The sequence below is a fragment of the Streptomyces sp. NPDC055506 genome (genome assembly GCF_053643595.1).
Genome location: NZ_JBSHKH010000045.1, coordinates 1 through 55,337 on the forward strand (window position 1 = coordinate 1; position 55,337 = coordinate 55,337).

The 55,337-nt window shown below is 72.2% G+C and carries 55 protein-coding genes, 1 pseudogene and 1 riboswitch (1 of these 57 running past the window's edge); of the genes and pseudogenes, 20 read left to right on the top strand and 36 right to left on the bottom strand.

All coding sequences use genetic code 11. The annotated features are described in order from the left end of the window. Positions 1-112: 112 nt before the first annotated feature. From ACWIF2_RS18845 to ACWIF2_RS18855, 3 genes are all read right to left on the bottom strand, one after another. Positions 113-946 carry a pectate lyase gene (locus ACWIF2_RS18845; protein ID WP_454361640.1) on the bottom strand — a complete coding sequence of 278 codons (834 nt, stop codon included), beginning with the start codon at positions 944-946 and terminating at the stop codon, positions 113-115. 84 nt (positions 947-1,030) lie between these two features. Next, entirely contained in the window at positions 1,031-1,876 is an 846-nt protein-coding gene (locus ACWIF2_RS18850) for a hypothetical protein (RefSeq protein ID WP_454361641.1), read from the bottom strand. Beyond that, on the bottom strand, positions 1,873-2,472 hold the full coding sequence (locus tag ACWIF2_RS18855) for a SigE family RNA polymerase sigma factor (RefSeq protein ID WP_454361642.1): 600 nt from the start codon (positions 2,470-2,472) through the stop codon (positions 1,873-1,875). Before ACWIF2_RS18855 ends, ACWIF2_RS18850 begins: the two co-directional genes overlap by 4 nt. Positions 2,473-2,741: 269 nt before the next feature. Between ACWIF2_RS18855 and ACWIF2_RS18860 the strand changes: the two genes are divergently transcribed. After that, entirely contained in the window at positions 2,742-4,199 is a 1,458-nt protein-coding gene (locus ACWIF2_RS18860) for an NCS2 family permease (protein WP_454361643.1), read from the top strand. Between the two features lie 96 nt (positions 4,200-4,295). Here the strand turns inward: ACWIF2_RS18860 and ACWIF2_RS18865 are convergent, their stop codons facing one another. From ACWIF2_RS18865 to ACWIF2_RS18890, 6 genes are all read right to left on the bottom strand, one after another. After that, on the bottom strand, positions 4,296-5,753 hold the full coding sequence (locus ACWIF2_RS18865; RefSeq protein ID WP_454361644.1) for a peptidoglycan D,D-transpeptidase FtsI family protein: 1,458 nt from the start codon (positions 5,751-5,753) through the stop codon (positions 4,296-4,298). Between the two features lie 54 nt (positions 5,754-5,807). Beyond that, the gene (locus ACWIF2_RS18870) at positions 5,808-6,470 is read right to left on the bottom strand and encodes a response regulator (protein WP_454361645.1); all 663 of its coding nucleotides are present in this window, start codon (positions 6,468-6,470) and stop codon (positions 5,808-5,810) included. Between the two features lie 48 nt (positions 6,471-6,518). Continuing rightward, positions 6,519-7,772 carry a sensor histidine kinase gene (locus tag ACWIF2_RS18875; RefSeq protein ID WP_454361646.1) on the bottom strand — a complete coding sequence of 418 codons (1,254 nt, stop codon included), beginning with the start codon at positions 7,770-7,772 and terminating at the stop codon, positions 6,519-6,521. Then, on the bottom strand, positions 7,769-8,779 hold the full coding sequence (locus ACWIF2_RS18880) for a hypothetical protein (protein WP_454361647.1): 1,011 nt from the start codon (positions 8,777-8,779) through the stop codon (positions 7,769-7,771). Before ACWIF2_RS18880 ends, ACWIF2_RS18875 begins: the two co-directional genes overlap by 4 nt. A gap of 90 nt (positions 8,780-8,869) precedes the next feature. Then, on the bottom strand, positions 8,870-9,340 hold the full coding sequence (locus ACWIF2_RS18885) for a GNAT family N-acetyltransferase (RefSeq protein WP_454361648.1): 471 nt from the start codon (positions 9,338-9,340) through the stop codon (positions 8,870-8,872). A 3-nt stretch (positions 9,341-9,343) separates the two neighbouring features. Beyond that, positions 9,344-10,117 (bottom strand): IclR family transcriptional regulator, encoded by a 774-nt coding sequence (locus tag ACWIF2_RS18890; protein WP_193480774.1) that lies wholly within the window; start codon positions 10,115-10,117, stop codon positions 9,344-9,346. A 150-nt stretch (positions 10,118-10,267) separates the two neighbouring features. On the opposite strand from ACWIF2_RS18890, the gene ACWIF2_RS18895 reads away from it, so the two are divergent. The 5 genes from ACWIF2_RS18895 to ACWIF2_RS18915 all read left to right on the top strand — a co-directional run bounded on the left by ACWIF2_RS18895 (position 10,268) and on the right by ACWIF2_RS18915 (position 15,002). Beyond that, positions 10,268-11,797 carry an aldehyde dehydrogenase (NADP(+)) gene (locus ACWIF2_RS18895; RefSeq protein ID WP_454361649.1) on the top strand — a complete coding sequence of 510 codons (1,530 nt, stop codon included), beginning with the start codon at positions 10,268-10,270 and terminating at the stop codon, positions 11,795-11,797. A gap of 98 nt (positions 11,798-11,895) precedes the next feature. Then, on the top strand, positions 11,896-12,504 hold the full coding sequence (locus ACWIF2_RS18900; protein WP_311124971.1) for a DUF1349 domain-containing protein: 609 nt from the start codon (positions 11,896-11,898) through the stop codon (positions 12,502-12,504). A 46-nt stretch (positions 12,505-12,550) separates the two neighbouring features. Further along, a complete protein-coding gene (locus ACWIF2_RS18905; protein ID WP_454361650.1) occupies positions 12,551-13,045 on the top strand; it encodes an N-acetyltransferase family protein in 495 nt (164 codons plus the stop codon). A gap of 75 nt (positions 13,046-13,120) precedes the next feature. Next, on the top strand, positions 13,121-13,852 hold the full coding sequence (locus tag ACWIF2_RS18910) for a DsbA family oxidoreductase (RefSeq protein ID WP_454361651.1): 732 nt from the start codon (positions 13,121-13,123) through the stop codon (positions 13,850-13,852). A 97-nt stretch (positions 13,853-13,949) separates the two neighbouring features. Beyond that, entirely contained in the window at positions 13,950-15,002 is a 1,053-nt protein-coding gene (locus tag ACWIF2_RS18915) for an aminotransferase class V-fold PLP-dependent enzyme (RefSeq protein WP_454361652.1), read from the top strand. Positions 15,003-15,146: 144 nt separating this feature from the next. Here the strand turns inward: ACWIF2_RS18915 and thpD are convergent, their stop codons facing one another. The 6 genes from thpD to ACWIF2_RS18945 form a co-directional block, all read right to left on the bottom strand. Beyond that, positions 15,147-16,058 (bottom strand): ectoine hydroxylase, encoded by a 912-nt coding sequence (thpD, locus tag ACWIF2_RS18920; RefSeq protein WP_454361653.1) that lies wholly within the window; start codon positions 16,056-16,058, stop codon positions 15,147-15,149. A gap of 6 nt (positions 16,059-16,064) precedes the next feature. Next, positions 16,065-16,463: an ectoine synthase gene (locus tag ACWIF2_RS18925; RefSeq protein WP_184599670.1), complete on the bottom strand. Its 399-nt coding sequence runs from the start codon at positions 16,461-16,463 to the stop codon at positions 16,065-16,067. 44 nt (positions 16,464-16,507) lie between these two features. Beyond that, entirely contained in the window at positions 16,508-17,779 is a 1,272-nt protein-coding gene (ectB, locus tag ACWIF2_RS18930) for a diaminobutyrate--2-oxoglutarate transaminase (protein WP_215122286.1), read from the bottom strand. Positions 17,780-17,837: 58 nt separating this feature from the next. Next, positions 17,838-18,344 (bottom strand): diaminobutyrate acetyltransferase, encoded by a 507-nt coding sequence (gene ectA / locus ACWIF2_RS18935; protein ID WP_454361654.1) that lies wholly within the window; start codon positions 18,342-18,344, stop codon positions 17,838-17,840. A 340-nt stretch (positions 18,345-18,684) separates the two neighbouring features. After that, positions 18,685-19,224, bottom strand: coding sequence for a DinB family protein (locus tag ACWIF2_RS18940; RefSeq protein WP_454361655.1), 540 nt, complete (start codon positions 19,222-19,224; stop codon positions 18,685-18,687). Positions 19,225-19,444: 220 nt separating this feature from the next. Further along, positions 19,445-20,545 (bottom strand): pyridoxal-phosphate-dependent aminotransferase family protein, encoded by a 1,101-nt coding sequence (locus tag ACWIF2_RS18945; protein WP_454361656.1) that lies wholly within the window; start codon positions 20,543-20,545, stop codon positions 19,445-19,447. 120 nt (positions 20,546-20,665) lie between these two features. Between ACWIF2_RS18945 and ACWIF2_RS18950 the strand changes: the two genes are divergently transcribed. Beyond that, the gene (locus ACWIF2_RS18950; protein WP_454361657.1) at positions 20,666-21,757 is read left to right on the top strand and encodes an amidohydrolase family protein; all 1,092 of its coding nucleotides are present in this window, start codon (positions 20,666-20,668) and stop codon (positions 21,755-21,757) included. A 156-nt stretch (positions 21,758-21,913) separates the two neighbouring features. After that, positions 21,914-22,837, top strand: a complete 924-nt coding sequence (locus ACWIF2_RS18955; protein WP_454361658.1) for an SCO1860 family LAETG-anchored protein — start codon at positions 21,914-21,916, stop codon at positions 22,835-22,837. 195 nt (positions 22,838-23,032) lie between these two features. On the opposite strand, the gene cobC is transcribed toward ACWIF2_RS18955, so the two are convergent. The 11 genes and pseudogenes from cobC to ACWIF2_RS19010 all read right to left on the bottom strand — a co-directional run bounded on the left by cobC (position 23,033) and on the right by ACWIF2_RS19010 (position 34,775). Continuing rightward, positions 23,033-24,088: an Rv2231c family pyridoxal phosphate-dependent protein CobC gene (gene cobC, locus ACWIF2_RS18960; RefSeq protein WP_454361659.1), complete on the bottom strand. Its 1,056-nt coding sequence runs from the start codon at positions 24,086-24,088 to the stop codon at positions 23,033-23,035. Beyond that, positions 24,078-24,899 carry a sirohydrochlorin chelatase gene (locus ACWIF2_RS18965; protein WP_454361660.1) on the bottom strand — a complete coding sequence of 274 codons (822 nt, stop codon included), beginning with the start codon at positions 24,897-24,899 and terminating at the stop codon, positions 24,078-24,080. Before ACWIF2_RS18965 ends, cobC begins: the two co-directional genes overlap by 11 nt. Positions 24,900-24,997: 98 nt before the next feature. Further along, a pseudogene (locus tag ACWIF2_RS18970) lies at positions 24,998-25,390 on the bottom strand (cobalamin biosynthesis protein); the annotation flags it as partial. 32 nt (positions 25,391-25,422) lie between these two features. After that, positions 25,423-26,805, bottom strand: coding sequence for a cobyrinate a,c-diamide synthase (locus tag ACWIF2_RS18975; protein ID WP_454361661.1), 1,383 nt, complete (start codon positions 26,803-26,805; stop codon positions 25,423-25,425). After that, positions 26,805-27,404 (bottom strand): cob(I)yrinic acid a,c-diamide adenosyltransferase, encoded by a 600-nt coding sequence (cobO, locus tag ACWIF2_RS18980; protein ID WP_311124958.1) that lies wholly within the window; start codon positions 27,402-27,404, stop codon positions 26,805-26,807. Before cobO ends, ACWIF2_RS18975 begins: the two co-directional genes overlap by 1 nt. Further along, positions 27,404-29,419, bottom strand: coding sequence for a putative cobaltochelatase (locus ACWIF2_RS18985; protein ID WP_454361662.1), 2,016 nt, complete (start codon positions 29,417-29,419; stop codon positions 27,404-27,406). The genes cobO and ACWIF2_RS18985 overlap by 1 nt, the downstream gene beginning before the upstream one ends. Positions 29,420-29,549: 130 nt before the next feature. Beyond that, the gene (locus ACWIF2_RS18990; RefSeq protein WP_454361663.1) at positions 29,550-31,061 is read right to left on the bottom strand and encodes a cobyric acid synthase; all 1,512 of its coding nucleotides are present in this window, start codon (positions 31,059-31,061) and stop codon (positions 29,550-29,552) included. After that, entirely contained in the window at positions 31,058-31,999 is a 942-nt protein-coding gene (locus ACWIF2_RS18995; protein WP_454361664.1) for a cobalamin biosynthesis protein, read from the bottom strand. The genes ACWIF2_RS18990 and ACWIF2_RS18995 overlap by 4 nt, the downstream gene beginning before the upstream one ends. A 101-nt stretch (positions 32,000-32,100) precedes the next feature. Then, positions 32,101-32,239, bottom strand: a riboswitch (cobalamin riboswitch). 146 nt (positions 32,240-32,385) lie between these two features. Beyond that, positions 32,386-32,607 (bottom strand): hypothetical protein, encoded by a 222-nt coding sequence (locus ACWIF2_RS19000; RefSeq protein ID WP_184599685.1) that lies wholly within the window; start codon positions 32,605-32,607, stop codon positions 32,386-32,388. Between the two features lie 35 nt (positions 32,608-32,642). Beyond that, positions 32,643-33,878 carry an anion permease gene (locus ACWIF2_RS19005; RefSeq protein ID WP_454361665.1) on the bottom strand — a complete coding sequence of 412 codons (1,236 nt, stop codon included), beginning with the start codon at positions 33,876-33,878 and terminating at the stop codon, positions 32,643-32,645. A 144-nt stretch (positions 33,879-34,022) separates the two neighbouring features. Then, positions 34,023-34,775, bottom strand: coding sequence for a lysozyme (locus ACWIF2_RS19010; RefSeq protein ID WP_454361666.1), 753 nt, complete (start codon positions 34,773-34,775; stop codon positions 34,023-34,025). 198 nt (positions 34,776-34,973) lie between these two features. Here ACWIF2_RS19010 and ACWIF2_RS19015 point away from each other — a divergent pair, with 198 nt between their 5' ends. The 3 genes from ACWIF2_RS19015 to ACWIF2_RS19025 all read left to right on the top strand — a co-directional run bounded on the left by ACWIF2_RS19015 (position 34,974) and on the right by ACWIF2_RS19025 (position 39,305). Continuing rightward, positions 34,974-35,705: a class II aldolase/adducin family protein gene (locus tag ACWIF2_RS19015; protein WP_454361667.1), complete on the top strand. Its 732-nt coding sequence runs from the start codon at positions 34,974-34,976 to the stop codon at positions 35,703-35,705. Between the two features lie 868 nt (positions 35,706-36,573). Continuing rightward, complete coding sequence (locus tag ACWIF2_RS19020; protein WP_454361668.1) at positions 36,574-37,701, top strand: alpha/beta hydrolase; 1,128 nt, start codon at positions 36,574-36,576, stop codon at positions 37,699-37,701. Positions 37,702-37,904: 203 nt separating this feature from the next. Continuing rightward, positions 37,905-39,305: a hypothetical protein gene (locus ACWIF2_RS19025; RefSeq protein WP_454361669.1), complete on the top strand. Its 1,401-nt coding sequence runs from the start codon at positions 37,905-37,907 to the stop codon at positions 39,303-39,305. Here the strand turns inward: ACWIF2_RS19025 and ACWIF2_RS19030 are convergent. After that, complete coding sequence (locus tag ACWIF2_RS19030) at positions 39,302-39,715, bottom strand: VOC family protein (RefSeq protein ID WP_454361670.1); 414 nt, start codon at positions 39,713-39,715, stop codon at positions 39,302-39,304. The two genes, ACWIF2_RS19025 and ACWIF2_RS19030, sit on opposite strands and share 4 nt — an antisense overlap. 157 nt (positions 39,716-39,872) lie before the next feature. Between ACWIF2_RS19030 and abc-f the strand changes: the two genes are divergently transcribed. From abc-f to ACWIF2_RS19045, 3 genes are all read left to right on the top strand, one after another. Beyond that, complete coding sequence (gene abc-f / locus ACWIF2_RS19035) at positions 39,873-41,471, top strand: ribosomal protection-like ABC-F family protein (RefSeq protein ID WP_454361671.1); 1,599 nt, start codon at positions 39,873-39,875, stop codon at positions 41,469-41,471. 369 nt (positions 41,472-41,840) lie between these two features. Further along, on the top strand, positions 41,841-42,059 hold the full coding sequence (locus tag ACWIF2_RS19040; RefSeq protein ID WP_010037790.1) for a helix-turn-helix domain-containing protein: 219 nt from the start codon (positions 41,841-41,843) through the stop codon (positions 42,057-42,059). A 106-nt stretch (positions 42,060-42,165) separates the two neighbouring features. Next, on the top strand, positions 42,166-42,969 hold the full coding sequence (locus tag ACWIF2_RS19045; RefSeq protein ID WP_454361672.1) for an enoyl-CoA hydratase/isomerase family protein: 804 nt from the start codon (positions 42,166-42,168) through the stop codon (positions 42,967-42,969). 7 nt (positions 42,970-42,976) lie between these two features. Here ACWIF2_RS19045 and ACWIF2_RS19050 read toward each other — a convergent pair whose 3' ends face one another. Then, positions 42,977-43,690: a nucleopolyhedrovirus P10 family protein gene (locus ACWIF2_RS19050; protein WP_454361673.1), complete on the bottom strand. Its 714-nt coding sequence runs from the start codon at positions 43,688-43,690 to the stop codon at positions 42,977-42,979. Between the two features lie 87 nt (positions 43,691-43,777). Between ACWIF2_RS19050 and ACWIF2_RS19055 the strand changes: the two genes are divergently transcribed. Genes ACWIF2_RS19055 through amaP form a run of 5 tightly spaced genes read left to right on the top strand, consistent with a single transcriptional unit; the run spans position 43,778 to position 46,151 of the window. Further along, a complete protein-coding gene (locus ACWIF2_RS19055; protein ID WP_382499821.1) occupies positions 43,778-44,251 on the top strand; it encodes an Asp23/Gls24 family envelope stress response protein in 474 nt (157 codons plus the stop codon). Positions 44,252-44,297: 46 nt separating this feature from the next. Continuing rightward, entirely contained in the window at positions 44,298-44,483 is a 186-nt protein-coding gene (locus ACWIF2_RS19060) for a hypothetical protein (protein WP_382499823.1), read from the top strand. Next, a complete protein-coding gene (locus ACWIF2_RS19065) occupies positions 44,480-44,863 on the top strand; it encodes an Asp23/Gls24 family envelope stress response protein (RefSeq protein WP_454361674.1) in 384 nt (127 codons plus the stop codon). Before ACWIF2_RS19060 ends, ACWIF2_RS19065 begins: the two co-directional genes overlap by 4 nt. Continuing rightward, positions 44,860-45,567 carry a DUF6286 domain-containing protein gene (locus tag ACWIF2_RS19070; RefSeq protein WP_454361675.1) on the top strand — a complete coding sequence of 236 codons (708 nt, stop codon included), beginning with the start codon at positions 44,860-44,862 and terminating at the stop codon, positions 45,565-45,567. Before ACWIF2_RS19065 ends, ACWIF2_RS19070 begins: the two co-directional genes overlap by 4 nt. Then, entirely contained in the window at positions 45,564-46,151 is a 588-nt protein-coding gene (gene amaP, locus ACWIF2_RS19075) for an alkaline shock response membrane anchor protein AmaP (RefSeq protein WP_454361676.1), read from the top strand. Before ACWIF2_RS19070 ends, amaP begins: the two co-directional genes overlap by 4 nt. A 71-nt stretch (positions 46,152-46,222) precedes the next feature. Here the strand turns inward: amaP and ACWIF2_RS19080 are convergent, their stop codons facing one another. From ACWIF2_RS19080 to ACWIF2_RS19100, 5 genes are all read right to left on the bottom strand, one after another. Next, positions 46,223-46,978, bottom strand: a complete 756-nt coding sequence (locus ACWIF2_RS19080; RefSeq protein WP_184599700.1) for an SDR family oxidoreductase — start codon at positions 46,976-46,978, stop codon at positions 46,223-46,225. 5 nt (positions 46,979-46,983) lie between these two features. After that, complete coding sequence (locus ACWIF2_RS19085) at positions 46,984-48,768, bottom strand: glycoside hydrolase family 15 protein (RefSeq protein ID WP_454361677.1); 1,785 nt, start codon at positions 48,766-48,768, stop codon at positions 46,984-46,986. Between the two features lie 33 nt (positions 48,769-48,801). Further along, entirely contained in the window at positions 48,802-49,107 is a 306-nt protein-coding gene (locus ACWIF2_RS19090; RefSeq protein ID WP_454361678.1) for a hypothetical protein, read from the bottom strand. Continuing rightward, a complete protein-coding gene (locus tag ACWIF2_RS19095; RefSeq protein WP_454361687.1) occupies positions 49,104-49,565 on the bottom strand; it encodes a sigma-70 family RNA polymerase sigma factor in 462 nt (153 codons plus the stop codon). Before ACWIF2_RS19095 ends, ACWIF2_RS19090 begins: the two co-directional genes overlap by 4 nt. A 70-nt stretch (positions 49,566-49,635) precedes the next feature. Then, complete coding sequence (locus ACWIF2_RS19100) at positions 49,636-51,183, bottom strand: sodium:solute symporter family protein (RefSeq protein WP_454361679.1); 1,548 nt, start codon at positions 51,181-51,183, stop codon at positions 49,636-49,638. Positions 51,184-51,419: 236 nt separating this feature from the next. Between ACWIF2_RS19100 and ACWIF2_RS19105 the strand changes: the two genes are divergently transcribed. Further along, the gene (locus ACWIF2_RS19105) at positions 51,420-53,573 is read left to right on the top strand and encodes a carbon starvation CstA family protein (protein ID WP_454361680.1); all 2,154 of its coding nucleotides are present in this window, start codon (positions 51,420-51,422) and stop codon (positions 53,571-53,573) included. Between the two features lie 217 nt (positions 53,574-53,790). On the opposite strand, the gene ACWIF2_RS19110 is transcribed toward ACWIF2_RS19105, so the two are convergent. The 3 genes from ACWIF2_RS19110 to ACWIF2_RS19120 all read right to left on the bottom strand — a co-directional run. Next, positions 53,791-54,588 (bottom strand): SURF1 family cytochrome oxidase biogenesis protein, encoded by a 798-nt coding sequence (locus ACWIF2_RS19110; RefSeq protein WP_454361681.1) that lies wholly within the window; start codon positions 54,586-54,588, stop codon positions 53,791-53,793. 49 nt (positions 54,589-54,637) lie between these two features. After that, positions 54,638-54,871, bottom strand: a complete 234-nt coding sequence (locus tag ACWIF2_RS19115; protein ID WP_078615365.1) for a hypothetical protein — start codon at positions 54,869-54,871, stop codon at positions 54,638-54,640. 107 nt (positions 54,872-54,978) lie between these two features. Further along, on the bottom strand, positions 54,979-55,337 hold the 3' portion of the coding sequence (locus ACWIF2_RS19120) for a DEDDh family exonuclease (protein WP_454361682.1). The gene runs 631 nt beyond the window's last position; only the last 359 of its 990 coding nucleotides appear in the window; its start codon lies off the right edge, out of view; the stop codon is at positions 54,979-54,981.

Consider the following 55,337-nt stretch of genomic DNA (forward strand, 5'->3'; position numbering starts at 1 on the left):
GGGGGGCTCCGGAGGGTCGGGTGCCGGAGGTCCGACTGGGGGCCCGGACGTCCGGCGTCCGGCCCGCCCGAGGGATGATTCGGGCGGGCCGGAGATCACATGGATTGTTGCCTCACTGGTAGCTGATGTCCGAGGCCTTGAACTTGCAGGTCTTGCCGTCCGGGCCGGGCGGCTTCAGCTCCGTGGGCTCCTTGCCCGTGTTGTTGCCCGTGAAGCGCACACACGTCTTGATCTTCTTCTTGCTGTCGCCGTGGATGCGGATCTTCGACAGCGTGGCCGTGTCGCCGTAGTTCTCGTTCACGCCGACGATCGAGTTCATCGGCGCCGTCACGTCGATGTCGTTGAGCACGACCGTGCGCTTGTACTGCGTCCCGCAATTGCCGCAGGAACGGACCAGCTTGCCGGCGTTCTGCACCTGGAAGCCCGACACGTTCAGCGTGCCGGCGCCGTTGAACTGCAACACCTTGTCGTCGGCGTTCTTCGCGCCGCCGCCGATCACCTTGTACACCGCCGAGGCGGACTTGCCCTTGAAGCTGGCCGCGTCCTCGCCGACGTCCAGCCACCACACGTTCTGCAGCGTGCAACTGCCCTTGCAGTGCACGCCGTCCGCGGCCGGGGTGCCGATGATGACGTTCTTCAGCGTCGCGCCGTCCGCCAGCTCGAAGAGCGGGTCCTGGCCCTCGTCCTGGCTGTCGCCGCCGAGCGCGCCGCTGCCGTAGAACTTCTTCATCCCGCCGTCGTGCACACCGGAGACCGGGATGGTCTTCGACACGGGCTTGCTGCCCGTGTCCGAGGGCCAGGAGGACGCGGCGCCCGCGGTGGACAGCATCGACGTGGTGACGATCGCCGCTCCCGTGATGCCGAACGCGGACAGCCCGGCGATCAGACCCCGCCGCTTGGCGACGCTGCGGCGATGGCGGACGCGCTGTTCTGCTGGTGCAGTCATGTACCGATTCCTCAATGGGGGGTGAGTCTTGCGCCTGGTGGTCGCCACCCGTGAGGAAAGGGTTGCCGCGGCTTCAGGAATTTCTCACGAGTCGTCTTCGGCGTCGTCCACGGCCGCGAAGCCGCCGCCCACGGACAGCCGCTGCGAACCGGCGGCGGCCGCCACCGAGTAACGGTCGGCGCCGGCGTCACGGCCGCCTCGCTCGTGGTCGAACTGGCCCGCGAACACCCACTCGCCCGCCGGGACCTTACGGCCCTCCTTGAGGGTCCAGGTGTAGACGAGGGCGCCGTCCCGCTTGCCCACCGTGAGGGTGAAGTCGTTCTCGGGCAGCGACCGCCAGGCGCCCGCGTCGGAGACCCCGCCGGTCTGGTCGACGCTCAACCGCACGGTCAGCGCCGTCAGTTCCTCGCGGGTCTTGATCGTGATGTTGCTCTGCGCCCAGAAGTCGTTGCTGTGCGGGTCGACCGAGCCGTCCGACCACAGCGGCCCGTCCTCGGTGGCGGCGGGCGGCCGCGCGGTGACCGGGGCGCTCGGCTTCCCGGAGGGCGGCGGGGCGGACTCGCGGCGCTCGGGCGAGGAGGTCGGAGTGGGATCCACCGGTGGCACGGGGGCCCGGCTCGTCGCCTCCGGCGACGGCGTGGGCGTCGGTGACGTCGCCACCTCCTGCTGCGGCGGGGCGGCCTCGTCCTTCACCGCGGACGCCACCGCGTAACCGCCCACCGCCAGCACGCCCGCCACCGCGGCGGTCGCACCGGCCACCCGCATCCAGCCGAACACCGGCGGACGCGTGGCCCGATGGGCGGACGCGGCCGGACCGGCCATGCCGCGCTCGACCCGGGCCAGGATGCTCTCCCGGTCGGGCTCGTGCCCACCGGCCGCCTCGTGCAGCCGGGCGCGCAGCTCCTCGTGCACGTCCCGCCGGACGGTCATCGGTCCCTCCCTCCGCCCTCACCGGTGCGCAATCCCTCCACGGCGGGCGCGCAACGGGGCGCTCCCACAGTCGCGTGCATCCGCTGCGGCACTCCCTGTGTGCCCAGCAGCCGCTGGAGTTCGGCCATTCCCTTCGAGGTCTGGCTCTTCACCGTACCCACCGAGACGCCGAGGGCGAGCGCGGTGTCCTTCTCCGACAGGTCGAAGGCGTGCCGCAGCACCACACAGGCCCGCTTGCGGAACGGCAGCCTGCGCAGCGCCTCCTGGACGTCGACCACGCCCGCGACGTCCGGGTTCTCGATGTTCTCCTCGCGCTGCGACCAGAACAGGGCGACGCGCCGCCGCTCGCGCACGGCGCTGCGGATGCGGGTGCGGGCCAGGTTGGCGACCACACCGCGGGCGTACGCCGCCGGATGGTCGGCGGCGCGCACCCGGTCCCAGCGGTGCCACAGCGCCAGTAACGCGTCCGCCGCAAGGTCGTCGGCGGTGTCCGACTCGCCCGTCAGCAGATAGGCCAGGCGGGACAGTTCGGCGTAGTGGCGCTCGAAGAAGGCGTGGAACTCCACGGAGGCGGCGTCGTCGACGACTGTGCCCACGGGCGATCTCTCCTCGCAGCGGCTTCGGGCACTCCCGGACGGGGCCCTGTGCGTGTCATGTAGATGACATGTGATCATCCGGGGGAGGCCCGGACGAGATCGGGAAGCGTAGCAGCGTTCGTCAGGATGGTTCGTACGGAGCTTCGAACGGCGTATGGCAGGCCGGACTTCGAATCCGTAACACGAAGAAAACCTGAACGTGGTTCAACACGAGGAAAATCCAGCCAGCACCCGCACACCGATCACCCAGGCAACAAGGAGCACTCGTCATGTCCGAAGCGCAGAAGGTGGCCGACCGGTCCGACGCCGCACCACCACCGGTGAACAGCGTCGACCGGTTCTTCAAGATCTCCGAGCGGGGGTCCACCTTCGGCCGTGAGATCCGCGGCGGGTTCGCCACGTTCTTCACGATGGCCTACATCCTTGTCCTGAATCCCATCATCCTGGGCAGCGCGAAGGACAAGTTCGGGCACCAGCTGGACGCTGTCCAGCTCACCACCGCCACCGCCCTGGTGGCCGCGGTCATGACGATCATCATGGGCGTGGGCGGCAATCTGCCCCTCGCACTCGCCGCCGGACTCGGCCTGAACGCCGTGGTGGCCTTCCAGATCGCCCCGCTGATGAGCTGGGACGACGCGATGGGCCTGATCGTCCTCGAAGGCCTGCTGATCTGCGTGCTGGTGGTGACCGGTCTGCGCGAGGCCGTCATGCACGCCATACCCCAGCCGCTCAAGCAGGCGATCAGCGTCGGCATCGGCCTGTTCATCGCCTTCATCGGCTTCGTCGACGCCGGGTTCGTCAGCCGCATCCCGGACGCCGCGAACACCACCGTGCCCGTTCAGCTCGGCGGCACCGGCACCCTCGCCGGCTGGCCGATGCTCGTCTTCTGTCTCGGCGTGCTGCTGACGATCGGCCTGCTCGCCCGCAAGGTCAAGGGCGCCATCCTCATCAGCATCGTCGGCATGACGGCCGTGGCCCTGGTGATCAACTCCATCGCCGACATCAAGACCTGGGGCCTGACCACACCGTCCTGGCCCGGCAACCTCGTCGACACCCCCGACTTCGGACTCATCGGCGACTTCGACCTGTTCGGCGCGTTCAGCGCCCCCGGCGTCGGCGTCATCACGGTCGTCCTGCTGATCTTCACCCTGATCCTGTCCGACTTCTTCGACACCATGGGCACCGTCGTCGGCGTCAGCGCCGAGGCCGGCCTGCTGGACGAGGACGGCAAGGTCCCGAACCTCGGCCGGGTGCTGCTCATCGACGGTGCCGCGGCGGTCGCGGGCGGCGCGGCCTCCGCCTCCTCGGCGACCTCCTACATCGAGTCGGCGGCCGGCGTCGGCGAGGGCTCGCGCACCGGCTTCTCCAACCTCGTCACCGGCGGCCTGTTCGGCCTCGCGCTGTTCCTGACCCCGCTGCTCACCATCGTCCCGCTCCAGGCGGCCGCCCCGGCCCTGGTCGCCGTCGGCTTCCTGATGATGACCCAGGTCAAGCACATCGACTGGGACCGCTACGACATCGCCATCCCCGCGTTCCTCACCATCGCCGTGATGCCGTTCACCTACTCCATCACCAACGGCATCGGCGCCGGCTTCCTCGCCTACGTCGTCATCAAGACCGTGCTCGGCAAGGCCAAGGAGGTCCACTGGCTGCTGTGGGGGACCTCGGCGCTGTTCCTCGTGTATTTCGCGATCGACCCCATCGAGCAGCTGCTCGGAGCCAAGTGACGCCTGGGCCAAGACGAAGGGCCGCCCCCGGGGGGAAGGGGGCGGCCCGTCTGTCTGTAGAGACGGCTTTCGTACGGCGAAGGTTCAGTCGGAGGATCAGTCCTTGAGCGCCGCTTCCATCATCGCCCTGGCGACCGGAGCCGCCAGGCCGTTGCCGCTGACCTCCGAACGGGCGGCGTTCGACTGCTCGACCATGACCGCCACGGCGACCTCCTTGCCCGACGAGTCGGACTTCCCGTAGGAGGTGAACCAGGCGTACGGCACCTGGCTGTTGTTCTCGCCGTGCTGGGCCGTACCCGTCTTGCCGCCGACCGTCGCGCCCGCGATCTGCGCGTTCGAGCCGGTGCCCTTGTTCACCACCGTCTGCATCGCCGACTGCAACTGCTCGGCGGTCGAAGAGCTGACGATCTCCTTCGAGTCCGCCTCGTCGTCGTAGTCCTGCAGCACATCACCGCCGCTGTTGGTGATCTGCGACACCATGTGCGGCGAGACCAGCTTGCCGCCGTTGGCGATGGCCGCCGACACCATGGCCATCTGCAGCGGGGTCGCGGTGACGTCGAACTGGCCGATGCCCGTCAGGGCGGTCTGCGACGGGTACATGTCCGAGGGGTACACACTCGTGTAGGCCCGGACCGGCACATCCAGCTGGTTGTCGTTGAAGCCGAACTTCTCCGCCATCGCCTTCACCTTGTCCTGGCCCAGCTGCACGGCCATCTTCGCGAAGACGTTGTTGCACGAGTACTGCAGCGCCGTGCGGATCGTGGCGTTCGTGCAGGGCGCGCTCGGGTTCTCGTTCGACAGCTCCTTGCTGGTGCCCGGCAGCGTGTACGGGTCCGGGCTGTCGGTCTTGTCGTCCACCGACTCGTACAGCCCGTCCTCCAGCGCCGCCGCGGCCACGACCAGCTTGAACGTCGAGCCGGGCGGCAGCGGCTGCCGCAGGGCGCGGTTGGTCAGCGGCTTCTCCGGGTCGCTCGTCAGCTTCTTCCAGGCCACCCCCGCGGTGTTGGCGTCCGTCAGCGACGAGGGGTCGTACGACGGCGTCGACACGACCGCGAGGATCTTCCCGGTCTTCGGGTCGATGGCGACGGCGCCGCCCTTCTTGTCGCCGAGCGCGTCGATCCCCGCCTTCTGCACATCCGGGTCGACCGTGGTGACCACGTTGCCCGGCTCGGCCCGCTGGTTGGTGACGGTGTCCATCACCGACTTCAGACGGTTGTCCGTGCCGTTCAGGAGGTCGGTGTAGATGCCCTCCAGCTGGGTCGGCGCATACGCCTGCGAGGCGTAGCCCGTCACCGCCGCGTACCGCTCACCGTCCGTGTACGTGCGCTTGTACTTGAGGTCGCCTGTCTTCGTCTTGGCCGAGCCGGTGACCGACCGGCCGCCCACGATGATGTTCCCGAGCGGCGCCGAGTACGTCTCGATGGCGTTCCGCCGGTTGTCCTTGTCGTCTGCGAGCGCCTGGCCGTCGTAGAACTGCACCCAGGTCGCCCTGACCAGCAGAGCGAACACAAGGAGCAGCGCGAAGACCGATGCGCGCCTGATCGTCTTGTTCATCCCGAACATGAGGACGAGCCAGGAGGGGCGGATCGTTCCCGCCCGTCCGTTTTCTCATCCGGCGTTCAGAAACCCCGCCTCGTACGCCGCGATGACCGCCTGTGTGCGGTCCCGGGTGCCCGTCTTGGCCAGGACCGCCGCCACATGCGATTTCACCGTGGCGGGGCCGACCTCCATCCGGCGGGCGATCTCCGCGTTGGTCAGCCCGGCGGCCATGTGCCGCAGGACCTCCCGCTCGCGGCCCGTGAGCCTCGCCACCCACGCGGGCGGCGCGGGGTGGGCACGTGCGTGCTCGGTCGCGAGGGTGCGGACGGCCGCCGGGAAGAGCAGGCTGTCGCTGCGCGCCACCAGCCGGACCGCCTGCACGAGCGAGTCGGCGTCCGCCCGCTTCAGCAGGAACCCGGCGGCTCCGGCGCGCAGTGCGTCGTACACGTAGGAGTCGTTCTCGAAGGTCGTCACGACGACGATCCGGGGCGGCTCGTCCAGCGTGGCCAGGATCTGCTCGGTGGCGCGGATGCCGTCGATCTCCGGCATGCGGACGTCCATGAGGACGACGTCCGGCCGCAGGTCCCGTACGACCGACACGGCCTCGGCACCGGTGGCCGCCTCGCCCACCACCTCCAGGTCCGGCTCGGCGGAGAGGATGGCGCGCAGCGCGGTGCGCACCATGCGCTCGTCGTCGGCGAGGACGACACGGACGGTTGCCGGGCGGGTCATGCGGATCCCTTCGTCGCGGGCCTTAGTGCGGGGCTTCCTACGGGCCCGTCATACAGGCCCCTCCATCGGCAGGCGCACGCGCAGTCGCCAGGTCTGTGCGGCGGTCGGTCCGGCCGTCGACGTCCCGCCCAGCAGCCTGGCCCGGTCCGCGATGCCGCGCAGCCCGTGGCCGCCGCCGGGCCGGGAGGGCGCGGGGCCGGTCACCGGATTCTCCACGGTGATCTCCAGCCCTCCGTCCGCCACCGCGATCCGTACGTCCACGGCGACCCGGTGACCGGCGTGCCTGAGGGCGTTGCTCAGCCCCTCCTGCACGATGCGGTAGGCCTCGCGGGACAGCAGTGGAGGCAGCGTCTCCGGGTCGGCGCCGACCGTGGCCGTCACCCGGGCCCCGCCCGCCCGGGTACGGGACAGCAGGCCGTCGAGGTCGCCGGCGAGGGTGGGCGCCGGGGCCGTGCCGGGGCCGTCGCCCTCGCGCAGCACACCCAGCACGGCGTCGAGTTCGCCGACGGTACGCCGGGTCGTGTCCTCGATCGCGGCGAGAGCCTCACGGACGAACTCCGGGTCGGAGTCGAGGACCCGGCGGGCCGCGCTCGCCTGGAGGGTGACCGCGCTCAGCGCATGACCGACCGAGTCGTGCAGCTCCCGCGCCAGCCGATTGCGCACGGCGAGGTCGGCGGCGCGGGCCTCGGCAGCGGCCAGCCGGCCCTCGGGAGACGGGCCGAGCAGGTCAGGCGCCCAGCGGGCCAGCAGCGCACCGCACCCGGCCGCGCAGCCCGCGAGGGCGACGAGCATCGCCGCGCCCGCGACCGGCGCGAGCACCAAGGCCCAGGCGTGGTCGAGGACTTCGGGCACCCCGGACGGCATGCCGCGCAGTCCCGCCATGAGCGGCAGCGCGATCACCGCGACGGCGAACGGCGGCACGGCCAGCGACATCCCCGCGATGATCCCGCCGAGCCCGAGATGGAGCGTGAACCAGGCCGCCGTACGCCCCTTCTCGCCCCGCGTCCCGGCCGGTCCGAAGGCGAGCCGGTCCGCGTCGACACCGCACAGCCAGCGCACGGCGGCGGCTTCCAGCGGCCGGGTCAGCGGAAAGACGGACGTGACGGCGGCGATCGGCAGCCCCGCGCCGAACGAGGCGAGCTGGAGGGGAAAAGACCCGAAGACGTCGGTGCCGCCGGTGGCCGGGCCGATGATCACCGAGCCCACCAGCACATACGGCATGGCGAGCGCGCCGCCGAGGATCAGATGGACCCAGCGCAACCGTGCCCGCCGGCCGAACAGGAGCCGGGCGGCCTGTCTCACGCCGCCCGCCGTGCGGCCCCGGCCGAGCGCTCCGCGAACCAGTAGACGCCGATGGCGGCGACGAGGAAGCCGACGAGCATCTGCCCAGCGTAGGCGAGGCTCATCAGCGGCGTCGGGCGGTCGGCGAGGTCCTCCACACCGCCGAGGGAGGCCAGCGACAGCCAGCCGCCCCAGCAGGCCACGGCACCCGAGCCGACCCAGGCGAGCCCGAGCGGCACCGCCACGGGCAGGACCCGGCCGCGCCGGAACGCCAGCAGGAAGCCGCCGGCGACGGCCGCGAGGAGGAACAGCACGTGCACGGCCTCCAGGACGTAGAAGTCGGCGGTGCGGTCCGCCGCCCGGCCCTCGCTGAGCCCGGCGGTGACACCGCAGGCCCACAGCAGATGGACGGTGAGCGGCGGCAGGGCGAGTACGGCGGCCGCGACGGCCAGCGCGCGGTGGGCGGTCCCGATCACCCCGACGGGCAGTTCCCACACCCGGCCGCGCCACAGGTGCCCCCAGCGGTCACGGCCATAGAGCACGAACAGGGCACCGAGCGCGATCCCTTGGAGAATGAACCCGGTGTACACCACGGTGAACACCCAGGCGTGGAGGAAGGAGTCATGGCCCTGGGCGGCCGGTGCGGCCCCGCTGTCGAACGCCTTCACGACCAGCTGCGCCGGGAACCCGGTCATGATCGGTGCGAGCAGCCCGGTGGCGACCCAGACGGGGAACGCCAGCAGCCACGCGGGCACCTTCAGCCCCCACGGCCGGGTCAGCACCAGCGCCAGCACGATCACCGCGCTGTCCAGCAGCACGGAGAGACCGTTGATCACGGCCATGCCGACCCGGTCGTCGAGCAGGGCGCTCCCCTCGGGGATGCCGATGTGGCTCCCGGCGATCCACGCGGCCTTGAGCCCGAGGTACGGCAGGCAGGAGAGGACGGCGACGGCACGCAGAATCCGCCGGGGGCGGCTCGAAAGGACGGCGGGGCAAGGAGCGGTGAGGGGAGCGATCGACTGCGTCATGCGATCAGGCTCCCGCGCGGGAGACGGACGGCACGTCCTCAGCGGCGACGATCCGCCTCCGCCGGACGGGGGAGACCCGCAGGGGGCTTCTCAGCCCTCCAGGAGCAGCACCGTCTCGTCGATCTCGGCACCCCGGGCCTGGGCGTACCCCGTGGCCGACGCCACGGTACGGAACCCGCACTTCTCCAGGACGCGCAGCGACCCCACGTTGTCCGAAGCCGCCCGCGCGTAGAGAGGACGGTCGTCCACCTCCGTGATCAGCGTTCGCAGGGCCTCGGTCGCGATGCCCTTCCCCCAGTACGCGCGGTCGATCCAGTACGTCACCTCGCGCTCGCCCGGCTCCCCGTAGACCGCCGTGCTGCCGACCACGTCGCCGTCGGCCAGGACCGTGCGGACGACGGCGGACGAGGAAAGGATCTTGGCCCAGTGGGCGTCGAAGGCGTCCCGGTCGGCCGGGTCTTTGGGTGTGAAGGCCGCCATGTGCAGCGCCTCGGGGTCGTTCATCTGCCGGAAGAAGACCGGCAGATCGCTGTCGTGGACCGTACGCAGCTCGACATTCATGCCTCAGAGCCTACGGGTGGCCAGTGTCAGCCGGTCCCGCGCGTCGAACAACGCGTCCTTCACCAGCTGTTCGTGCGCCGGCGTGAGCCGGGCCACCGGCACCGAGCAGCTGATCGCGTCCCGCGCCGGAGTGCGGTACGGGATCGCCACGCCGAAGCAGCGCAGCCCCAGCGTGTTCTCCTCGCGGTCCACGGCGAAGCCCTGCTCCCGCACCTGGCGCAGCTCCTCGATGAGCTTCTCCCGGTCGGTGATCGTGTGCTCGGTCAGCGCGGGCAGCGTCTCCGGGAGCATCTTGCGGACCTGCTCGTCCGAGTAGGTGCTCAGCAGCGCCTTGCCGAGGGACGTGGAGTGCGCGGGCAGCCGGCGGCCGACCCGGGTGAAGGGGCGCAGATAGTGCTGCGACTGCCGGGTGGCGAGGTAGACGACGTTGGTGCCGTCCAGCCGGGCCAGGTGGATCGTCTCCGTGGTGTCGTCCGACAGCCGGTCCAGGGTCGGGCGGGCCGACGCGACCACCTCGTCGCCGTCGATGTACGACGTGCCGACCAGCAGAGCCCGGACGCCGATGCCGTAGCGCGTGCCCGTCGCGTCCGTCTCCACCCAGCCCAGCTCGACCAGGGTGCGCAGCAGCATGTACAGGCTGGACTTGGGATACCCGACGGCCTCCTGGACCGCCGCCAGGGAGTGCATGCCGGGACGGCCCGCGAAGTACTCCAGCAGTTCCACGGTCCGCACCGCGCTCTTGACCTGCGCACCGCCGCCTGTCTCGCCTGCCGACATCGCCCTTGACCCCTTCGTTCGACGAGAAGCTGGAGATATAGTCTCCGACAGCATTCATCATCAGAGACAGCGTTCAGTATATCGAACATCCCTGGTGATGACGTACATACTGCGGCATTGCATGCGGCAACGAATGTGGAGGGACCCGCGGTGGCAGCAGCACCAGTCTGGAGTGTCGACCCCCGAACCGGGAAGCAGCGCGAGCAGGTTGCGGTGGAGGCCACAGCCCAGGAGGTGGACGCCGCCGTCCGGGCCGCGGACGAGGCGCGGGGCGCACTCGCCGACCGCGCCGTCCGCTCGGCCTTCCTGCGCACCGCCGCCGACGAGCTGCAGGCGGCCAAGGACGGCCTCGTCGAGACCGCCGACGCCGAGTCCGCGCTCGGCCCGGTCCGGCTGACCGGCGAACTCGCCCGCACCTGCTACCAGCTGCGGGCCTTCGCCGACATAGTCGACGAGGGCGCCTTCCTCGACGTCGTCATCAACCACCCCGACGACACCGCGACCCCGCCGATCCCGGACCTGCGCCGCTACAAGGTGCCGCTGGGCGTCGTCGCCGTCTACTCGGCGTCGAACTTCCCCTTCGCCTTCTCGGTCGCGGGCGGCGACACCGCGAGCGCCCTCGCGGCCGGCTGCCCGGTCGTCGTCAAGGCCCACCCGGACCACCCGGCCCTGTCCGAGTACGTCGCCAAGGTGCTGCGCCGTGCCGCCGCCCGGCACGACATCCCCGAGGGCGTCGTCGGGCTGGTGCACGGGTTCGAGGCGGGCGTCGAGCTGATCAAGCACCCGCTGGTCGCTGCGGCCGGCTTCACCGGCTCGGTGCGCGGTGGCCGGGCCCTCTTCGACGCGGCGGCCGCCCGCCCCGTCCCGATCCCCTTCCACGGCGAGCTGGGCTCCCTGAACCCGGTCGTCGTCACCGAGGCCGCGGCCGCCGAGCGCGCCGAGGCGATCGGCGCGGGCCTCGCCGGGTCGATGACGCTGGGCGTCGGCCAGTTCTGTGTGAAGCCGGGCCTGGTCCTCGCGCCCGCCGGTGCCGCCGGTGACGCCCTGCTGAAGTCCCTGACCGACGCCGTCAGCGACACCGACGCCGGAGTCCTGCTCGACCACCGCATGCGCGACAACTTCGTCGCCGGTGTCGCCGAGCGCGCGCGGCTGTCCGACGTGGAGTCCCCGGTCACGCCCGGCTCGGGCGGCGAGCACACCGTCAGCGCGGGCTTCCTCACCGTCCCGGCGAGCAGGCTGGCCGCGGAGGGCGAGCACGACCTGCTCCTGGAGGAGTGCTTCGGGCCGGTCACCGTGGTGGCCCGCTACGAGGACGACGCCGAGGTGAAGGCGGTGCTGTCGCGTCTGCCGGGGAATCTCACGGCGACGGTGCAGCTCTCCGAGGAGGAGGCTGCGGGGGAGGGCCGGGGTTCCGAGATCCTCGCGGAGCTGACGCCGCTGGCCGGGCGTGTGCTGGTCAATGGGTGGCCGACGGGTGTGGCGGTCGCGCCCGCGCAGCATCATGGTGGGCCTTACCCGGCGACGACGTCGACGTCGACGTCCGTGGGTGGTACGGCGATCGAGCGGTGGCTGCGGCCGGTGGCTTATCAGAACGCGCCGTCCGCGTTGCTTCCTGCGGAACTTCGGGACGAGAACCCGTTGGGTCTGCCTCGGCGGTTCAACGGGCGTTTGGAGCGGTAGCGCCGTGGGGGTGCGGTGAGCTGCGGTCTGCCGGTTCGTCGTGGCTAGTCGCGCAGTTCCCCGCGCCCCTGAGGGGCGGACCTGAAAGAGTTGGTTGGATGGATCTGGAACTTTCCGAACTTCCTTTCGGGCTGCGTACTTATGGGCCTGATGGCCACTGGTCGTATGAGGACGGGGTGCTCTCCGGGTGGGCCGGGCCCAGGCAGGATCGGTTCGTGCCGCCCACCGGGGAGGGGCTGGACCCCGCCGCCGACGCGCCGCGGCTGCTCGGGGCGCCCGAAGGGGACTTCCAGCTGATCGCCCGGGTCACGGTGGGGTTCGGTGCCGCCTTCGACGCGGGCGTGCTCTACGTGCATGTCGGGGAGCGGGCCTGGGCCAAGCTCTGCCTGGAGTACTCCCCGGACGTCCCCACCGTCTGCACGGTCGTCACCCGGGGCCACTCCGACGACGCCAACTCCTTCACGGTCGAGGGCAGTTCCGTCTGGCTGCGGGTCAGCCGCACCGGCCGCGCCTTCGGCTTCCACGCCTCCCGCGACGGCGAACACTGGACCTTCGTCCGCCTCTTCACCCTGGGCGAGGAGAAGGAGACCGGCGCGGCCCTGGTCGGCTTCATGACGCAGTCCCCGATGGGAGAGGGCTGCGTGGTGACCTACGACCACATCGAGTTCCGCCCGAACTGGCCGAAGGACCTGCGCGACGGCAGCTGAGGCCCGCACGGGAACCGGCGCTCTGCCCGGGCACGTCCTCCGTTCCATGATCGAGGACCGAGTGATCCCAGGCCGTGTGATCCGTACCGTGCTGCCCGCCGAGGTGGCGGAGATCGTCGCGCTGCACGCGAAGGCCCGGGCGACGTACTACCCCGGCGGGCTGCCGCAGGACGGCACCGACTGGACCGCCTCTTGGAGCAGAGCCATCGCACAGCCGGACGGCCGCGTGCTGTGCGTCGTGGAGGCCGGCCGCATCATCGGTCTGGCCTCCTTCCGCACTCCCGAGGGTTCCCCGGCGGACACGGTGAAGCTGTTCCAGTTCCACATCGATCCCGAGCACTGGCGCCGTGGAGTCGGGGCCGCCCTGCACACCGCCTGCGTAGAGGAGTGGCAGGCCGACGGCAAGCGGACGGCGGCCCTGGACGTGCACGTGGACAACCGGCGGGCGCAGGGGTTCTACCGGCGCCAGGGATGGGTACCGGAGCCGGCCGGTCAGGACGATCACCATCTGCGGATGCGGTTCGCCCTGCCCGGGGAATGAAGCCGCCTGCTTGAACGTTCATGCACTCGGCGGAGGGAGTCTCCGTACCCCGTACGAGCTGGAGAGAGCCGAGACATGCGCGTCGAGATCTGGAGCGACATCGCCTGCCCCTGGTGCTACGTGGGCAAGGCCCGCTTCGAGAAGGCGCTGCGGGACTTCCCGCACCGCGACGAGGTCGAGGTCGTGCACCGTTCCTTCGAGCTGGACCCGGGCCGCGCCAAGGACGACATCCAGCCCGTGATCACGATGCTCACCAGGAAGTACGGGATGAGCGCCGCGCAGGCCGAGGCCGGTGAGGACAATCTGGGCGCGCAGGCCGCCGCCGAGGGGCTGGACTACCGCACCCGGGGCCGCGATCACGGCAGCACCTTCGACATGCACCGCCTGCTCCACCTCGCCAAGGAGCACGGCCGCCAGGAGCAGCTGCTCGACGTGCTGTACCGGGCCAACTTCGCCGAGGAGCGCTCCGTCTTCGGCGAGGACGAGCGGCTCGTGGAGCTCGCCGTGGCCGCCGGGCTCGACGCGGACGCCGTCCGTGCGGTGCTCGCCGACCCGGAGGCGTACGCCTCCGAGGTCCGGGCCGACGAGCGGGAGGCCGCGCAGCTCGGCGCGAACGGTGTGCCGTTCTTCGTGCTCGACCGCAAGTACGGCGTCTCCGGCGCCCAGCCCGCCGAGGTCTTCGCCCAGGCCCTGACGCAGGCGTTCGGCGAGCGCGCGCCGCTGAAGATCGTCGACAGCGGATCCATCGACAGCGCGGACGGCGCGGACGCGTGTGGCCCGGACGGCTGTGCGGTGCCCCAGCACTGAAAACCGCAGGTCGGGGCGTATCCATAAGCGCTTCTTAGCGACATCGCGCAGTTATCGGCAATGGACGGGGGGTTCCCCGGGGACGCAGAGTGGTCCCATGGAGACCTTCGAGAACCTCGTCCGCGCCGAGTTCACCCCGAAGCACACCTACCTCAACACCGCGAGCAACGGGCTGCTGCCCGCCCGTACCGTCACCGCCCTGCACCAGGCGGTGCGGATGCGGGCCGAGGGCACGCCCCTGGGTCCCCTGTACGAGGACGTGGAGGCCGCCCGCGCCTCCTTCGCCCGGCTGGCCGGGGTGCCGGCCGAGCGCGTCGCGACCGGCGCCTCGGTCGCCGAGTACGGCGCGCTGATCGCCGCCTCGCTGCCCGCCGGTGCCGAAGTCCTCACGGCGGAGGGCGACTTCGCCTCCCTGGTGAACCCGTTCCATGTGCGCGGCGACCTCAAGGTGCGCGCCGTGCCGCTGGAGCGGCTCGCCGAGTCGGTCCGCCCCGGCACCGCGCTCGTCGCGGTCAGCACCGTCCAGTCCGCCGACGGGCGGCTCGCCGATCTGCCGGCCGTGCGTGAGGCGGCCCGGGCACACGGGGCCCGCACCTACGTCGACGCCTCCCAGTCCGCCGGCTGGCTGCCGATGGAGGCCGACGCCGACGACTTCCTCGCCGCCGTCGGCTTCAAATGGCTCATGGGGCCGCACGGGGCCGCGTTCTTCGTCGCCCCGCAGGACTTCGGCGGGCTCACCCCGCTGCTCGCCGGCTGGGTCGCCGGCGAGGTCCCCTGGGACAGCTGCTACGGCCCCGTCGAACAACTCGCCCACTCCGCACGGCGGTTCGACATCAGCCCGGCCCTCTTCACCTACGCCGGGCTGCGCGCCTCACTGGCGCTGCTCGAGGAACTCGGCGTCGACGCCGTGCACGCCCACGACCTCGCGCTCGCGGACCGCTTCCGGGCCGGGCTCGACGGGCTGGGCCACGCGCCGGTGTCCGCGCCGGGCTCGGCGATCGTGTCCGTGCCGGGGCTCGGCCACCGGCAGGGCGAGCTGAGCCGGGCGGGCATCGAGGTGTCCGACCGGGCCGGCAATCTACGGGCCGCGTTCCACCTCTACAACACCCCCGCGGACGTCGACCGGCTCCTGGACGTCCTGTCCGGCTGAGGACATGACCGGGCCGGACCTCCCGTCCCACACGAGGAGGCCCGGCCCGGTGCTCAAAGGGGCGTCACCGCACCGGTGTGAAGTCCCGAGCACCGATGCTGTGCTTTCCCGGGGGCAACCCCCGGACCCCCGGCCGGGGGTGCGTCACCGCACCGGTGTGAAGTCCCGAGCACCAATGAACTCTGGTCGCCGGACCGGCGCCGCGAACGGCTCGACCGCCGTGTTCTCCACGCTGTTGAACACGATGAACACGTTGCTGCGCGGGAACGGCGTGATGTTGTCGCCGGAACCGTGCATGGCGTTGCAGTCGAACCAGGTCGCCGAACCGGCCTTGCCCGTGAACAGCTTGATGCCGTGCTGCGAGGCCATCTGGCTCAGCGCCTCGTCCGAGGGCGTGCCCGCGTCCTGCATCTGCAGCGACTTCTTGTAGTTGTCCTTCGGCGTCTCTCCCGAGCACCCGAGGAACGTCTTGTGCGACCCCGGCATGATCATGAGACCGCCGTTGGTGTCGTAGTTCTCGGTCAGCGCGATCGAGACCGACACCGTGCGCATCCGCGGCAGACCGTCCTCGGCGTGCCACGTCTCGAAGTCCGAGTGCCAGTAGAAGCCACTGGCCCCGAAGCCCGGCTTGACGTTGATCCGCGACTGGTGGACGTAGACGTCCGAGCCGAGGATCTGCCGCGCCCGGCCGACGACACGCTCATCGCGCACCAGCCTGGCGAACACCTCGCTGATCCTGTGCACCTCGAAGACCGTACGGATCTCCTTGGACTTCGGCTCGACGATCGACCGCTCGTCGGCCCGCATGTCCGGGTCGTGCACCAGCCGGTTCAGCTCGTTCCGGTAGACGGCGACCTCGTCCTCGCTGATCAGCTCGTCGATGGCGAGGAATCCGTCACGCTCGAACGACAACAGGTCGGCCGGCGCCACCGGGCCCGGGGCGTCGGGCGCGCCCCAGACGACCGGGTCCTGTCGCGGCGTCAGCACCTCGGCGGCGCCACGACTCGGATAGAGATCCGGCATACCGGTGGTGGTGGTGTCGTAGGTGGCGGTCATGAAGCGTCACACCTCCTCGGTGAGCAGCGGGTATACGCCGTTCTCGTCGTGGTCCTCCCGTCCGGTGACAGGCGGGTTGAAGACGCAGAGGCAGCGGAAGTCCTGCTTGATCCGCAGCGTGTGCTTCTCGTGCCCGTCCAGGAGGTACATGGTGCCGGGCGTGATCGTGTACGACTTCCCGGTCTCGTGGTCGGTCAGCTCCGCTTCACCCTCCACGCAGACAACGGCCTCGATGTGGTTCGCGTACCACATCGACGTCTCCGTACCCGCGTACAGGACCGTCTCATGCAGGGAGAAGCCGACCTTCTCCTTGGCAAGGACGATGCGTTTGCTCTCCCACGTACCGGACGCCGACTTCACGTGCCGGTCGGTACCTTCGATCTCCTTGAACGAACGGACAATCACGGTGCTGCGATGCCTCCTAGGTGGGTGCTGCTTCGGTTGGTGTGTCAGGCGGTCTCTCGGACGGCGCGGGCCAGCGTGCGCAGGCCCTCGTCCAGCTCTTCGGGGGTGATGGTGAGGGCGGGGAGCATCTTGACGACCTCGCTCTCGGGACCGGACGTCTCGATCAGCAGCCCCAGCTCGAAGGCGCGCTTGGCGACCTTGTTCGCGCGCTCCTTGTCGTGGAACTCCAGGCCCCACACCAGGCCGCGGCCCCGGTACTCCTTCACATCGGCCAGGTTCTCCTCGGTGATGGAGATCAGCGCCTGCTCGACCTGCTCGCCGCGCTTGCGGGTCTGCTTCTCCATCGCGGAGCCGTCGGCCCAGTACGTCTCGAGCGTCGCGGTGGCCGTGACGAACGCGGGGTTGTTGCCGCGGAACGTGCCGTTGTGCTCACCGGGCTCCCAGACGTCGAGCTCCGGCTTGAACAGGCACAGCGACATCGGCATGCCGTAGCCGCTGATCGACTTCGAGACGGTGACGATGTCCGGCACGATGCCCGCCTCCTCGAAGGAGAAGAAGGCGCCGGTACGGCCGCAGCCCATCTGGATGTCGTCGACGATCAGCAGCATGTCCTGCCGCTCGCACAGCTCGGACAGGGCGCGCAGCCACTCGGGCCGGGCCACGTTGATGCCGCCCTCGCCCTGAACGGTCTCGACGATCACGGCGGCCGGCTTGTTGAGGCCGGAGCCCTGGTCCTCCAGCAGTCGCTCGAACCACAGGAAGTCCTCGACCGTGCCGTCGAAGTAGTTGTCGAACGGCATGGGCGTGCCGTGCACCAGCGGGATACCGGCGCCGGCCCGCTTGAAGGCGTTGCCGGTCACGGCCAGCGAGCCCAGCGACATGCCGTGGAAGGCGTTGGTGAAGGACACGATCGACTCGCGCCCCTTCACCTTCCGCGCCAGCTTCAGCGCGGCCTCCACGGCGTTGGTGCCGGTCGGGCCCGGGAACATGACCTTGTAGGGCAGGTCACGCGGCCGCAGCAGCAGGTTCTGGAAGGCCTCGAGGAAGGTGCGCTTGGCGGTGGTCGACATGTCGAGCCCGTGCGTGACGCCGTCACGCTCCAGGTAGTCGATCAGGGCGCGTTTCAGAACCGGGTTGTTGTGCCCGTAGTTCAGTGACCCCGCTCCGGCGAAGAAGTCGAGGTACTCATGGCCGTCCTCGTCGTACATGCGGCTGCCCACGGCGCGGTCGAAGACGGTGGGCCAGCCGCGGCAGTAGCTGCGCACCTCGGACTCAACGGTCTCGAAGACACTCAGGTCGGGCTGGGTGATGGTCACGACGGATCGCTCCTCGGTACGTGGGGGAAGAGTGCGGGAGTGGGGGCGGTGCGGGAAGTCAGTGGGGCAGAGGGCCGATGCGGTACAGGACCTCGGGGTCGTGCGGCCCGTCGGGGAACACGGCCGTGTCGAAGAGCACCTCGCGCTCCAGCCGGGCGCCGTGGCGCTCGGCGAACGACGTGAACAGGCGCTCCGAGGCGGTGTTGTCCGGGGTGATGGTGGTCTCCACCGTCGTCACCTCGCGCTCGGCCACGGTCCGGGCGACCAGACCGTCGAGCATCGTGGCGGCCAGCCCGCGCCCGCGGTGGGCCTCGTCCACTGCCACCTGCCAGACCAGCAGGGTGCGCGGGCTGTCCGGCCGCACGTACCCGGTGATGAAGCCCATCGGCTCGCCGTGCTCGTCACGCGCCACGGCCGACGTGGCGGCGAAGTCGCGGCACCACAGCAGATAGCTGTAGGACGAGTTCAGGTCCAGAACCTTGGAGTCCTTCGCCATCCGCCACAGTGCGGCTCCGTCGGCCACGGTGGGACGGTCGATTTGCGGATCTGCTTGTACGGCAGTCATACCAATTGAATTTACCCAGAGAAATTCAAAATCGCATCGCCGGGCGGGGTTACGTATGAGCCATGACTGTGTTATCGCGCGGGCGCGAGTCTTAAGGTGCGGAGGTGGCCAAATGTCTGGTATTGTCCCGGGAATATCGGGCGAAGCGGTCACGGTGTGTAACGCGTCACAGCCATGTAATCCCCACGAGATCTGCCCGAATTTCCCCGCCGAGTGTCCCCAAAATCTCTGGGTTTAGGACCGGGGAAAGCGGGCAGAAGAATACGGGAAGCTGTTCCTTGATGAATTCCTAATTGTGGGACAGCTTACATACGGTAGGCGACGGAAAACCACGTGTAATTCAGGCCCCGGTCACTCCGTCGATACTTTCCCGCAGGAGATCGGCGTGGCCATTGTGCCGCGCGTACTCCTCGATCATGTGAATCAGCACCCATCGCAGACTGACCTCCATCCCCGGGACCGGTCCCTCGGCGACCCGCCCGACGTGGTCCAGCGGCAGCCCCGCACACAGCTCCCGCCCGCGTGCGATCTCCCGCCGCCAGATCCCCAGCGCTTCGTCGAGACCCCGCCCCGGATCCAGCGCGTAACCGGTCGGGTCCTCGAACAGGGGCGGGGCATCGAGACCGGCGGTGACCCGCTGGAACCAGTTCCGCTCGACCTCGGCGAGGTGCTGCACCAGCCCGAGCAGCGTCAGCGCGGACGGCTCGGCCGACGGGATCCGCACCTGCGCGTCGTCCAGCCCGGCGCACTTCAGCTCCAGCGTGGCCCGGTGGAAGTCCAGCCAGCTCTCGAGCATGGCCCGCTCGTCACCGCTGAGGTGCGGCACGGGGCGGCCGTCGGGGAGGGTCGGGGTGTGCTCGGCAGATGTGTCGGTGGTCATACGGGGAGCATGGCACGGGCCACTGACAACGGGGAGTGACCTTAGGGGCCTTCTGATGGATCTCCGCAGCGTCGCGACGCCCGGCACGCACCCTCGCCGCACGGTGCGCAGGGCCAGGTGGCTCCGCCACATGACCCTCCGCACCGCACGCCGATCGCACGCACCGAACGCCGCTCCTTCTCCTGCGGAGATCCATCAGAAGGCCCCTAGCCCCCGCCGACTACCGCCACGCCTCCTCCGCGGCCCGCAGTGCCCCCTCCACATCCACCCGCAGCCCCTGCTCGGAGAGCGCGCCCCCGAGCGCCGCCAGGCTCGCCCGCACAGCCCCCCGTGTCGCATCCGCGCCGTAGTGGTTGACCCGGATCATCTCCTTGGCCAGCGCACCCCCGCCGGCGGCGACCGGCAAGGCGGGATCCGACTTCAGCGCCCTGGCCACCAGCTCCGACGCCACCACCCCGGACGGCGCCCGCAGTGTCGTGGCGACGGGCGCCGCGTCCCGGGCCTCGTACACATAGGGCTCCAGGCCGCCACCGAGCGCGACCGCCCCGGCCCGGGTGGCCGCCGCTGCGGAGGCGTGCCGGGCCATCACGGCATCGAGCCCCGCCGCCTCGATCCGCTCCACGCACGCCTCCAGCCCCAGCATCTCCAGTTGCGCCGGAGCGTGCGGCAGCGCCTTGCGGCCGCCGTCGATCCAGCGTTCCTTCCAGTCGAGGAGCGACAGATACGACCGGCGCGGCGCCCGCGGGTTCGCCGCCATCCGGGCCCAGGCCCGCTCGCTGACCGACACCGCCGAGACACCGGCGGGACCACCCATCGCCTTCTGCGCCCCGATCACGCACAGATCCACGCCCCACGCGTCTGTCAGCACCGGCTCGGCGCCGATCGACGCCACCGCGTCCAGGTAGAACAGCGCCCCGTGCGCCCGCACCACCTCGCCGATCTCCGCGACCGGGTTGGTGTTGCCGGTCGCCGCCTCCGCGTGCACCAGGGACACGAAGTCGATCTCCGGGTGCTCGGCGAAGGCCTGCCGGATCTGCTCGGCCGTGACCGCCGTGTGGAAGGGCACCGCCAGGTCCACCACCGTGGCGCCGCAGTCCCGCAGCCAGTCGCCGAAGGTCTGCCCGTACGGGCCCGTGATGACGTTCAGCGCCGTCGTCCCCGGCCCGGCCGCGGCACGGATCGCGCCCTCCAGCGGCAGCAGCGCCTCGCCCTGCGTGATCACGACGTCCTGCTCGGTGCTCAGCAGCCGCGCCACACGGTCCTCGATCGCGGCGAAGCGGTCCGCGCCGAGCGGGGCCAGGTCCAGAAACGGGTGCGTCACGGTGGGGCTCTCTTCATTCACGGGGCGGGCGGCGTCTGCCCGGGGCCGACGGCATCGAGGGTAACCGGCGGGTACCTGCCCCCTCGCAGCCGAGGTCCGCGGCTTACTAGGGTGCGGTGCATGAGCGATCGCACGGTGCTGCACGTGAGGGGACGGGTGCTCGTCGGGCCCGAGGACGTCCGCGACGAACTGTGGGTGGTGGACGGCCGCGTGACCTACGACCGTCCCGCCGGTGCCCGCGACATCCGCACCGTCAAGGGCTGGGCCCTGCCCGGCCTCGTCGACGCGCACTGCCACGTGGGACTCGACCGGCACGGCGCGGTTCCCCAGGACGTCGCCGAGAAGCAGGCCCTGACCGACCGGGACGCCGGCACGCTGCTGATCCGCGACGCCGGTTCGCCCTCCGACACCCGTTGGGTCGACGACCGCGAGGACCTGCCGAAGATCATCCGTGCCGGGCGGCACATCGCCCGCACCCGCCGCTACATCCGCAACTACGCCTGGGAGATCGAGCCGGAGGACCTCGTCGCCTACGTCGCCCAGGAGGCCCGGCGCGGCGACGGCTGGGTCAAGCTGGTCGGCGACTGGATCGACCGCGACCTCGGCGATCTGTCGGCCTGCTGGCCCCGCGGCGCGGTGGAGGCGGCGATCGCCGAGGCCCACCGCCTGGGCGCCCGCGTCACCGCGCACTGCTTCGCGGAGGACTCCCTGCGGGACCTCGTCGAGGCGGGCATCGACTGCATCGAGCACGCGACGGGCCTGACCGAGGACCTCATCCCGCTGTTCGCCGAACGGGGCGTCGCCATCGTCCCGACCCTGGTCAACATCGCGACCTTCCCGCAGCTCGCCGACGGCGGCGAGTCCCGGTTCCCGCGCTGGTCGGCCCATATGCGCCGGCTCCACGAACGCCGCTACGACACCGTCCGGGGCGCCTACGACGCCGGTATCCCCGTCTTCGTCGGCACCGACGCCGGCGGCGGCCTCGCCCACGGTCTGGCGGCGGCCGAGGTCGCCGAACTGGCCACCGCCGGCATCCCGCCCCTCGACGCGCTGGCGGCGGGAACCTGGACGGCCCGCACCTGGCTCGGCCGCCCCGGCCTGGACGAGGGCGCCCCGGCCGACCTGGTCGTCTACGACGAGGACCCCCGGGCCGACGTACGCGTACTGGCGGCGCCGCGCCGGGTGGTGCTGAACGGGCGCGTGGTCGGGTAGCCGCGAGGGTGACGCCGGGGAACGCCTGTGCAGGGGGAATCGAAAACTTCCACGGTATCGCCACGTTGGAGTGAAGAGGCGTCAGATCGCTGACGTCGTACGCCGGTTGCGCGAGTCTTTCCGGGTCCCGAGCCTGTCTCTCCTGGAGTCCCCACCGTGAACAGCACTTCCTTCCGCATGCCCGCACGCCGTCTGGCGACCGTGGTGACGGCCACGGCTCTCGCCGCCGGGCCTGTGGCACTGACCGGCGTGAGCCCGGCGCACGCCACCGGCGACCACGGCCGTGCGAGCGCCGTCGTCCTGCGCACCGGCCTCGATGTCTCCCTGCTGAACAAGTCGGTCGAGGCTCCGCTCGCCGTCTCCCTCAACGAGGTCCAGGCCCCGCGGAGCGCCGAGAAGACGGCACTGACCGCCCGCCTGGACGGGGTGAACGGCGGACGGCCGTTCAGCGTGCTGCGCGCGGACACGGCCGAGGCGAGAGCCACCGCGACCGCCACGAAGGCCGAGGGGAGCAGCACCCTGGCCCGCGCCCGCGTCCATGTCCCCGGCCTGCCGCTGCTGTCGGTCGTCGAGATCGAGCAGGTCACCTCGAAGGCCGTCTGCGAGGCCGGGAAGAAGCCGGTCGCCACGACCGAGCTGCCCGGCTCCGTGACCGTGCTCGGCAAGCGCGTCACCCTGTCCGCCGGCGGCCCGACGGACGTCGAGGTGCCGGGCGTCGGCGACGTACGCCTGGACCTCTCCAGGACGCGGACGACGTCCCGGTCGGCCGCAGCCACCGCCCTAGAACTCAAGGTGTCCGTCAACCCGTTGAAGCTGAACGTGGCCGAGGTGAACGGCACGCTCACCCTGGCCGAGGCGACCTGCGAGACCCCGAAGGCCGCGCCCGCCGCACAGCCCCCTGCCGAGCCGTCCGCTGAGCCGTCCGACGCCCCCGCCGAGATCGAGCCGCAGGGCGCCCCCGCCGAGGAGGGCCTGGCCGAGACCGGCGGCAGTTCTACGACCCCGTACATCATGGGCGGCGCGATCGCCCTGCTCGCCGTGGGCGGGGGAGCGGTGGCCCTGGCACGCCGCCGGGGCTGACCTTCCGGGGGCGCGGGGGCGGAGGGCCGTTCCTGGGCGGGCGCAGGTCCCGGACCGCGCGCTGCCCTGCCGACCCGCCGGACGGTTCCCGGCACACCGACCGAGGTGGAGCCAACGGGGGCCGCCCAGACCGGGCAGCCGCCTGCCGATGCCCTCCGACAGTTCGGCGAGCCCGACTGGCCGACGCGTGACCCGTCAGCCCGTCACTGCCCGCTCCAGTGCCCGCAGGAATCCGTCCGTCGTCGTCCGGTCCCGTACCGCCAGGCGGAGCCACTCCTCGTCCAGGCCGGGGAACGTGTCGCCGCGGCGCACGGCGTAGCCGAGGTCGCGCAGGCGGCGGCGGACGGCCGCCGCGTCCGGGAGACGGACCAGGAGGAACGGGCCCTCCGCCGGCTCGGCCACCCGCAACCCCGCCGCGGCGAACCGCGCGAGGCCCGCCACCAGGTGGGCGCGGTCCGCCGCGATGCGATGGGCGGCGTGGGCCGCCTCGGCCACGCCCCGGGGTCCCACGCACGCCCGTGCCGCGGCCAGCGCCGGTGTCGACACCGGCCACAGCGGCTGCGCCCGCTCCAGGTCCTCGACGGTCTCGGGCGCCGCCAGCACGTACCCGATCCGCAGCCCGGCCAGCCCCCAGGTCTTGGTCAGGCTGCGCAGCACCACCAGGCCCGGGACGTCGACGCGGCCCGCCAGGGCCTCGCGTTCGCCCGGCACCGCGTCCATGAACGCCTCGTCGACGACCAGCACCCGCCCGGGGCGGGCGAGCCCGGCGATCGTCTCCGTCGGGTGCAGCATCGACGTCGGGTTGGTCGGATTGCCGATCACCACCAGGTCCGCGTCCTCGGGAACGGCCGCGGGGTCCAGCCGGAAGCCGTCCTCCGCGCGCAGCAGCACCCGGCCGACCGTGTGCCCGGCGTCCCGCAGCGCCGCCTCCGGCTCAGTGAACTGCGGGTGGACCACGACCGGCCGCCGCACCTTCAGCGCCCGAGCCAGCAGTACGAACGCCTCCGCCGCGCCCGCCGTCAGCAGCACCCGTTCCGTCGGCAGCCCGTGCCGCTCCGCGACCGCCGCGCGTGCGGCCCGTCCGTCGGGATAGGCCGCGAGCCCGCCCAGCGACGCGGCGATGTGCTCCCGCAGCCACACCGGAGGCGTGTCGGCCCGGACGTTCACGGCCAGATCGACGAGTGAGCCGCCGTCGTCCCGGACCTCCGCGTCCCCGTGGTGCCGCAGATCGTGCCCGCTCTCAGTGCGCATGCGAGTCCGCCCCCTGCTGGAAGCGCCCGGGCGTGTGATGGACCCTGACGGCCTCCTCGTACCGCTCCCACACCAGGTCCAGCAGCTCCGGCTCCGGACCGATGACGCCGGCCGAGCGCACCTCGATCCCGGGGTGCGCCTCCGCCCAGCCCTCCGTCTGCTGCCGCACCCGGTCCGGCTGGACGCCGGTGAGCAGGAAGTACGGCAGGACCACGATCCGCCGGGCCCCCAGCCGCACGCACCGGTCGAGCCCGTTCGGCACGTCCGGCGCCGCCAGCGACGCGAACGCCGTCTCGACCCCCGCGTACCCGCGGCCCTCCCACAGCAGCCGCGCCGCCCTGTGCACCTCGGCGTTGGCGACGGGGTCCGTGGACCCGGGCCCCACCAGCAGCACCGTCACATCGGCCCGGTCACCCGGCCTGCGCCCCGCGGCGCCGCCCAGCGCCTCGTCCACCCGCCGTTCCAGCACGTCCAGCAGCACCGGGGGCGAGCCGAGCGGGGGGCCGTACGTGTACGAGATCCCGGGGTGCCGCTCCTGCTCACGGGCCAGGGCCGCCCGGATACCGCCCTGGGCGTGCCCGGCGGGCACCAGCGTCAGCGGAACGGCGGTGAAGTGCCGTACGCCCCGCTCCACCAGCTCGGTGACGGCGTCGCCCAGCGGCGGCCGCGACGGCTCGACGAGGCCGCCCGCGACGGGCAGTTCGGGGCGCCTGGCCCCCAGCTGCCGTACGAACGCGCGGAACGCCTCGGATCCGGTGTCGTCACGGGCGGTGCCTTGGCCGGCGATGAGCAGGGCGGGCGGGGTGGTCACAGGTGCTCCTCGGCGGAAGTGGGATGGTACGGCGGGACGTTGAGCGCGGCCTGGGATCCGGCCGGACGGGTCGGGCCGGAACCCGGCTCGGCGCCCTGCGGGCGCCGTACGACGGCACAGGTCGCCCGCGCCGGGCTCGCGGCCGACTTCCGCTTGGGGACGAGGAGTTCGCCGCCGCCCGCGAGCGCGGCGGCCTCGGCCACCGACGGGGTGCCGACGGCGGTGAGCGGCGCGTCGGACGGGTTCGGCACGTCGACCTCCGCCAACTCCCCGGCGGAGTACGTCACCAGGCGCACCCCGAGCCGCCGCGCCGCCTCGACCACGCCCGGCTCCCGCGCCTTGGCGTCGGCGGTGGCGAGCTCGGCGACACACGCCGCGGACAGCCCGGCCTCCCGCAGGGCGTCCGCGACCAGCCCGAGCACCTCCTCGACGGAAGCGCCCCGCGCCGCCCCGACCCCGACGACCAGGGACGGCGGCCCCGGCACCACCTCGGGCCCGACCCCGATGCCGCCCAGCCTGCCGCTCATGACGTCCGGCACCTCTCGACGAACCGGAGGGCGACACCGGGCTCGGACGCCCAGTGCGTGTGCAGATAGCTCGCGTGCACACCGCGTCGTACGAACCCTTCGATCCGCCGCTCCGGGGAGCGGAACCCCCAGGCGGGATCCGGCCCCGAGCCCGGCTCCACGGCCGTCCGGTGGAATTCGTGCCCCCGCATCCGGGTCCCCGCCGCCGCGAGCACACTGTCGCCGACCGCCACGGCGTCCCGGTACCCCAGGGTGAGCCGCCGCGTCATCCGCGCCCCGGCGTCCAGCACCCCGCACATCGGCTGCCCGTCCAGCTCCCGGCACAGATACAGCAGCCCCGCGCACTCGGCCGCGACCGGCGCGCCGCTCTCGGCCAGTCCGGCGACGGCCTTGCGCAGGGGTTCATTGGCCGACAGCTCGGAGACGTACATCTCCGGGAACCCGCCCCCGATCACCAACCCGCTGGTGTCTTCGGGCAGTTCCTCGTCCCGCAGGGGATCGAAGGGCACGACCTCGGCACCGGCGGCGGTGAGCAGTTCGGTGTGCTCGGCGTAGGAGAAGGTGAACGCCTCACCGCCGGCCACGGCGATCCGGGGCCGGGGTCTCTCGTGCGACCGCTTAGGCCGGTCGACGGGCGAGGAGACCGCCTCGGCCGCGTCCCAGGGCGCGCACGACAACGTGCCCGCACCCCGGGCCAGCCGCATCAACGCGTCCAGATCACAGCCCTCGGCAACCTGCGCGGCCATGGCCGCGACGGCACCGAGGGCCTCCTCGCGCCGCTCGGCGACCGGCACCAGCCCCAGATGCCGCGACGGCGTGTCCACCTGCGGCGCCCGCCGCAGCACCCCGAGCACCGGCACCCCGACCTGCTCCATGGCCTCACGCAGCAGCCACTCGTGCCGGTCCGACGCGACCTTGTTCAGAATCACGCCCCCGACCCGCACCTCCGGATCCCAGGAGGTGAACCCGTGCACCAGCGCCGCCACCGACCGGGACTGCGACGAGGCGTCGACGACCAGCACCACCGGCGCCCGCAGCAACTTGGCGACATGAGCCGTAGACGCCAGCTCGCCCTCGCCGGCCGCCCCGTCGAACAGCCCCATCACGCCCTCGACGACGGCGATGTCACACCCCCGCGCCCCGTGCTGGAACAACGGCCCGACCAGCTCCGGCCCGCACAGATAGGCGTCGAGGTTCCGTCCCAGGCGCCCGCTCGCGAGCGCGTGATACCCGGGGTCGATGTAGTCCGGCCCGACCTTGTGCGGGGACACGGCGAGTCCCCGCGCGGCGAACGCGGCCATCAGCCCCGTGGCGACGGTGGTCTTGCCGCTGCCGGAAGCGGGCGCGGCGACGACCAGCCGGGGGACGGACGAGGACATCACCACTCGATGCCCCTCTGCCCCTTCTGACCGGTGTCCATGGGGTGCTTCACCTTGGACATGTCGGTCACGAGGTCCGCGAAGTCGACGAGCTTCTCGGGCGCGTTCCGCCCGGTGATCACGACATGCTGGGTCCCGGGCCGGTTCCGCAGCACCTCCACGACCTCGTCGGTGTCGATCCAGCCCCAGTGCAGCGGATAGGCGAACTCGTCCAGCACATACAGCTTGTACGTCTCGGCCGCCAGGTCACGCTTGACCTGCTCCCAGCCCTCCCGGGCCTTCTCCTCGTTGTCCATCTGCCCGTCGCGCTGCACCCACGACCAGCCCTCGCCCATCTTGTGCCAGTCGACGGACCCGCCCTCACCGGACGCCCCGAGCACGCGCAGCGCGTTCTCCTCGCCGACCTTCCACTTCGCCGACTTGACGAACTGGAACACCCCGATCGGCCACCCCTGGTTCCAGGCCCGCAGCGCGAGCCCGAAGGCGGCGGTGGACTTGCCCTTGCCGACGCCCGTGTGAACGAAGACGAGCGGCCGGTTCCGGCGCTGTCGGGTCGTCAGTCCGTCGTCCGGAACGACACTCGGCTGTCCCTGCGGCATTACGCGGCCCTCCTCGAAGTACCCTGCACATCCTTGACCAGACCGGCGATGGAGTCGGCCCGCAGCTCGTCCAGCGTCACGGCGGTGCCGCCCAGCTCACCCGCGAGCTGCCCGGCGAGCCCCAGCCGCACCGGCCCCGACTCGCAGTCCACGACGACCGACGCGACGCCCTCGGCCGCGAACAGCCGCGCCGCCCGCCCGGCCAGGGCGACCGGCTCCGGGCCCCCGGTGGCCCGCCCGTCCGTCACCACCACGACCAGCGGCCGCCGCGCGGGATCGCGCAGCCGCTCCACCCGCAGCACGTCGTGCGCACGCAGCAGCCCGGCGGACAGCGGCGTGCGGCCGCCGGTCGGCAGCGACTCCAGCCGGGCCGCCGCCGCGTCCACGGACGAGGTCGGCGGCAGCGCGACCTCCGCGCCCGACCCCCGGAAGGTCACCAGGCCCACCTTGTCCCGCCGCTGGTACGCGTCCAGCAACAGCGACAGCACGGCCCCCTTCACGGCGCTCATCCGCTGCCGCGCCGCCATCGACCCGGAGGCGTCCACGACGAACAGCACGAGATTGCCCTCGCGGCCCTCGCGGGTGGCCTGCCGCAGGTCGTCGCGGCGCACGACGAGTCCCGGCCCGGACCGCCCGCGCGCCCGCTGGTGCGGGGCCGCGGCCTGCACGGTCGCCGCCAGGTGCAGCTTGGTGAGGGAGCCCTTCGGCCGCCGGGCGCCCGTGGTCCGGCCGTGCTCGGTCCGGGCCCGCGAACGCCGCCCGGCGGCGCCCTCGCCGAGTCCGGGCACGCTCAGCACCTTGGTCCGGAAGGGTTCGGAAGCGCGGGCGGCCGACTGCTCGCCCGCTCCTGACGGCTGCGGCTGCTTGTCCTCCCCGGCCTCGGGCCGGGCCCCCGTGTCACCGCCCTGGGGCCCCTCGTCGGGCGCCGGCTGCCCGCCGCCCCCATCGGGCCCGTCAGGACCCGAGCCCGGGTCCGGGTCGAGGTCCGGGTCCGGGTCGTCGTCCCCGGAGAACTCCTCCAGGGTCTCGTCCAGCTTGTCCTCGTCGAGACCCGGCGCGTCGAAGGGGTTGCGGCGCCGGCGGTGCGGCAGCGCGAGCAGCGCGGCCTGCCGTACGTCCTCGGCGAGCACGTCCGTACGACCGGCCCAGGCCGCCAGCGCGGTGGCGGTCCGGGCCATCACGATGTCGGCGCGCATGCCGTCCACCTCGAAGGCCGCACAGGTCGCCGCGATCTGCCGCAGCGCGTCGTCGCCCAGCCGCACCGACGGCAGCAGGTCCCGCGCGGCCACGATCCGGGCCCGTACGTCGGCCTCCTCCTCGGCCCAGCGGGCGGCGAAGGCGGCCGGGTCGTCGTCGTAGGCCAGCCGCCGTCGTACGACCTCCACGCGCTGCTCGGGCTCGCGCGAGGCCGCGACCTCGACGGTCAGCCCGAACCGGTCGAGCAACTGCGGCCGCAGCTCGCCCTCTTCGGGGTTCATGGTGCCGACCAGCAGGAAACGGGCGGCGTGCCGCACCGAGACGCCCTCCCGCTCCACGTACGAGGCGCCCATCGCCGCCGCGTCCAGCAGCAGGTCGACCAGGTGGTCGTGGAGGAGGTTGACCTCGTCGACGTAGAGGATGCCGCGGTGCGCGTCGGCGAGCAGGCCGGGCTCGAAGGCCTTCACGCCCTCCGACAGTGCCCGTTCGATGTCCAGCGCGCCCACCAGCCGGTCCTCGGAGGCGCCGACGGGCAGCTCGACCATGCGGGCCGGCCGGGAGGCGAAGCCCCCCGGCTCGTGCGGCCCGTCCGGGCAGCCGGGGTCGGGCGAGCCCGGGTCGCAGGAGAAGCGGCACTCGGAGACGACGTCCACCTCCGGCATGAGCGCCGAAAGCGCCCGCACGGCCGTCGACTTGGCCGTGCCCTTCTCGCCGCGCACCAGCACACCGCCGACCGCCGGTGACACGGCGTTCAGCAGCAGCGCGAGCCGCAGATCGTCCTGGCCGACCACGGCCGTGAACGGAAAGGGGGTGGTCACTTTTCGTCGTCCTCCAAGTCGCCTTCGCGTTGCGGATGGATGTCGGGTCGCGGATGGATCAGGCAGCCGGTCCAGCGTCTCAGGTGGCCCGCGGTCGCCGCAGCGGCGGTCCGCACCACCGCCGCCGTCCTCATACGGGCGCTCCCGGCGGGACGAACGGCAGCCCCGGCGGCGCGCCGGACTCGATGAGCCGCCACAACGCGTCCGTGTCCGCGTGCTGTTCGATCAGGTCGCCGAGCCGGTCGAGCTGCTCCTCGCGCAGCGCGGCGAACGAGGTGTCCGGCGCCGGCACGAAGCGTCGGCCCGCGGCGGCCGCCACCTCGCGCAGGAAGGCCCGCCGGAATCCGTCCGACTCCAGCGAGCCGTGCCAGTGCGTGCCCCAGGTCTGGCCGACCCGGCAGCCGTCCAAGAAGGGAGTACCGCCGGTGACATCGGCGACCCCGTGGTGGATCTCGTAGCCCTCGACCTGCTCCCCGAGGGCCTCGCCCGCCGGCCGGGTGAGGGTCTTCTCGCGGGCGAACCGCACCCGCACGGGCAGGATCCCGAGCCCGTCGACATGGCCCCTGCGGCTCTCGACGTCGTCCTCGATGTGCTCGCCGAGGATCTGGAAGCCGCCGCAGACGCCGAGGACGGGCCGCTGCTCGGCGGCCCTGCGCACGAGCGCCTCGGCCAGCCCCCGCTCCCTGAGCCACTCCAGCGCGCGGACCGTCCCCCGGGTGCCCGGCACGATGACGAGGTCGGCGTCGGCGAGTTCCTCCGGCCGGTCCACGAACCGCACGACGACACCGGGTTCGGCGGCCAGCGCGTCGACGTCGGTGAAGTTGGACATGAGAGGGACCGCGCATACGGCGACACGCAGCACGTCCTCGCCGACGGGCGGCGCGACGACGGACTCCCGGACCGTCCCCCGCAGGGAGACGCGCAGCCCGTCCTCCTCGTCGATCCCGAGCCCGTGCCGGAACGGCAGAACGCCGTACGTGTGCCGCCCGGTGAGGCCGTGCAGCATGTCGAGCCCCGGCTCCAGCAGGGAGACGTCCCCGCGGAACTTGTTCACGAGGAACCCGGCGACACACTCCTGGTCCTCGCGCGACAGCAGGGCGACGGTCCCGAAGAACGAGGCGAAGACCCCGCCCCGGTCGATGTCGCCGACGACGAGTACGGGGAGGCCGGCGTTGCGGGCGATCCCCATGTTGACGATGTCCGTCCGCCGCAGATTGATCTCGGCGGGAGAACCGGCCCCCTCACAGATCACCGCGTCATACGTGCCCCGCAACCGCTCCAGGCAGTCCAGCACCGTCCCGAGCAGCCTCTGCTGCCGCCCTCCGTGGTACCCGCGCGCACTGAGTTCCCCGACCGGCTTGCCCAGCAGCACGACCTGGCTGCTCTGCTCGCCGCCGGGCTTGAGCAGCACGGGATTCATCAGCGCGGTCGGCTCCACCCGGCACGCCTGCGCCTGCATGGCCTGCGCCCGCCCGATCTCGGCGCCTTCCCGCGTCACGAACGAATTCAGGGACATGTTCTGCGCTTTGAAGGGCGCGACCTTGACGCCCTGCCGAACCAGCCATCGGCAGATCCCGGCGGTCACGACGCTCTTGCCCGCGTCGGAGGTGGTGCCGGCGACGAGAAGCCCACCGCCCGTCATGACGTACGCCCCTTCACGAAGTGGCGCGCGGCGACACAGACGCCGAGCGCGAGCCAGCCGACACGCCTGGACAGCCGTACGGCCCGTTCGATGTCCCGGGTTTCGACGCCGCGCCCCGCGCCGTTGAGGACGGGCCGGTGCTCGACGCGCCCGCCGTAGGACAGGGTCCCGCCGAGCCGCACCCCGAGCGCCCCCGCGAACGAGGCCTCCACGGGCCCGGCGTTGGGACTCGGATGCTTGGCGGCGTCGGCACGCCAGGCCGTCACGGCTCCCCGCGGATCGCCCCCGGACACGGCCGCGAGCGCGGCGGTCAGCCGGGCCCCGGGCCACCCCGCGACATCGTCAAGCCGTGCGGAGGCCCAGCCGTAGCGCCGGTACCGCGCCGACTTGTGCCCGACCATGGCGTCGAGGGTGTTGACGGCCCGGAACCCGACAAGCCCCGGCACGCCACCTATCGCCCCCCACACGAGCGCCCCCACGACGGCGTCGGAGGTGTTCTCCGCGACGGACTCGACGACGGCCCGGGCGATCCCGTCGGCGTCCAGGGCCTGCGGATCCCGTCCGCACAGATGCGGCAGCCGCGCACGGGCCGCGTCGACGTCCCCGGCTTCCAGGGCGCGCCCGATGGCCTGAGCCTCCCGCGCGAGCGAAGTCCCCCCGACGACGGCCCAGGTGGCGACAGCGGTCAGTCCGACAGCAGCGGGGGCGGAGGTACGCACGGCACGCGCGGCGACGGCCCCCAGCGCGACGGCCCCGCCCGCGCACACCACGGTGTGCAGCGTGCCCCATCCCCGGTGGTCCCGCCACAACACCCGCTCCACGGCACCCGCGGCCCGCCCGAACGCGGCGACCGGATGGCCCCGGCGAGGATCGCCGAGCAGCAGATCACCGATCAGACCGACGGCGGCACCGTACGCGTGAACGCGACCGGCACCCACGGGCTCAGCCGGCCACGGGGGCGGACAACGGTGGGGTACTGACCCTCGATCGGCAGCCGAACATGGCGATATGTCCTCACTCAGGGTGTCCACGCCCTGGTTCGACGAGACCGGCGGTGAGAGTTCCTGGCTCCCGGGGGTTGTCGCCCCGGTGACAGTGGCGGGACCGCGCCGGACTTCCACCGGCTTCCTCTCCTGCCGCCGTATTGGCCCCGGCAGTCCACCACGGCCGCGAACCGCCGTCAACTTGCCGTTGACCTGCGAGGGGAGAGTGTGGACAAGCCCACACCGCTTGCCTCGCAGAGGGTGTGGGCGGCCGCCCCGCACACGCAACCGGGCGGCCCGGGACCGAAGTCCAGTGCCGCCCGGCGAAAAGACGATCGCGGTCAGGCCACGATCAGATAGATCCCGTACCCGACAGCCGCCGCACACGCCGCGAAGCACGCGTACGCACCCGTCACCGCGAGCCCCGCGGACCCGCCCGCCGCCACCGCCCGCTCGCGGCGCGACAGGCCGGTGATGCCGAGGGTGAACAGGCCGACGAGGGTCACGGTGGCCACGAGGCTGACGCCGAAGACGGAGCCGAGGGTCGCCCAGTCGATCTTCATCTCAGAGATTCTTCCTTGTCACCGGGTAGGCGGGATCAGACCGAGGTGGTCGTGGTGGAGGGCTTGCGATCGGCCTGGGCCGGGATCGTGGCGGCCAGTTCCTCGGACGGGCCCGCCGGAGGCGGCGTCACGGCGGCGATGGCGGTGGTCACGACGCCGGCCGGCTCCTCGTCGACCTCGTTGACGTTCGTGTGGTCGACGACCTCGCGGCGCGACAGCTTCCAGATCACCGCGCTGGAGGCGATCAGGAAGATCGCCACGACCGCCGTGCCCCAGTTCCCGAAGCCGGTCACGTACTCGGCGAGCGCGCCCACCAGGGCCGCCGCCGGCAGCGTCAGACCCCAGGCGACGAACATCCGCGTCGCCGTCGACCAGCGGACCACGCCGCCCTTGCGGCCGAGCCCCGCGCCCATCACCGCGCCGGACACGGAGTGGGTGGTGGAGAGGGAGAAGCCGAGGTGCGAGGAGGCCAGGATGACCGTCGCCGCGCTGGTCTGGGCGGCGAAGCCCTGCTGCGGCTGGAGGTCGGTCAGGCCCTTGCCCATGGTGCGGATGATGCGCCAGCCGCCGAGGTAGGTGCCGAGCGCGATGGCGATACCCGCCGAGAGGATGACCCACATGGGCGGGTCGGAGTCGGGGGCGACGGCGCCGCCGGCGACCAGGGCGAGGGTGATGACACCCATCGTCTTCTGGGCGTCGTTGGTGCCGTGGGCCAGCGAGACCAGGCCCGCGGAGGCGATCTGGCCGGCGCGGTAGCCCTTCTTGGAGGCCTCGCCGTCGGCTTTCTTGCCGAGGGAGTACGTCAACCGGGTGGCGAGCATCGCCGCGATGCCCGCGACCAGCGGGGCGGCGATCGCCGGGATCAGCACCTTGGTGACCAGCACGTCACCGTGCACCGCGCCGACACCCGCCGAAGCGATCGTGGCGCCGATCAGGCCGCCCATCAGGGCGTGCGACGAACTGGACGGCAGACCGACGAGCCAGGTCAGCAGGTTCCAGAGGATCGCGCCGACCAAGGCGGCGAAGATGACCTCGGGACGGATGCCGGCCTCGTCGACGAGGCCTTTGGAGATCGTGTTCGCGACTTCGACGGACAGGAAGGCGCCGACCAGGTTGAGCACCGCGGACATGGCCACCGCGATCTTCGGTCTCATGGCGCCCGTGGAAATGGTCGTGGCCATCGCGTTCGCGGTGTCGTGGAAACCGTTCGTGAAATCGAACGCAAGTGCGGTTACCACCACAATCGCGAGGATCAGCGAGAAGCTTTCCATTTACCCAGGCAATCGTTCGGCGTCGTTGGCGGGACGAACGTAGGTAACCCGAGTGAACGGAAGATGAACTGGGAGGGGCGCAGGGGTGTCCGCAACGGGGGGCCGTCATTCCGCCCTGGTGCGGCGGCCCTTGCGCCCCAACGATCACGTGCCCCTGGCGAACTGTTTCAGTCGATCGAGTGACCCGTCGAAGAGATTCTGATCACCCGGAAGGGTGCCGTCGCCGTTGTCGTACTGCCAGAAGGTCCAGGAGGACCAGCCGGCCGGCAGCGGCCCCGCGCTCGCCGCGTTGTAGCGGGCGACCCACAGGGGGTGGTTCGCGGCGAACGCGCGGCTGCTGCCCGTGCACGTGTTCCACCAGTGAGTGGTCGTGTAGATCACCGGGCGGCGGCCGGTGAGCCGCTTGACCTCGTCGCTGAACGACTTGATCCAGCTGACCATCGCGGCCTTGCTCAGGCCGTAGCACTTGTGCTTCTTGTCGTACGGGTTGTACTCGATGTCGAGCGCCGGCGGCAGCGTCCAGCCGTCCGCGCTCCAGCTGCCGCCGTTGCGGACGAAGTGGGCCGCCTGCGCCCGGCCCGACGACCTGTTCGGCAGCGCGAAGTGGTAGGCGCCGCGGACGAGGCCCGCCGCGCGCGAGCCGTTGTACTGCCGGCTGAAGTAGGGGTTGCGGTAGGTGGTGGACTCGGTCGCCTTGACGTAGACGAATCTGGCGCCCTTGGCCTTCGCGCGCTGCCAGTCGACGTTCTTCTGGTGGGACGAGACGTCGTGCCCCTTCGGGCGGCTCGCCGCAGCGGCCGGGAACTCCGCGAGCGAGGTCCCTCCCAGCGCGAGTGCGGCGGCGGAGACCGCCAGTAAGCGGGCGCGGCGGCGGGTCGATATGTGGTCACGGGCCATGTGATTCCCCCCGGAATGGCGACGTGCACGGCAAATCCCCCAGAGAGTACTGGAAGGCCGTTGAATGCCCGATGATCTCCGGCCAAGAGAGATCCGCGACGCGTTTGTGCCGGTATGCGCCCTTACGGAGGCGCGGTTTCCGGCCTAAAGTGCCCTCGCCCGGCGGCGCGTTGAAGGGGTGCCTGGCAGGATCGCCGCATGGCTGAGCAGCGAGGCGACGCGCGGGACACGGGGGACGTCCGAGGCGGCGGACAGGATGTGACGGAGCCACGGCGGAGGGGTGTGCGCCCCGAGGAGGCCCGCGCCTGGGAAGACCTCGTCGCGACGGCCCGCCGGACGGTAGCCGACGGGCTCGTCGTCGGAACGTCCGGCAACGTCTCGGTGCGCGTCGGGGACATCGTCCTGGTCACACCGTCGGGCGTGCCCTACGACCGGCTGGCGCCGGACGATGTCACCGGGGTCGGCCTCGACGGCCGGCAGGTTCTCGGTGCGCTCGTCCCGACCAGCGAGCTGCCCATGCACCTCGCCGTCTACCGCACGACCGGCGCCCGCGCCGTCGTCCACACCCACGCCGTGCACGCGACGGCGGTCTCGACCCTCGTGAGCGAGCTCCCGCTGATCCATTACATGGCCGCCGCGCTCGGCGGACCCGCCCGGGTTGCCCCGTATGCGACGTACGGCAGCGACGAGTTGGCCGAGAACATGCTCCGCGCCCTCGCCGACCGCTCCGGCTGCCTCCTCCAGAACCACGGCACGATCACCTACGGCACGTCACTGGACCAGGCCTACGACCGCACCGCCCAGCTGGAATGGATGTGCCGGCTCTGGCTGACCGCCGCATCGGTCCCGGGCCTGTCCCCGAGCCTGCTGTCCACGGAACAACTGGCGGAGGTGGAGCACCGACTCCGCGGCTACGGCCAGCCTGCCTGACCCGCTCCTCCCCGGCCTACTGACCCGCCGCCCACCCCCGGGTGCCCGTCACCCCACCCACCGCAACCACCACCGCCGACCACCGGCGCCCGGCCCTGGGCGCGGCGACCACTTCGCCGAGCACGGGCGTCCCGACAGTGGCGCGGCCACCGGTGTCCTGCCGGGGGTGCGGCCACTGGTCCGCCGGTCGCCGGCTTCCTGCCGGGGGCGCGGTCACTGCTCCGCCGGTCGCCGGCATCCGGTCCCGCGCGTGTCCACTGCCCCGCCGGTCATCGGCTTCCTGCCGCGGGTACGGCCACCTACCGGTGTCCCGCCCCGCGCGTGGCCACAGCTTCGCCGGTCGCCGGCTTCCCGCCGGGGCGCGGCCATCGCTCCGCCGGTCGCCGGCCTCCCGCCCCGCGCGCGTCTACTGCTCCGCCGGTCACCGGCTTCCTGCCGCGGGTGCGGCCATCGCTCCGTCGCTACCGGCATCCGGTCCCGCGCGTGGCCACTGCTCCGCCGGTCGCCGGCCTCCCGCCCCGCGCGCGTCTAGTGCTCCGCCGGTCACCGGCTTCCTGCCGCGGGTGCGGCCACCACTCCGTGGGCTACCGGTGTCCCGCCCCGCGCGTGGCCACTGCTCCGCCGGTCACCGGCATCCTGCCGCGGGCGCGGCCATCGCACTGTCGGCTACCGGCACCCCACCCCGCGGCCCCACCCGCCGGATACTGCTTCGCCGGCGGGCCCAGCCCCGCCCGCCGGATACCGCCGCGGAGACCGCACCCCCGCCGATCACCCCCGCCCCCGCGCCCGTCACCCCTCCGGCCCGCCCCCGTCACCCCGCCGCCCCCGCCCACTGGTCCCTCGCCCGGTCCGCCGGGACACTGGAGCCGTGCGTACTGTCAGAGCGGCGGCCGCTGCCGCCACCGCCGTGATCGGAGCCGGGGCAGCCGCCGTGGCCGCCGGACGGTTCGCCAGCGACGCCGCGCTCAAGGCGCCTCCCGGCAGGCCGCTGCCCACCGAACCCCGGCTCACCGTGCACGGCACCGCCGCGGGCCAGATCACCCTCACCCGGGACCTGGCCGCCCTGCGGCCCGGCCGCTACGGCCTCTCCGGGGACGGCTCCCACGCGGTGGTCGGCCCCGTGCTGGACACCGCCCCGCACACCGCCGACACCGTCGTACGCCGCCTGGAGAGCGTCACGCACGGCACCCTGAAGGCCGGAGACAAGGCCTGGCTCACCGCGAACGTGTACGTCGGCAACCCGAGCGCCGCCCTCGGTCTCGAACACGCCGACGTCGACATCCCCGGTGAACTCGGCGCCCTGCCCGCCTGGTTCGTGCCCGGCGCCCGGGACACCTGGGTGATCGCCGTGCACGGCCTGGGCACCACACGGGAACTGGCCATGAACGTCATGGAGTTCCTGCACCGCAGCCGCTTCCCGGTGCTCGCCCTCGCCTACCGCGGCGACCTGGGCGCGCCCCGCCGGCCCGACGGACTGAACCACCTCGGCGAGACCGAGTGGCGCGACCTCGACGCGGCGATCCGCTACGCCGTGCGCCACGGCGCCCGGCAGGTCGTCCTGCACGGCTGGTCCACCGGCGCCACCATGGCCCTGCGCGCCGCCGCGCACTCGGGACTGCGCGACCGTGTCTCGGGGCTGGTCCTGGACTCCCCGGTGCTGAGCTGGCAGACCACCCTGCGCGCCCTCGCCGCGGCCCGCCGCACCCCGGGCGCGCTGCTGCCCCTCGCGGTCCGCGCCGCCCAGGGCCGCACCGGCCTGTACGACGACGGCGTCGCGGGCCCGGCCCCGTTCGACGGGATCCACATCCCGGCGCTCGTCTTCCACGGCCCGGACGACACGGTGGCTCCCTGGCGGTTCTCCCGCCACCTCGCCGACGCGCGCCCCGACATGGTCGCCCTCTACACCGTCGGCAACGCGCCCCACGGAGCGATGTGGAACGCCGACCCGAAGGCCTACGAGGAGGCGTTGCGACGCTTCCTGACGCCACTGATGTGACCCCGTCCATCGCCCCCGCGCCCCGTCGCGACCAGGGCCCGCCCCGCTCCGCACCGACCGGTCGCGATGATTCCGTTTAGCGTCGTACCACTGGCTTGTTTCCGGCCCTCGGCCGCTCGCCGGGCCCGGTGCGTTGGCCATCCCCGTCGCCCGCCGTGACATTCCGTTTGGGTTTTCGGACCGTCAACCGGAAGACTGCACCCGTGACGTCCCGTATCCCGCGCGACTCCAGGCTTCGACTCGTCCGCCCGCGACCCCTGGCCGCCGCCCCCAGAGCGATGAACCAGCGGCGCTCGCGCCGACCCGCACCGCGCCCCCCGGAGGGCACCCCGGCACCGGCGGAGCTGGCCAGAATGGCGCGCTCAGGTCTGGCCGCCGCGGCCCGCGTCGCCCGCTGGGCCGACGCCGCGCTCGGCCCCGGCGGGGACAGCGCCACCGCCGACGGCAAGGCCACCCTCTCCGACGCGACCGCCGAACGGGCCGCCCGCGACCTGGGTCTGACCCCGGCTCAGGTCAGAGGAGACTGGGACACCGCCCGTCTCGCCGGCCTCGTCGAGGTGCACGGCGACAGCGCCCGCCCCGGCTGGCGGCTGCGCGCCTGGGACCGCGACGACAGCGCCGTCCTGCGCGGCTGGGTCGCCCTCTTCGACGCCTGGTCGCTCGCCCATCCGGAGCCCGAGGACCGCGAGGCCGCCGCCGTCGCCGAGGTCGTCTCGGCCATGCCGCAGGCGCTCTCCTTCCTCCAGCTCTCCGCCGGCCCCGTCCCCGTGGAGCAGCTCCTCGACCTCCTGGAGCAGCGCGTCACCGAGCTGCGCACCGCACGCTGCGAGATCCCCTACGGCCCTCAGCCCGAGCCGGTGGCCGAGCCGGAGCCCACCGACGCCCCGCTCGCCCCCCTCCTCGACTGGGCCCTGCGCGCCCTCGCCTCCGTTGGCGCCCTCACCTACGGCGACGGCCAGGCCACGCTCACCCCGCTCGGCAGCTGGGCCGTCTGGGTCAAGCTGGAGCAGATCTGCGTCGCCGCGCAGAGCCCCGCCGGGAACATCGAGCAGGCGGCCGAGGACATGCTCCGCGGCTGCGCCCAGCTGCGCCCGAACGCGGCCCGCGCCGAGTACCGCGCCTGGCTCGCCGCCCGCCCCGTCGGCAGCGCCGTCACCGAACTCCTCGGCGCCGCCCGCGGCGAGGACGCCCTGCTGCGCGGCCTCGCCTTCGAGGCACTGCGCGTGGTCGGAGCCCCCGCCGAGCCCGACGTCCGCGGCGTGGTCGCCGAGCCGACGCTCAGGCCGTACGCCCTGCTGTGGCTGGCCGAGCACGACGGCGCCGACCCGGAGGACGCCCACGAGGTCCTCACCCGTCAGGAGGCGACCTGGCTGTGGGTGGACACCGCGGCCGCCGTCGCCGACCACGGCGAGGCCCCGCTGCTCGTCAGGCACCTGGAATCCGCGATCCAGCCCACCATCCCGATGCTCCTGGACGAGGTACGCGCCGTCGGGCACCCGCGCACCGTGCAGGTCCTGGTCGCCCTCGCCGCGGCCCACCCCGACCCGGCCCTGGCCAAGGCCGTACGCCGGGCGGCGTTCCAGGTGCACACCGGCGGCAGCTAGAGGGTTATCTCGGGCGCGTACGTCCCGAAGCTCCACACATTGCCCTCGAGGTCCCGGGCCATGTAGTCCCGCGAGCCGTAGTCCTGGTCCGTCGGGGGCATCAGGATCTCCACGCCGTGGTCCACGGCGCGGCGGTGGTGTGCGTCGACGTCGTCCACCACCACGTACACCCCCGTGGTGCCCGCCTCTTTCATGGCCGCGTCGAACACGCCGCCGCGGCCCTTGGTGCCGAGCATCACCGCGCCGTTGCCCTGCGTCAGCTCGGCGTGCATCACCGAGCCGTCCTCGCCTTCGTACACCGAGAGCTCCGTGAAACCGAAGGCCTCAGTGAGCTGCCGGACCGCCGCTTTCGCGTCCGTGTACAGCAGCGTCGGGTAAATGCTCGGACGTCCGCCGGACGAGCCTGCCATGGCGATCACTTCCTCGTTGTCCCGCTGCCTGACTCAGTCAAAAAGTGCTTGCACGTCCCCGTTAGACTGTCCCCCATGGCCATTCTCCTCGCGCATTAGACGGCGGGAACGTCCTCAGCCGTCCATCCCGCCCCCGTATCCGCCCTGGAGTCTGTCCGTGATCTCCGCCTCCGGTATCGAGCTGCGCGCCGGTGCCCGCGTCCTCATCGAAAACGCCACCTTCCGAGTCGCCAAGGGCGACCGCATCGGCCTGGTCGGCCGCAACGGCGCAGGGAAGACCACTCTGACCAAGTGCCTCGCCGGCGACGGCATCCCCGCCGGCGGCACCATCACCCGCTCCGGTGAGGTCGGCTACCTCCCGCAGGACCCCCGCACCGGCGACCTCGACGTCCTCGCCCGCGACCGCATCCTCTCCGCCCGCGGCCTGGACGTGCTGATCCGCAAGATGCGCGAGAACGAGGAGCGCATCGCCAACGGCAAGGGCGGCACCCGCGACAAGGCGCTCAAGCAGTACGAGCGGCAGGAGACGGAGTTCCTCACCAAGGGCGGGTACGCCGCCGAGGCCGAGGCCGCCACCATCGCCGCCGCGCTCAATCTGCCCGACCGTGTGCTCGGCCAGCCCCTGCACACGCTCTCCGGCGGTCAGCGCCGCCGCATCGAGCTGGCCCGCATCCTGTTCTCCGACGCGGACACCCTGCTGCTCGACGAGCCGACCAACCACCTCGACGCCGACTCGATCATCTGGCTGCGCGACTACCTGAAGACCTACCGCGGCGGCTTCATCGTGATCTCCCACGATGTCGAGCTGGTCGAGACGGTCGTGAACAAGGTGTTCTACCTGGACGCCAACCGCTCCCAGATCGACGTCTACAACATGGGCTGGAAGCTCTACCAGCAGCAGCGCGAGGCCGACGAGAAGCGCCGCAAGCGCGAGCGGCAGAACGCCGAGAAGAAGGCCTCCGCGCTCCATTCGCAGGCCGACAAGATGCGGGCCAAGGCCACCAAGACCGTCGCCGCGCAGAACATGGCCCGCCGGGCCGACAAGCTGCTGGCCGGCCTGGAGGCGGAGCGGAAGTCCGACAAGGTCGCCAAGCTGCGCTTCCCCGAGCCCTCGCCGTGCGGCAAGACCCCCCTCATGGCCGAGGGCCTGTCGAAGTCCTACGGATCGCTGGAGATCTTCACCGACGTCGACCTGGCCATCGACAAGGGCTCGCGCGTCGTCATCCTCGGCCTCAACGGCGCGGGCAAGACCACCCTGCTCCGGCTGCTCGGCGGGGCCGAGAAGCCCGACACCGGCCAGGTCATCGAGGGCCACGGCCTCAAGCTCGGCTACTACGCCCAGGAGCACGAGACCCTCGACCCGGAGCGCACGGTCCTGGAGAACATGCGCTCGGCAGCCCCCGACCTGGACCTGGTGGAGGTCCGCAAGACGCTCGGCTCGTTCCTGTTCTCCGGCGACGACGTCGACAAGCCGGCCGGAGTCCTCTCCGGCGGCGAGAAGACCCGCCTGGCGCTCGCCACCCTGGTCGTGTCCTCGGCGAACGTCCTGCTCCTCGACGAGCCGACCAACAACCTCGACCCGGCCAGCCGCGAGGAGATCCTCGGCGCGCTGCGCACCTACAAGGGCGCTGTCGTCCTCGTCACGCACGACGAGGGCGCGGTCGAGGCGCTCCAGCCGGAGCGGATCATCCTGCTGCCGGACGGCGTCGAGGACCTGTGGGGCGCCGACTACGCGGATCTCGTCGCCCTGGCCTGAGCGTCAGTGCCGCCCGAGCGTCAGTGCCGCTTGATCGAATGCGTGATCAACGGCGTATGGATCATTCGGCCTAGCGGTGATCCATCATCTGTGTGAGATCTCCTCGTACCGAGGTGTGTCCTACATCGATTTCGCGGCCGAGCCCCCGATTCTTCCGGGCTCGGCCGCGACGCCTTTCTGACCTGGCATTTCCCGGGACAATCCGTTCGGCCGTACGGGCGCCACTCTTCGGAATTCCGCATTCCGGATGTGGGGATGTGCTCCCGTCGTCACAACCTTGTCTCACGGACCTTGCCGAATGGGTGGCCATCAAGGCCCGGAGGGGTGATCATGAGGAGACCAGAGCGCACTTCCCATGAGGAGGCACGGGTGGCCGAGACTCTGAAGAAGGGCAGCCGGGTGACCGGCGCCGCGCGCGACAAGCTCGCGGCAGACCTGAAGAAGAAGTACGACGCCGGTGCGAGCATCCGGGCGTTGGCCGAGGAGACCGGCCGCTCGTATGGCTTTGTGCACCGCATGCTCAGTGAGTCGGGTGTCACGCTGCGAGGGCGTGGCGGGGCGACCCGGGGCAAAAAGGCCACGGCCTGACCCCGGGTGGCCCCTCGGCTTCGATGGTGGCCACCCGGTCGGTCGGCTGATCGACCGGGTGGTTACTGTGCAGTCACTTAGCTGACCGCACACATCGGAGGCGTCCATGGCTTCGCCCGACAAGGACCTCGTTCCCGTACTCGACAAGGACGGCGTACGGCTCACCGTCGACGACGCGATCGCCACGGTGACGCTGACCAACCCGGCCAAGCGCAACGCGCAGAGCCCCGCTCTGTGGCGGGCGCTGACCGAGGCCGGTCGGCAGCTGCCGGGCTCCGTCCGTGTCGTGGTGCTGCGGGCCGAGGGCAAGTCCTTCTCGGCCGGCCTCGACCGGCAGGCGTTCACGCCCGAGGGCTTCGACGGGGAACCGTCGTTCATCGACCTCGCGCGTGGTGACGACGCCGAGCTGGACGCGACCATCGCCGAGTACCAGGAGGCGTTCGCCTGGTGGCGGCGCAGCGACATCGTCTCCGTCGCCGCCGTCCAGGGGCATGCCGTCGGTGCGGGCTTCCAGCTCGCCCTCGCCTGCGACCTGCGCGTCGTTGCCGACGACGTGCAGTTCGCCATGCGCGAGACCAGCCTCGGACTCGTGCCCGATCTGACGGGCACGCATCCCCTGGTGGGCCTCGTGGGATACGCCCGCGCGCTGGAGATCTGCGTGACCGGGCGCTTCGTCACGGCCGAGGAGGCCGTGAACACCGGCCTGGCCAATGTGGCCGTGCCCGCCGACCAGCTCGACGACACCGTCCGCGACCTCGTCTCGGCGGTGCTCGCCGCGCCCCGCGACGCCGTCGTCGAGACCAAGGCGCTGCTGCGCGGCGCCCAGGACCGCACCTACGAGGCCCAGCGCGGCGCGGAACGCCAGGCCCAGGCCCGCCGGCTGCGGGATCTCGCGGGCATCGGGGACTGAGGCTCCCTCAGCCGATCCCGCTCACCAGGACCGCCACCGTCGGGTGGTCCGGCAGTGTCCTGCGCACCGCCGTGCGGACCGCTCGGGCCACCTCACGGGCCTGGTGGTCCGCGCCCACCGCGAGTTCCAGCCGGACATGACGGTGCGGCAGCGCCGCCTCGCCCGGCAGTTCCTCGATGTGCACCGGGTGGCCCAGCGCGGCGGTGAGGTGGAGCACTCCCGGGACCTCGAGCGCGGCGGCAGCGACGCGCCCCTCGTCACCGCCCTCGGGCCGCGCGGCCCGAGGCGGTTCGGGAAGACGTACGGCGGGCCCGGGCTCCGGCTCCTCGTCCAGCAGCCCCGTCACGCGCAGGTCCACCTCCGACACCGCCAGACCCAGCCCCTGAGTCGCGGCGGTCGCCAGCGTCGCCCGCAGCAGCGACGCCGTCGCCGGCAGCGGCTGCGAGGCAGTGGCCGCGAAGTCCGCCGTCACCCGCAGCGGTCCGGGCGGCTGCGCACTCGGCGGGGCAGGTACGGCCGGCTCCCCGGTGTCCGCCGGGTCGGCGAGCGCGACACGGAGCGCGTCGAGGCGCACACCCGGAGCGCCCCGAGCCGCGCGCCGCAGCACCGCCTCTGCCGCCTGCTCGGCGATCCACGCTCCGTCCCGCGCATCACCCAGCGGCAGGAGCCTGCCGAGGCCCAGCTGATGTCTCACTGCCCGCGTCCAACGATCGGCCGTCATTCCTCCAGCCTGCCGCATCAAGGGCGCGCTACCACGCAACCGTGCTTACGGTGGTCGAAGGACGACAACCGAAAAGGACGTGCGGTGATGACTGACATGACCGAGAACCGGGGCGGGGAGTCCGAGACGTCGGCGGCGCGCCGGAGTCCGTTGGCCAAGCGTGCCGGGGGAGACCCGGGCTCCCGCGGGCGTACGACGATCGCGGACGGCGTGGTGGAGAAGATCGCCGGGCTCGCCGCACGCGACGTGGACGGCGTGCACGCCATGGGCAGCGGCATCTCACGCACCTTCGGAGCCGTGCGCGACCGCGTACCCGGCGGCGCCAAGTCCGTGACACGCGGGGTGAAGGCCGAGGTCGGCGAGGTGCAGGCGGCCCTCGACCTGGAGATCGTCGTCGACTACGGCGTGTCGATCGCCGATGTCGCCCGCGACGTACGGGAGAACGTCATCACCGCCGTCGAGCGGATGACCGGCCTCGAGGTCGTCGAGGTCAACATCGCGGTGAGCGACGTGAAGCTGCCGGACGAGGAGGAAGAGGAACCGGAGCGGCGGATCCAGTGAGGCACGGGGCACCGGACAACACAGCGGCTGAGGAGCTGAGGAGCGCATGAGCATGGCCGTGGTCGGCATGATCGCCGGCATGGCGTTGGCATTCGCCGGATACTTCGGCGGTTTCGGCGCCTTCCTGCTGGTGGCGGCGCTGGGCGCCGTCGGCTTCGTCGTCGGCCGGTTCCTGGACGGGGACATGGACTTCGGCGACTTCTTCCGTCCACGTCACGAACGGCGGCGGTGACGACCGTGAGTGCGGGGGCCGGTGAGCTCGACAGACCCATGACCGCCGTCCCGCCGGGCGAGCGCGGCGCGACCCGGATCGCCGACCGGGTGGTCGCGAAGATCGCCTCGCAGGCGGCCCGCGAGGCCGTCGGGACACTGCCGCCCGACGCCGACCGGCCGTCCGCCAGCGTGGTCGTCCACCACGAGGCCGCCCACGTCCGGGTGCACATCGAACTCGACTACCCCTGCGACGTCGGCGACCGCTGCCGCCAGGTGCGCCGCCAAGTCGTCGAGCGGGTGGGCACCCTGGCGGGCATGGACGTGCCGGAAGTCGTCGTCCAGGTGGAGCGGCTGCACCTGGTCGCCGGGCCCGGCGCGGCACAGGGGAGGACGCGATGAGCGAACCCCGGGGCACCGATCCGGCCGAACCGCCCGAGTCCGAGGAGGGCACCACCCAGCGCCTGCCGGTCGTCGACACGTCGGAGACCGGCGACGGACTTGGCCCGTCCTCGCCCGCGGATGCCGACGGACCGCCGCCCGCACCCGACGGCGAGGACGGAGGCGAAGGCCGCTTCTGGTCGGCGCGCCGCGTCCCCGCCGGCATCGTCGCGCTGCTGCTCCTGGGCCTCGCCGGACTGTTCCTCTACGACATCGCGTCCGTGCGCGCCGACCGGCCCGTCATGAGCTGGCGCCGGGAACTCGCCCGGCAGCTCGCCGAACGGCCCCTGGACGACATCTGGGTGCTCGTCGGGGCCGGGGTCGCCGCCGCCCTCGGGCTCTGGCTGCTTGTCCTGGCCGCCACGCCCGGCCTGCGGGCCGTGCTCCCGATGCGGCGCGCGCACGCCGACGTACGCGCCGGACTGCACCGCGACGCCGCCGCGTCCGCGCTGCGTGACCGGGCCATGGAGGTGTCCGGCGTGCAGTCCGTGGACGTCCGGATGCGCCGGACCCGGGCCAAGGTCCGCGCCGCGTCGCATTTCCGTGAACTGGACGAGGTACGAACCGAACTGGACGCCGTGCTCACCGACGCGGTCAGCGGACTGGGGCTGTCCCGGCCGCCCGCGGTGTCGGTGCACGTCCGGCGGCCCGGCCGGAAGGGGTGACGGCGGTGCTCCGGATCGTCAACCGTGTGATCATCGGGCTGGTGGGCGTCGTCCTGCTGGTGGTGGGCGGCTCGGTGCTGGCCGTCGGCCTCGGCGCCCCGGCACCCTCGTGGTGGATCCACGACAGCCGGCACGACGTCCTGCTGAGCGAGGCCGAACGCACGCGCTGGCGGGAGGACGGCTGGTGGTGGCCGACCGTCATCGCCGTGCTCGCCGTCCTTCTGCTGCTCGCCCTGTGGTGGTTCGTCGCCGTGCTCCGCCGGCGCCGCCTCGCCGAGGTCCTCGTCGACACCGGCGACGGTGACGGCGCGCTGCTGCGTGGCCGTGCCCTGGAGAGCGCCCTCGCCCAGGAGGCGGAACGGGCCGACGGCGTGGACCGCGCCGACGCCCGCCTGACGGGCCGCCGTGCCGCTCCCGAGGCCCGCGTACGGCTCGCGCTGGAACCGCACGTGGACCCGGGAACGGCCCTGCACGACCTGACGACCGGCGCCCTGGCCCACGCCAGGACATCGGCGGGCCTCGCCGCACTTCCGGCGGAGGTGAGACTGCGGGGCGTCAAGCACCGTGCGGAAAGAGTGAGTTGAGTACGACCAACTCAGGGGCGCGGGGAACTGCGCGACCAGCCCCCACGAACCCGCAGACGGCTACGACGCTCTCAGAACCCGTGCCGTGCTCCCCCGTCGACCGGCACCATGACCCCGGTCAGATAGGAAGCAGCCGGCGACAACAAGAACGCGGCCACCCGCCCGAACTCTTCGGGCGCCCCGTACCGCCGCAACGGAATGCGCGACTCCGAAGCCGCCCTGGTCGCCTCGGGATCCGCCGACAACCCGTCCAGCTGGCGTACGCGGTCCGTGTCGATACGCCCGGGCAGCACCCCGACCACCCGGATCCCCCGCGGCCCCAGCTCCTCCGACAGCGACTTGGCGAACCCCGCGAGCCCGGGCCGCAGCCCGTTCGAGATGGTCAGCCCCGGAATCGGCTCGTACACCGACCCGGACAGCACGAACCCGATGACACCCCCGGCCTCCAGCTCGGAGGCCGCGGCGCGGGCCAGCCGTACGGCACCGAGGAACACCGACTCGAACGCCGCCTGCCACTGCTCGTCCGTGTTGTCGGCGACGAACCCGGCCGGCGGACCGCCCACGCTGATCAGGACACCGTTGAAGCGCCCGAAGTTCTCCCGCGCGGCCCCGATCAGCCGGGCCGCCGCCTCGGGGTCGGCGTTGTCGACGGCCACCCCGACCGCGTTCGGGCCGAGCGCGTCCGCCGTCTCGGCGACGCTCTTCTCGTCCCTGCCCGAGACGACCACCTTCGCCCCGTCCGCGACCAGCTCGCGCGCGGAAGCGTTGCCGAGGCCTCGCGTGGCCCCGGTGACGACGTACACCCGGTCCTTCAGTCCAAGATCCATGGTCCCTATCCTGCCCCCTCCGCACCGAACAGGGCGAGGGCGGTGTTCACGAGGCCGATGTGGCTGAACGCCTGCGGGAAGTTGCCGAGCTGCCGGCCGGTCACCGGGTCGAACTCCTCGGACAGCAGGCCGACGTCGTTGGCGAGACCCACCAGCCGCTCGAACAGCGCGCGGGCCTCCTTCGTACGGCCCGTCATGAACAGGGCGTCCGCGAGCCAGAACGAGCACACCACGAAGGTGCCCTCGGAGCCGGGCAGGCCGTCCACGTCCGCGTCGTCGGTCGTGTAGCGGAGCAGGAGGCCGCGGTGGTCCAGCTCCGCGCGGATCGCGTCGATGGTGCCGATCACCCGCGGGTCGTCGGGCGGCAGGAAACCGACGCGCGGGATGAGCAGCAGCGCCGCGTCCAGTTCGCTTGAGCCGTAGGACTGCGTGAAGGTGTTGCGTTCGGGGTCGTAGCCCCGCTCGCACACCTCGCGGTGCACCTCGTCGCGCAGCACGCGCCAGCCCTCCAGGTCGCCGTCCAGCTCCGGATGGCGCTCCAGGGTGCGTACGGCACGGTCGGCGGCCACCCATACCATCACCTTCGAGTGCACGAACTGGCGCCGTCCGCCGCGCACCTCCCACAGCCCCTCGTCGGGCTGGCGCCAGTGGGTCCGCAGGAAGTCCATCAGGGCCGTCTGCAGCGCCCACACGTCCGGCTGGGCCGACAGGCCCGACTCGCGGGCCAGCGACAGGGAGTCCATGACCTCGCCGTAGACGTCCAGCTGGAGCTGGTTCACGGCGTCGTTCCCGATCCGGACGGGCGTGGACCCGGCGAAGCCGGACAGCCACGGCAGCTCGGACTCGGGCAGCCGCCGCTCGCCCGCCAGGCCGTACATGATCTGCAGGTCGGCCGGGTCGCCCGCGACCGCGCGCAGCAGCCAGTTCCGCCAGGCCTCGGCCTCGTCCTGGTAGCCCGCCGCAAGCAGCGCGCCCAGGGTGAGGGTGGAGTCGCGCAGCCAGCAGTAGCGGTAGTCCCAGTTGCGCACCCCGCCCGGCTCCTCGGGCAGTGAGGTGGTGAGGGCGGCGACGATGCCGCCGGTCGGGGCGTAGGTGAGCGCCTTGAGGGTGATCAGGGAGCGGACGACGGCGTCCCGGTACGGCCCCTGGTAGCGGCAGCGCGACACCCAGGCCCGCCAGTCCTCGACACTGTGGCGCAGCGCGTCGAACGGGTCGACGAGCGGCGGGCGCGACTCGTGGGAGGGGTGCCAGGTCATGACGAACGCGACCTTCTCGCCCTTGGCGACCGTGAACTCCGCGTGTGTTCCGAAGTCCTCGCCCCAGCTGCGCACCTCGGGCTCACTGCGCAGCCAGGTGGAGTCCGGGCCGGCCACGGCGACGCGATGGCCGTCGGACCGGCGCATCCACGGAACGATCGAGCCGTAGTCGAAGCGCAGCTTGAGGACGCTGTGGAGCGTCACCTCGCCCTCCAGTCCCTCGACGATCCGTACGAGGTCGGGGGCCTGGTCGCGCTGGGGCATCAGGTCGGTGACACGGACCGCCCCCTGCTCGGTCTCCCACTCGGTGTCCAGGACGAGGGTGTCGCGGCGGTAGGCGCGCCGGGTGCACCGGTCCGCCCCCACGGGGGCGATGCGCCAGTAGCCGTTGTCCTCGTCGCCGAGCAGCTTGGCGAAGCAGGCGGCCGAGTCGAAGCGGGGCAGGCACAGCCAGTCGACGGAGCCGTCCATGCCGACCAGGGCCGCGGTCTGTTCGTCACCGACGAGCGCGTAGTCCTCGATACCGGTATGCACGGAGTGCGGGTTCCCGGCAAGTCGGGCCTGCAATCAGGGGTGGAGCCGGGTGAGTGACGGGCCCTCGGCGGCGCGGGAGCCGGTGCCGGAGAAGATGACACCGGGATCCGACGGCGCGTTGAGCACCCACAGACCGATCAGCGTGGCCAGGGCGAAGACGACCGCGATCAGCACGGCGAGCACGAGCCGCCGACGGCGTTCGCGCCGCAGCCACTCGCCGCGTGCCGTGCGGTAGGCGTCGGGGTCGGGGAGCACCCCGCCGGCCAGGGCCTCGAGTGCCTCGCGCAGCTCGCGTTCGGTGCGGCCGTGGCCGGTCCGGTCCGGGCTGGTGTCCTTCATCGCCGGGCCTCCATCGCCTGGGTCAGGGCGGCGATGCCGCATGCCGTGTGTGTCTTGACCGAGCCACCGGAGCTCCCCATCGCGGCGGCTGTCTCGCTCTCCTTCAGACCGAGCCAGTGCCGCAGCACCAGCGCCTCACGCTGCCGGGGCGGCAACTGCTGGAGCGCGTCGATGAGCACGCGCTGGTCGTCGCGCAGCAGCGCGGTGTGCTCGGCGGAGGCGACCATCTCGTCCGGCGGGCTCGGCGGGTTCTCCTCGTGCCGGCGGGCGACCTGGAGGTGGCGTATCCGCATCCGCGTCAGATTGCAGACCGTGGACCGCAGATACGCCTCCGCCGCGGCCGCGTCCCGCAGGCGCCGCCACTTGCGGTAGATCTGGTAGTACGCCTCGGCCACCACGTTCTCCGGGTCGTCGGCGCCCAGCAGGACGGCGAGGCGCAGCATCGAGGAGTAGTGCAGCTCGAAGAGGCGGGCGTGGCGGCGGGCGTCGGCACGGCCGGCGCCGCGGTGGGGGAGACCTGGCTGCGTCTCACGGGTTGTTCGCTCCGGTCTCCGGGCGTCGCCGGACGGTCAGGCGGGACGGCAGGTCGGTCGAGTCGGCGCCGCGCGGGACGCCGAGGCGGGTCAGCGCCGCGGTGCCGGCCACCGCGACGGCCAGATTGAGCAGCAGGGCGGCGAGCCCGGCGTAGATCTCCAGCGGCCCGGCGCCGGTGCCGAGCGGCACGATCGAGGAGAACCCCTCGCGCACCACCAGGTACGTCCCCGACGCCATGCCCACGGCCCACCCGGCGAGCAGCGCCCGCGGATGCAGCCGACCGGTGAACAGCCCGACGGCGACGGCCGGGAAGATCTGCAGGATCCACACGCCGCCGAGCAGCTGGAGGTTGATGGCGTCCTGGTCGCGCAGCCAGAACACGAACGCCACGGCCCCCGCCTTCGCGGTGATGGAAACGGCCTTGGCGATGCGCACCTGGCGCTTGGGCGTGGCCGTCGGCTGGACGTACTGGACGTAGACGTTGCGGACGAAGCTGGTCGCCGCGGCGATCGACATCACCGCGGCCGGGACGAGCGCGCCCACGGCGATCGCGGCGAACACCAGCCCGGCCAGCGGCGCCGGCATCAGCCGGTCGACCAGCATCGGCACGGCTGCCTCGGCACCACCGCGCGGCGCCCGCACCCCTGCCGCGAGGGCGGCGAAGCCGAGGAACCCGAACAGCGCGAGCAGCCCGGTCCACGCGGGCAGCGCCACCGAGACCTTGCGCAGGGTGCGCTGCCCGTCGGCGGCGAAACCGGCGGTGAGCACATGCGGGTACATCAGCAGGGCGAGGGCGGAGCCCAGGGCGAGGGTGGCATAGGCGGGCTGCTGGGCGGGGGACAGGACCAGCGCCGGGTCGCCCAGCCGCGCCGCGGCGCCGTCGAAGACCGGGCCGGGGCCGCCGAAGCGTTCGAGGACCAGCCAGGTCACGGCGGTCAGCGAGACGAACACGGCCACCGCCTTCAGCGCCGAGATGACCGTGGGCGCGCGCAGCCCGTGCCGGTACGTGGCCACCGCGAGCCCCGCGAACAACGCCACCAGCACCAGATCCCCGGCCACGCCCCGTGGATGGACGCCCCCGGCGGTCAGCACCGCCCGGATGCCGATCAGTTGCAGCGCCAGGTACGGCATCGTCGCGAGGATCCCGGTCAGCGCGACCACCAGGGCCAGCGGCGGCGACCCGTAGCGGCCCCGTACGAAGTCGGCGACGGTGACGTAGCCGTGCCGGCGGGCCACGCTCCACAGGCGGCTCAGCAGCACGAAGGCGAGCGGGCAGACGATCACCGTGTACGGCACCGCGAAGAAGGCGGGCGCGCCGTTGCCGTACGCAAGACCGGGCACGGCGGTGAAGGTGTACGCGGTGAAGATCGTGCCGCCGAGCAGCAGCCAGGTCCAGCCGGGGCCCAGGCTGCGGTCGGCCAGCGCCCAGCCCTCCAGGGAGGGCAGCCGGTCCACCGGACGCAGCCGCCGTGCGGTGACCGCGAGCAGCGACGCCCCGCCGATCACGGCGAGAAACGTCGCGGTCATGGCGCCGTCAGCCATGGGTCTCCGTCCGTGGTGTGCCTGTGCCCTTGCGCGAGAGTTGCGCGGACGGCCCGTCCGGAGGACAGGGAACCGGCGAAAAATCTTCTGGGAACGCCGTGTCATCCACTTCCGGCGGGAGCGCAACTCTTGCACAGACCGACAGCGATCGGGAGAGGTGCGCAGGTCAGGGGAGCGCCCCCGCACCGGCCCACGCGCAGGTCCTGTCGCACACCACCGCAACGGTGAGGAGCACCATGCCCGTATCAGTCCTGCCCGAATCCGGCCGTCCAGCGCCCGAAAAGCAACGAATGCCCCCTCGGTCCCTCCTGCTCTGGACCGCCGTCTCCCTGCTCGGCGCGATTGCCTGGGGCGTCCTCGCCCTGGCCCGCGGCGAGGAGATCTCGGCCGTCTGGCTGGTCGTCGCGGCGCTCGGCTCGTACGCCATCGCCTACCGCTTCTACTCCCGCTTCGTCGCCCGGCGGGTGCTCCGGCCCGACGACCGCCGGGCCACCCCCGCCGAGCGCCTCGAGGACGGCGTCGACTTCCACCCCACCGACCGCCGGGTGCTGCTCGGCCACCACTTCGCCGCGATCGCCGGCGCCGGACCGCTGGTGGGGCCGGTGCTCGCGGCGCAGATGGGCTATCTGCCCGGGACGCTGTGGATCGTGGCGGGTGTGATCTTCGCGGGCGCGGTGCAGGACATGGTCGTGCTGTTCCTGTCCATGCGACGGGACGGGAAGTCGCTCGGGCAGCTGGCCCGGGACGAGATCGGCCGGTGGGGCGGGGCCGCCGCACTGATCGCCGTGTTCGCCATCATGATCATCCTGCTGGGCGTGCTGGCCCTGGTCGTCGTCAATGCCCTCGCCCACTCCCCGTGGGGCACCTTCTCCGTCGCGATGACCATCCCCATCGCCCTGTTCATGGGCTTCTGGCTGCACGTCATCCGCCCGGGCCGGGTCGTCGAGACCAGCCTGATCGGCGTCGCGCTGCTGCTGCTCGCCATCGTCGGGGGCAGCTGGATCCAGGAGTCCTCGCTGGCCTCCGCCTTCACCCTGAGCCCCACGACCCTCGTCTTCTGCCTGGTCGGCTACGGCTTCGTCGCCTCCGTGCTGCCGGTGTGGATGCTGCTCGCGCCGCGCGACTACCTCTCCACCTTCATGAAGATCGGCACGATCGCCATGCTCGCCGTGGGCGTGGTGGTCGCCGCCCCGGTGCTGCGCGCGGACGCGGTGAGCGACTTCGCCTCCTCGGGCGCGGGACCCGTCTTCGCGGGCGCCCTCTTCCCCTTCCTCTTCATCACCATCGCCTGCGGCGCGCTGTCCGGCTTCCACGCCCTGGTCGCCTCCGGCACCACGCCGAAGCTGATCCAGAAGGAGTCCCAGGTCCGGATGATCGGCTACGGCGCCATGCTGATGGAGTCGTTCGTCGCGATCATGGCGCTGATCGCGGCCGCGACCCTGGAGCCGGGCCTCTACTACGCCATGAACGCCCCGGCTGCTCTCCTCGGCACGACGGCCGAGTCGGCGTCCCAGGCGGTCGCCGGCCTCGGCTTCACCATCAGCCCCGACCAGCTGACCCAGGCCGCCAAGGCCGTCGAGGAACAGACGCTGATCGCCCGCACCGGCGGAGCCCCGACGCTGGCCGTCGGCATGTCGGAGATCTTCTCCGGGGTCATCGGCGGCACCGCGATGAAGGCCTTCTGGTACCACTTCGCGATCATGTTCGAGGCGCTGTTCATCCTGACGACCGTGGACGCGGGCACCCGGGTCGGCCGCTTCATGCTCCAGGACATGCTCGGCAACGTGTGGAAGCCGGCCGGCCGGGTCAACTGGAAGCCCGGCATCTGGCTGTGCAGCGCCCTGGTCGTCGCGGCCTGGGGCTACTTCCTGTACACCGGCGCCACCGACCCGCTCGGCGGAATCAACCAGCTCTTCCCGCTCTTCGGCATCGCGAACCAGCTCCTCGCCGCGATCGCCCTGGCCGTCTGCACCACGGTCCTGATCAAGTCCGGGAAACTGCGCTGGGCCTGGGTCACCGGTGTCCCGCTCGCCTGGGTCGTCGCCATCACCTTCACCGCCGGCTGGCAGAAGATCTTCGCGGACGACCCGAAGGTGGGCTTCTTCGCCCAGCGTGCCCGCTACGCCGACGCCCTCGACGCCGGCCGGATCCTGCCGCCGGCCAAGAGCCCGGCCGACATGCAGACCGTCGTCACCAACTCCACGGTCGACGGCGTGCTGATCGCGCTGTTCCTGCTGCTGGTCGCCGTGGTGCTCGTGAACGCGGCGGTGGTGTGCGTACGGGCGGTCCGGAACCCGGACTCCCAGCCGATCTCCGAGGCGCCGTACGTCGAGTCCCGCATCGAGGTGCCGGGGGAGCCGGCCGAGTCCCTGGCAGGGGCCCGCTCATGAGGGCCGTCCGCTGTGCTCGGGCCGTGGCCTGGTACGTCCGCGAGCTGCTGCGCACAATGGACCGGGGATCGGGCCCGCGGGGGCGCTGCTGCTGACGGCCCGGGGTCGGGTCTGCGGGGGTGCTGCTGCCGACGGCCCGAGGGGCGGGCCTGCGGGGGAGCCGCTGCTGACGTGGCCTGCGGGTGGCTGCCGGCTCGGCCCGTGGGGCGGTCGGCGGTCACACGGCCGCCGGCTCCGTCTCCGTCGCGTCGCTGTCCTCGGCCGCCGCCTGCGCCCGGTCCCGGGCCTCGCGGCGGGCCAGTACCACCCAGCCGACCGGGACGGCCGCGGCGAACAGCCACCACTGGATGGCGTACGCGTAGTTGAGCGCGGCGTCCTCCTTGCCCGGATTGCCGAGCAGCTCGGGGGTGTCGCCCTTCGGCTCGGGTGCCGTCTGGGCGATGTAACCGCCGAGCACCCGGACATCCAGGCGCCGTGCCTCCTGTGCGCTGTTGATCAGCATGATCTGCCGGTCCGGGAGCCCTTCGAGGTTCTTGATGCCGCTCGCCTCGGTCGTCTCGTCGGGCATCAGCCGCCCCGTGACGGTGACCTCGCCGGCCGGCGGTGCGGGAACCTTCGGGAACGTGGTCTGGCTCGGGCCGTCGGAGGGGATCCAGCCCCGGTTGACCAGCAGGACCTTGCCGTCGTCGAGGACGAACGGGGTGAGGACGTGGTAGCCGACCTCGTCGTCCGAGTTGGTGCGGCGGCGGACGACGACCTCGTCCTCCGTGTCGAAGCGGCCCTTCGCGGTCACGGTGCGGTACCGCTCGGCGCTGGTGACGGTGTGCCCGGGTCCGGTCAGCTTCTCCACGGGCACCGGGTCGGCCGCCAGCGCGTCCGAGACCCGCTGGTTCCGGGCGGTGCGCTCCTCGTAGCGATGCATCTGCCAGATGCCCAGCCTGATCATCGTGGGGATGAGAAGCAGGGCGATCAGCGTGAGGATGACCCACTGCCGGGACATCAGGAAGCGGTACACCCCACGACCGTACAACTCGGTCGTGGGGTGCGATCAGGCGGGTACGGTTTCACACCTTGTCGACAATTCCCGCCTTTCCCTCCGCGCGTGCGCAGTGCGCGCCGCAGTACCAGTGGCCCTCGACCTCCACGCCCTGGCCGATGATCTGTACACGGCAGTGCTCGCAGATGGGTGCCATGCGGTGGATCGCGCAGGAGAAGCAGTCGAAGACGTGCACCGCGCCCTGCGCGTGCACCTCGAAGGTCATTCCGTACTGATTGCCACATACCTCACAGGTCGCCATGCGCCACAGGGTGAGCCGTCATCCCGGCCCGGGCGAGCGGGTGCCGGGCGAGTCGCCCCCCAATCACCCGTCCGTACGGTCGCCCCCCGGTGCCGCCGTACACCCGGTCACCCCTCCGACGCCGGCTCCACGTCCGCGAGGAGCTGCCCGAACGCCGCCTCGTCCACGACCGGCGTGCCGAACTGCCGCGCCTTGACCACCTTGGACGTGCCCGAGTCCGGGTCGTTCGTGACGAGCAGGCTGGTGAGCCGGGACAGGCTGGTGGCCACGTGCAGCCCGGCCTCGGTCGCGCGGTCCTCCAACAGATCGCGCTCCACAGAGGTGTCACCCGAGAAGGCGACCCGCATGCCCTGCTTGAGCCGCCCGCCCGCCTCGTACCGCCCCGGGTTGGGATAGGGGCAGGCGGGCCGCTTGCGGGCCGGGCGCCAACTGGTCGGCCGGTAGCCGCCGTAGCCCGCCTGCTGTC

Bases quoted from the DNA above. Each gene is read 5' to 3' on its own strand.
- ACWIF2_RS19080 (WP_184599700.1), bottom strand. From the start codon at position 46,978: ATGGATCTTGGACTGAAGGACCGGGTGTACGTCGTCACCGGGGCCACG.
- thpD (WP_454361653.1), bottom strand. From the start codon at position 16,058: ATGACCGCCACCTACGACACCACCACCACCGGTATGCCGGATCTCTAT.
- ACWIF2_RS19045 (WP_454361672.1), top strand. From the start codon at position 42,166: ATGGCTTCGCCCGACAAGGACCTCGTTCCCGTACTCGACAAGGACGGC.
- ectA (WP_454361654.1), bottom strand. From the start codon at position 18,344: ATGACTGCCGTACAAGCAGATCCGCAAATCGACCGTCCCACCGTGGCC.
- ACWIF2_RS19010 (WP_454361666.1), bottom strand. From the start codon at position 34,775: ATGGCCCGTGACCACATATCGACCCGCCGCCGCGCCCGCTTACTGGCG.
- ACWIF2_RS19015 (WP_454361667.1), top strand. From the start codon at position 34,974: ATGGCTGAGCAGCGAGGCGACGCGCGGGACACGGGGGACGTCCGAGGC.
- ACWIF2_RS18910 (WP_454361651.1), top strand. From the start codon at position 13,121: ATGCGCGTCGAGATCTGGAGCGACATCGCCTGCCCCTGGTGCTACGTG.
- ACWIF2_RS19000 (WP_184599685.1), bottom strand. From the start codon at position 32,607: ATGAAGATCGACTGGGCGACCCTCGGCTCCGTCTTCGGCGTCAGCCTC.
- ACWIF2_RS18990 (WP_454361663.1), bottom strand. From the start codon at position 31,061: ATGACGGGCGGTGGGCTTCTCGTCGCCGGCACCACCTCCGACGCGGGC.
- ACWIF2_RS18890 (WP_193480774.1), bottom strand. From the start codon at position 10,117: ATGTCGGCAGGCGAGACAGGCGGCGGTGCGCAGGTCAAGAGCGCGGTG.
- ACWIF2_RS19100 (WP_454361679.1), bottom strand. From the start codon at position 51,183: ATGGCTGACGGCGCCATGACCGCGACGTTTCTCGCCGTGATCGGCGGG.
- ACWIF2_RS18950 (WP_454361657.1), top strand. From the start codon at position 20,666: ATGAGCGATCGCACGGTGCTGCACGTGAGGGGACGGGTGCTCGTCGGG.
- ACWIF2_RS18900 (WP_311124971.1), top strand. From the start codon at position 11,896: ATGGATCTGGAACTTTCCGAACTTCCTTTCGGGCTGCGTACTTATGGG.
- ACWIF2_RS19060 (WP_382499823.1), top strand. From the start codon at position 44,298: ATGAGCATGGCCGTGGTCGGCATGATCGCCGGCATGGCGTTGGCATTC.
- ACWIF2_RS18870 (WP_454361645.1), bottom strand. From the start codon at position 6,470: ATGACCCGCCCGGCAACCGTCCGTGTCGTCCTCGCCGACGACGAGCGC.
- ACWIF2_RS19005 (WP_454361665.1), bottom strand. From the start codon at position 33,878: ATGGAAAGCTTCTCGCTGATCCTCGCGATTGTGGTGGTAACCGCACTT.
- ACWIF2_RS18905 (WP_454361650.1), top strand. From the start codon at position 12,551: ATGATCGAGGACCGAGTGATCCCAGGCCGTGTGATCCGTACCGTGCTG.
- ACWIF2_RS19090 (WP_454361678.1), bottom strand. From the start codon at position 49,107: ATGAAGGACACCAGCCCGGACCGGACCGGCCACGGCCGCACCGAACGC.
- ACWIF2_RS19115 (WP_078615365.1), bottom strand. From the start codon at position 54,871: ATGGCGACCTGTGAGGTATGTGGCAATCAGTACGGAATGACCTTCGAG.
- ACWIF2_RS19050 (WP_454361673.1), bottom strand. From the start codon at position 43,690: ATGACGGCCGATCGTTGGACGCGGGCAGTGAGACATCAGCTGGGCCTC.
- ACWIF2_RS19030 (WP_454361670.1), bottom strand. From the start codon at position 39,715: ATGGCAGGCTCGTCCGGCGGACGTCCGAGCATTTACCCGACGCTGCTG.
- ACWIF2_RS18940 (WP_454361655.1), bottom strand. From the start codon at position 19,224: ATGACCACCGACACATCTGCCGAGCACACCCCGACCCTCCCCGACGGC.
- cobO (WP_311124958.1), bottom strand. From the start codon at position 27,404: ATGCCGCAGGGACAGCCGAGTGTCGTTCCGGACGACGGACTGACGACC.
- ACWIF2_RS18845 (WP_454361640.1), bottom strand. From the start codon at position 946: ATGACTGCACCAGCAGAACAGCGCGTCCGCCATCGCCGCAGCGTCGCC.
- ACWIF2_RS18880 (WP_454361647.1), bottom strand. From the start codon at position 8,779: ATGACGCAGTCGATCGCTCCCCTCACCGCTCCTTGCCCCGCCGTCCTT.
- ACWIF2_RS18850 (WP_454361641.1), bottom strand. From the start codon at position 1,876: ATGACCGTCCGGCGGGACGTGCACGAGGAGCTGCGCGCCCGGCTGCAC.
- cobC (WP_454361659.1), bottom strand. From the start codon at position 24,088: ATGCGCACTGAGAGCGGGCACGATCTGCGGCACCACGGGGACGCGGAG.
- ACWIF2_RS18865 (WP_454361644.1), bottom strand. From the start codon at position 5,753: ATGAACAAGACGATCAGGCGCGCATCGGTCTTCGCGCTGCTCCTTGTG.
- ACWIF2_RS19070 (WP_454361675.1), top strand. From the start codon at position 44,860: ATGAGCGAACCCCGGGGCACCGATCCGGCCGAACCGCCCGAGTCCGAG.
- ACWIF2_RS19105 (WP_454361680.1), top strand. From the start codon at position 51,420: ATGCCCGTATCAGTCCTGCCCGAATCCGGCCGTCCAGCGCCCGAAAAG.
- ACWIF2_RS18915 (WP_454361652.1), top strand. From the start codon at position 13,950: ATGGAGACCTTCGAGAACCTCGTCCGCGCCGAGTTCACCCCGAAGCAC.
- ACWIF2_RS18860 (WP_454361643.1), top strand. From the start codon at position 2,742: ATGTCCGAAGCGCAGAAGGTGGCCGACCGGTCCGACGCCGCACCACCA.
- ACWIF2_RS18885 (WP_454361648.1), bottom strand. From the start codon at position 9,340: ATGAATGTCGAGCTGCGTACGGTCCACGACAGCGATCTGCCGGTCTTC.
- ACWIF2_RS18975 (WP_454361661.1), bottom strand. From the start codon at position 26,805: ATGTCCTCGTCCGTCCCCCGGCTGGTCGTCGCCGCGCCCGCTTCCGGC.
- ACWIF2_RS19055 (WP_382499821.1), top strand. From the start codon at position 43,778: ATGACTGACATGACCGAGAACCGGGGCGGGGAGTCCGAGACGTCGGCG.